We start from the raw sequence: 42,136 nt of genomic DNA, 5'->3' as shown, positions 1-42,136 counted from the left end.
TCACTCTGACCATCGATCCCGACACCAACCCGCAGACGGAGGTGAGTACCGATCCATTGATGGAACTACCCGCCTGATCACCAACGAAGGATCACAAACCAGTTACACCACTACAAGGGGCTTGACCTGTCGCCTCGCCCCTCTCCCCGCATCTGCCGTTCCATAGCCACAAGTATATGCTCATCGACCAGAAGGAAACTCAGCACTTCTACAAGGCGATCGAGTGCCGGCCGAAATCCTTCGCAATCTGCTCGATCGTCGTACCGCTCTCACAGGCCGACGCACCTCCCGGGCAAGGGATATCAGATGTCGCCTACCTGCGCGGCAGTCGCATCCCCAACGGATTACGGGCTGGCTGGTAGCCCGCCCACAGTGGTCTATATGAAACTTGCGCTCTATTGGCTCCAACGCGTAACTTACATTCTGTAAGTAATCGGATGTGGTCGTGCTCTCGGTTTCAGGTGGGAGCTGTCTGGCGTTGGCGAGCGGGTGTTTGCCGGTGATGTGGACGTCGGCCGAGAAGGTAAAGGATTGTGATGCGAAGAGGAACAAGCTTCCGGGGCGGTCGACGAGGAGTCATGGGGTTGACGGCCCTGATCGCTATGTCGGGAATGCTGGTGATTCCGAATGCTTCAGTGCAGGCGGCACCCGTGCAGGCTCGAGTCGGAGACTACGTGGCGCTCGGCGACTCCTTCGCCGCTGGTCCGGCGATCCTGCCGCTGAAGGATCTCGATGTCGTCGCACCGTGCACGAGATCTGCGGTCAACTACCCGTCACTCTTGGCAAAGACTGTCGGTGCAGAGCGCTTCACAGACGCCACATGCGGCGGGGCTGAAACTGAGGACATTGATCTGGTCAATCAAGGTACCGGGCTACTCGGGGCCCCGATCGTCCCGCAGGTTCGTCACCTGTCGCGGAGGACAGATCTGGTCACATTGACGATCGGCGGTAACGACGCGGGCTTGGTACAGGCCGCACTGAAGTGCGCCTACCGCCTGTCGGATGAAGAGCCGTGCATGACCGGGACGCTGAAGCGGGAGACGGAGGCCAAAGTGGATGCAGTCGGCCCCGCGCTGCGGCGCGTACTGGGCGCGATCCGCACGCGTGCGCCACACGCCCGAGTGCTCGTCACCAGCTATACGAACTATGCTGACGTCTCACATTCGAAGTGCTCGAACCAGCATGTTCGCGGTGACGACATCGCGGCGCTGCAATCGATTGTCGACAAGCTGGGTGCGGTGCAACGAGAAGTGGCAGAAGACCTCGGCGTTGAGTACGTCGATTTGATCTCTCCGGCGGTCGGCCACGATGGCTGCTCCGCAGCTCCGTGGTCAAACGCTGCTCAGCCGATTTTAAACCTGCACGACTTCTCTGTCGCTTTCCATCCGACCGCCGCGGGGGAACGAGCCTTCGCGCGGATCATTGCCGACCGGGTGACTGAGGGAGCGTCAGCCGGCAGCCCGGCCTGACGCGGGTGCACGCATGAACCTCAAAGGAGCCTGATGCGGCACGCCCCCAGCAGTTCGGGTCCACGGACCGTCAGCGGCGAGGGCTAGCCCGGTTCATCTTTTGCAGGTGCGCAGGATTAGGCAGATGTCGGAAAGGATCGGGCAGTCGGCGTCTGGTCCGGTTGGGCGAGTATTGACTGAGTCGGATCAAGCTGGCCCGTTCGGTTAACGACGAGGAGATGTTGATGACAAGTACCACTATGCGTGCTGTGCACGTGCCTGCTGCGGGGCAGGGGCTGACGCTCGGGAGCGCACCTGTTCCAGAGCCGCAACCGCAACAGGTGCGGATCAAGGTCGAAGCGTGCGGAGTCTGCCACGGCGAAGCGAAGATTATTGACGGGTGGGCGTCTGCCTATCCGCGGATACCCGGTCATGAAATCGTCGGCGTGATAGACGCGCTTGGCGACGCTGTCCGCGGATGGCGCTTGGGCCAGCGTGTCGGGGTCGGTTGGCATGGTGGACAGGGGGAGACGACGGGCATGACTGTCGACGGCGGGTACGCCGAGTACACGGTCGCGCGCGAGGAATCGCTAGTGGCGATTCCCTCGGGTATGAGTCCGGAAGAGGCGGCTCCAATCCTGTGTGCTGGCGAGACGGTGTTCAGTGCGCTCAGGAACAGCCATGCCCGTATCGGTGATCTCGTGGCAGTGTCCGGGATCGGCGGCTTGGGTCACCTCGCGATCCAGTATGCGGTGAAGGCTGGCTACGAAGTAGCCGCGATCTCGCGGGGTCGGGATAAGGCGCATTTGGCACGTGAACTTGGTGCCCACCATTATGTCGATGCCGAGGAGGGCGTCGAGGAGCAACTCAACGAGTTGGGGGGCGCGTCGCTCATCATTGCTACGGCCCCGCACGCAGATGCGATCAAGCCGCTGCTCGGCGGCCTGGCCGCTGGTGGCGAGCTCGTTCTTGCCGCTGTGTCTGAGGATCCGATCGGTTGGTCCGCGCTGGACTTCCTCGGCGGCCAAGTCACCGTGAAAGGCACTTTCACGGATGCAAGTGCGATGTCGGATGCGATCGACCACAGTATCTTAACTGGAGTGCGGCCGCGAGTCGAGGTGTTCCCACTCGAGGAGGCCCCCGACGCATACCAGCGAATGATGAATTCGGACGTGCGATTCCGTGCGGTACTGAAGGTGAGCTGACGAATGCAAAACCAGTTGGAATTCACGAGCGACATTTTGGGCGACGCCTTCGTTGCCCACACTTTCGACCTTGGTCCCGACCCAGATCGTGAACCTGGCGGCAACGTCGTAGCGACACTCGTTAAGCACACGGCATCATCCGATGATCCGCATCATGCGGTGCTGTGGGTGCACGGATTCTCCGACTACTTCTTCAACCCGGAAATCGCGGAGTTCTTCGCCGATCGAGGATATGCATTCTATGCACTGGATCTGAGGAAATCGGGTCGCTCCCTGCGGGATGGTCAATCACCACACTACGCCACTGATTTCGCCGTGTACGACAAAGAGCTTGATCTTGCAGTTGATGCGATTGCGGCGGAGCATCCGACGCTCGGAATTGTTGTCGCTGCTCACTCCACGGGAGGATTGATCACCCCGCTTTGGTTGGACAGGCGTCGGCGGCGCACCTGTACTGTGCCTATTGTCGGCCAGGTCCTCGACAGCCCTTGGTTCGATATGCAAGGGCCAAGGATGCTCCGCGCCATTGGCGTTCCATTTATCAAGATGATAGGTGGAATGGCTGGAACGCGTGTCGCACCGGCCGAGCAAAGTAGCGTTCATGGGTTGACGGTCCACGCTGGCCATCATGGTGAGTTCGACTACGACGTCGCCCTCAAACCGATCAATGGTTTCCCGCTGCGGTTCGGGTGGCTCCGAGCGGTAACTGTGGCACACAGCAAGCTCCACCGAGGCCTGGACACAGGCGTGCCGTCGCTGGTATTGCGGTCGACGCGAAGCCTTTCGGTGAAGGAGTACAGCACGGAGGCCTCCCGCGCTGACCTAGTCCTGGATACCGAGCAAATTGCCAAATGGGCAGGAGCCCTCGGGAATCGGTTGGCCGTCGTGCCTATCGCTGATGCCAGGCACGGCGTGTTCGTCTCTGAGCGGGCAGCGCGTGAGATCGCGTATGACGAACTTGATGCGTGGCTCTCGCGCGAGATCGAGTGCCAGCCGATCTGACGTGGGTGCGAGCCGCTCGTCCTGCTTTGCCGAGGACACTCCAGTCTGGCCGGACGAGCGGTTCGCCTACGTCGCAGTACCGCGTTCGGCGAGACGATGGAGCCGTTCCTGGAGATGAGTGATGTCCTGCCGTGGAGATTTCCCGAACTCTCGCTTGTATTCTCGCGTGAACTGAGACGCACTCTCGTAGCCGACCATGACAGCAACGTCGCTCACGCTTGCCGCGCCCTCGAGTAGAAGTCGGCGCGCCTCACTCAAGCGCAACACCTTCTGGCACCGAACGGGGCCCATCTGCACGACATCTCGAAACTTCCGGTGAAAGGACGAGGCGCTCATTCCGCTCGCTCTCGCCAAGTCTTCAACTGAAAATGACTGCCGGAAATTCCGCTTTATCCAACCATTGATGTTCACGATGTCGAAATCAATCTGGAATCCAGTAATCGAGGTAGCCACCGCGGCGCCGTGAACACCTGTGAGTAACCGATATGAAATCTCATTTCTCACCAATTCCTGCAGGAAAGATCCTTCCGTTTCGTCACTGAGTTCTATCAGTCGGTGCAGGGAGAATAAAAGACGCGACTCCTCCGTATCTAATGTCTGACGTGTTGCTCGTGAGGTGCTGCCAATTTCGTCAATCCGCAACAGGGTCAATGCGATCTCTTCGGAGGTGTACTCGTACACAAGTACCGTCCACGGAAGGTCGTTCGTCTCAGCTACTGGCGGAGTGTGAATCTCGGATATCAAGAAATCCCCGGGCGAATATTGTGTACTGTTTCCGAGTTGATTGATAGTGAGCGCCCCCTCCAAGACCACCAAAGCGTAGGGTCGCCCTGCGTTCGGTAGTCGGAAGGTCTTGCCTGATCCACGGTAGGCGATCAGTCCTGGGAGGAGCGTATGGGCACCGAGACCTGCTGGAATAGCATCCGTGACGGATCGTTGTAGACGGCGGGTCGCGGCCGCGGTGTTCCTGCTCATAACTTCTCCGTCGCGCGAGGTAAGGACATTTATTCTACGGGTAGCGTCGGAGCCCCGCCGGCTCGACCGAGCAACTGATGTCTTGACCTATGTAGTCGTGTCGGGCCGACGGTGGGACACTGGTCTGCTCTCGTGGACAACGAACACCGCTCATGAGAGCCCTAACCTAGCTGAACTAGTTGATTTGCGGCCAGGCTGGCCGCGCCCGACCCGTTCAGTCGTCGACCCATTGCCCTAGTCCGCCCATGGCGATGGAACAGAAGTGCTCGACGATCATTTCTCGATCAAGATCAGGGCGAGTGAGCCACCAGTGTCCCAGTCGTTCGCCGATACCGGACAGTGCGTGCGCCGCCGCATCGGTGAAATCGTCCGGAGTGTCGGGAAGTGCAATACGCAGAAGGGCGGCAATCGTCTGAACATGCTCAGAGCGCAGTGCGACAAGCTCGTCTCGGTAGATGCCTGTCAAGACCGAGGCACTGGTGAACAAGAGCAGCCACCGACCCTCGTTCTGCTCGATTGAACCGAAGTAGAACTGTGCACCAGCTCTGAGTTGGTCGGTCGGTGCGGATTCGGGGTCGACGACACTCCTGAGTCCCTCGTTGTACGAGTCGTAGACTCGCCGAACGCACGCTATGAAAGTGCCTTCCTTCGTGTCGAAATGGTTGTACACAATTGGGCGCGTGACATCCGCAGCGCGCGCAATGTCTTCCATAGATGTCAGCGCGTACGTTCGTTCGACGAACAGGCGCTCCGCAATGTCGAGCAGTTGATCGTGACGCGCGGCGTACGACATGCGCCGACGCGGCGACACTCCCGTTGGTGACGAGCGATTCGTAGACATCGCCCCTCCGATCGAAGTTGGTGGAGTTTCTCGTACATCTTGACTCAAGTCTTCGTTGGAGCCGCATGCTCCGACGCGCCCTGCTACCAGTTTGCGGCCAAGCACTGCTGGACGGTGGCTTGAACCAAGTGGCACTTGGTCGCGTGATATGCCTGCAGGCCAGAAGATCGTGTGTGGGGCCTACTCGACGAGAAACCAGACGACAGTGGACAGAGGGGACTGCTGCACGGATGTGACATCTGAGTTGGCTTGCCCGGCCAGGGCGGGCTGGAAGGATGTTGTTATGCCTAAGCCGTACCCCAAGGAGTTCCGCGAGGACGTGTGAATCGCCCCGGGTCTGGTGGAGGCTCTGAATCCACGGGAGGATGAGGAGCATGGCAGCACCGAGGAAGTACCCCGACGAGCTTCGGGAGAGAGCCACGAGGATGGCTGTTCAGTCACGGCGCGATCCATCGACGAGGTCGGGCACGTTCCGCCGTGTGGGCGAGCAACTGGGGATCAATCCCGAGACTTTGAGGAACTGGGTTGTGCAGGCCGAGGTCGACGAGGGGCACCGTCCCGGGACCACGACCAGCGAGTCCCAGCGCCTGGTCGAGCTGGAGAAGGAAGTGCGTGAGCTGCGCAGGGCGAACTCGATCCTGAGGTCGGCCTCGGCTTTTTTCGCGGCGGAGCTCGACCGCCCACAGCGTTGATCGTGGAATACATCGACCAGTACAAGCATGAGTTCGGCGTCGAGCCGATCTGTCGGACGCTGACCGCAGCGGGCACGCAGATCGCGCCGAGCACGTACTACGCGTTCAAGACCCGACCACCCTCGAAGCGAGCACTGCGCGACGAGGAACTGCTGATCGAGATCCACCGCGTCCACTCGGCGAACTTTGGCGTCTACGGGGCGAAGAAGGTCCACGCCCAACTGCGTCGCGAGGGCGTCGTCGTCGCGCGCTGCACGGTCGAGCGGCTCATGCGCGTTGCGGGGTTACGAGGGATTAGCCGAGCCAAGGGCCCGCGCACCACGATCTCCGGTCGCGGCCCGGATAGTCGGCCTGACCTGGTCGATCGTGACTTCACTGCAACCGCTCCGAACCAGTTGTGGGTCGCGGACATCACCTACTGCCGCACCTTCGTCGGCTGGGTGTATGCCGCGTTCGTCATCGACGTGTTCTCTCGCCGCGTGGTCGGCTGGCAGCTCTCGAAGTCGCTACGGACCGACCTTGCGCTGGACGCGTTGGAGATGGGCATCTGGACCCGCGATCGCGCAGGCCAGTCGGTCACCGGGCTCACGCACCACAGCGACAAGGGCGTTCAATACGTCGCCATCCGCTACACCGAGCGTCTTGCCGAGGCTGGCGCGGCCGCCTCGGTCGGTTCCACCGGCGACTCATACGACAATGCCCTGGCCGAGGCCTTCAACTCGCTGTTCAAGGCCGAGCTGGTCCGCAACCGCGGGCCCTGGAAGAATATCGACGACCTCGAGATCGCGACCGCGGAATACATCGACTGGTTCAATCACCGGCGATTGCACGGCGAGATCGGCATGATCCCGCCCATCGAGCTCGAGGACACCTATCATCACAACCACCCCGCACCGGTACCCGCCGACGCGGCACTTGCGAGCCTCTGACAAACCCGGGGCGATTCACGATTCCACCGAACGCTGGCCGATGGTTGGGCTTATGCCCGAAAGTACGACACCGAGGCCGACCGCCGGAACAGCCTGCCCGCCTGGCTCCACGCATATAATCACCACCGGCCACACTCAGCCTGCGGGAACCAGCCTCCCGTCAGCCGTTTAACCAACCTGCCCGGTCAGTACAGCTAGTCCTCGACGACGGCGAATGGTTACGTCTGGCGAGAGACCTGAGTCTGGATGATCTGCCCGGGGCGGTCCCCTCTCAGCGAGTGGCGTAGACGTCGCTGACGTCCGCGGCGGTCGCGCGAACCAGCTTGGCTACCATGACCCTGCAGGTGATCAGCAGCGGCAGCAGGACGTAGAAGGCGTTGATCAGAATTCCGATCGTCATCACGATGGTGAGCATCAGTGCGAGCACCGAGAGCCAGGAGCAGGACGGTGTCGAATGTCATCAGCCAGTTCTGCGATATCTAATCTGAGGCTCGTTGAGGTCCGCCAACGTCCCGTACTTTAACAGGCATCCCGACGCGCCCGAGATCTGTCAATCTGCGGCCACAAGCCACGCTAGTCCTCCCCGCATCTCGACAATCGCCCCTAGCCCCGTGCCATATCCACGAACTTCGACAGATGCAACTGGTGCGCAACGGTGATCGTCGCCGTCGGACCGTTACGGTGCTTACCAACGATGATGTCCGCCTCACCGGCACGCGGATCGTCGCGCTCCACCGCATCGGGACGGTGCAACAGGATCACCATGTCAGCGTCCTGCTCGAGCGAACCCGACTCACGAAGGTCCGAGACCTGCGGCCGCTTGTCCGTACGCTGCTCAGGTCCACGGTTCAGCTGGCTGATCGCCACCACCGGGACTTCAAGCTCCTTGGCCAACAGCTTGATCGACCGAGAGAACTCCGAGACCTCCTGCTGACGCGACTCGACCTTCTTGCCCGACGTCATCAGCTGCATGTAGTCGATGACCACAAGACGCAGATCGTGGCGCTGCTTGAGACGACGCGCCTTCGCACGGATCTCCATCATCGTCAGGTTCGGCGAGTCGTCGATGAACAGCGGAGCCTCGGTGATCTCGCCCATCCGACGCGCGAGACGACTCCAGTCGTCGTCGGACATGTTGCCGCCGCGCATGTCGCCGAGCTTGACGCGCGCCTCCGCAGACAGCAGACGCATGACGATCTCGGTCTTGCTCATCTCCAACGAGAACATGACCGACGTCAGACCGTTGTGGATCGACGCCGACCGCAACCAGTCCATCGCCAGCGTCGAGTTGTGCGTCGGCACCATCGCTTCGCCCGCCAGGTACAGGTGATCGGGGTTGTCGACCTGCACACAGCGCACGGGGACGGTCGGAGTCGACCGCACCGACGTCACCAGACGCGAACGCACCTGGGGCCGCAACTCCTTGTGGCGCTGCATCTTGTCGTGGACGGTGAACACGTCGTCGGGAGCGGCCAGCCGGATCCAGCCGCTGCTCGCGCGACGGAACGTGTAGCCGAGCCCGGCAGCGAGATCGCCGACGATCCCCGACATGTGGTTTGTCGCCGCGGGTACCGTGATCCACCCGTCGTCGTCGACGCGCGCACGCGAGTCGAGGATGCCCGACAGGAGCGCGCGCCGCTGACCGACGGAGCCCCTGAGATACTCGCGCGGGACGCGACCACCGAGATCGGCCATCAACGTCATCACGTCGACCGGCCCCTCGGCCTCGATCCGCAGTGCGATCTCCGGATCGTCGTACGCCATCCCGGCCAACGCGCCGACCGTGTACGGCCCGTACGCGAGCGGCCGGTACGGCAACTGGATCGGCTCGGAGTTCTGCACGGTTGCGCGACCGGCATACCGCTGCAGCGCATCAGTCGTGAGCACCTCACGACGGCCGTCGATCTCGGCGACCCACTGGTGCTGCTGGTCAGCGATCAACGACGACCCGTCGTCGAACTCCACCTCGAAGCACGGGCGGTGCGTCATCACCTCGGTGGCGGCGACGACCTTCGTCGGCCGACCGTCCGCACCGAACAGGCAGTCGCCGACGGCGACCTTGCCCATCGTCGTAAACCCGGTCGGCGTGGGCAGCGGAGTGTCAAGCGCCAGCGCCTTGCCCATGCCGGGGCGCGCAGCGACGATGATCATCTGTCCGGGGTGCAGACCGTTGGTCAGCTTGTCGAAGTCCGCGAATCCGGTCGGCACACCGAGCGACAGCCCGCCGCGCGATGCGATCGAGTCGAGCTCGTCGAGCGTCGGCTGCAGCAGTTCCTCCAGGACGATGTAGTCCTCGGCGGTCCGCCGCTCGGTGACCTCGTACACCTCGGCCTGCGCACGGTCGACGACCTCGGCCACGTCCTGGCCGCCGTCGCCCGCGTAGCCGTACTGGACGATGCGGGTGCCCGCCTCCACGAGACGGCGCAGAATCGCCTTCTCGCCGACGATCTCCGCGTAGTAGCCGGCATTGGCTGCGGTCGGCACCGTCGAGATCAGCGTGTGGATGTAGGGCGCTCCGCCCACCTTGCGCAGATCGCCGCGGCGTTCGAGTTCGGCGGCGACAGTGACCGCGTCGGCAGGCTCACCGCGCCCGTACAGCTCGAGGACCGCGTCGTACACGGCCTGGTGCGCAGGTTTGTAGAAGTCGCCGGGGCGGACACGTTCGAGGACGTCGGCAACGGCGTCCTTGGACAGCAACATGCCACCGAGCACCGATTGTTCGGCTTGAAGATCCTGCGGGGGCTGACGCCCGTAGTCCTCCCGCGGAGGGGCTCCCGCCTGGTCAGGCTCAGGCCCCTGTTCCTCCAATGCCGTCACCCGCGCCTCCCCGTGCAGTCGATCGTCGCCAGCCGCCAGGCCGGTGTTCCCATCCCGTTCAGCTACCGATTGGCGAACTGAAACCTTCCCAGAGGTTAGGGCCACGCAACCGCTGCATCAAACCACCCCTGTGGATAACACTGTTGATGCAATGTGGACAACGTCGAAAACCTCTGGACGGCATGTGCACCCCGCTGTGGATTGTTTGGGGAATTCCCCGAACAATCCCTACAAATAGCCTGGTCAGGTCAGTTTATACAATTCCCCAGCGATGACTTCCGCTATCCGCGGCGTGTTGCGTTGCGCCACGCCCGGAGGGAACTCCACACCAGGTTGAGACCCCGTCAGCGACGAAGTGCGCCAGACGCGTCGAACTCGGCCTCGCGGTCGGCCATCTGCGCTCGGTACCAGTTCTCGCGGTGTGCGACCATCCACCTCTCGTGGACGCGGCCGATCGGCGGAATCCGTCGCAACGTCTCGATCGCGAACACGAGCGGAAAGCGCAGGAAGATCCATGCGAGCCCCGGAAGCGCGTTCGGCATGTCGTAGCGGGCGTAGGTCGTCGGAATCATGAACAGCCGCGAGTACGCCGCGTAGATCATCCCGTTGTACTGCTCGCGCAGCCGTTCGAGACCGGTGTGCCCCTCGCGCGGAGCGAACGCTCTCGGAAACGACTCAATGAGTTCGGCTCCGTGCGTACCCGCATCGTGACTGCGCGTGAACGTCACCAGTGCCAGCAACCGAAGCGTGTCCGCGAGCGTCTCCGGATACCAGGTGTTGCGGATCCCGAGCAGGTATCCCATGTAGCGCTGAAAGTGGATGAGCGCGTTGATCTCCTTGGGCGTGGTCTGCACTCCGACACCCCACAGCGCGAGCGCAGGCACCACGCTGCCGCCCGAGAGCGTCAACAGTTGGTATGCCTGGCTAATCGGGTATCCCCACCGCGACTCGTCCCATTCCGGATGCTTGGCGACGCCGCGCCGAACGAACACGTGCATCACGCGCACCATCATGGCGGTGGCGCGCCCTTGGCTTCCCGGCGTGAGGAGTGCCCCCGGCTGAGAGACGTCGATCCAGAACTTCGCGGTCTCGAGGAATCGACGGAGCGCGTTGTCTCCGGCATATCCGCCTGCCAGTGACAGCGGTGTCGCGACAGCCGCTTCGGTGTACATCTCGAGCGTCTCGCCGCCCGCGACGCTGAACAGGAACGTGCCCCAGCGACGCCACACCTGTGCGCCGGCCTCGACGAGTTCCGGATCGACCCATTCGGGGACGTCTTCGAACTCACCGAAGAGCGCGACCATGGCTTCCGGCGGGTCGTCGATGCTGCCGAGTCCGTGATCGAGCGCCCTCTTGAGCATCGCCCGTCCGGCTTCTTGCCCGATCGCCCCGAGGAATACCTCGTCGACGAACCGTTCGGCGACCGGGTCGGAGTTGTACATGTCTCCGCAGAACGCCTCGATCTGCTCGGTCGTCGGGAAGACGTCCGTGCCGGTGATCCGCTTGGCGATCTTCCGCACGCGACGAACTCGCGGTCGCTTCATCGTCTCCCAATACGGGAACGCGGTCGGCGTCGGACGCTTGACCTGTGCGGATGCGGTGGCGGAGTCAGGTGATGTTGTGGTCACACCCGTGACCATACCACGAGGTACGGTACCGTCGTATTTATGACAACGACACGTCGCAGCCCCCGCCTGTCGGCTACCGACTGGGTCGATGCGGCACTCGCGCTGCTGACTGCCGACGGCGTCTCGTCGGTGAAGATCTCCCGACTGTGCGACCGACTCGGAGTCACCAAGGGCAGCTTCTACTGGCATTTCAGCGATCTCGACGCCTTGTGGGAGGCGATGGCCGAACGTTGGCGAGAGACCCACAACGCTAAGTTCACCGAACTCGACGAGATAGCGACGCTCCCTCCGGACCAGCGGGTGGTCGCACTCGCAGGCATGCTGATGAACGCAGAGAACTTGGTCGTGGAGACCGCGATCCGCGACTGGGCACGCAGCAATCCGCGCGTGGCCGAATCGGTGCGCAGGATCGACAGCGAAGTGTTCAAAGCCGTCAATGCGGCGATGCTCGAACTCGGCATCGACGCCGAGCGGGCACGACTGACTGCAGGACTGCTCGTGTACGCCGGGATCGGCTACATCCACGGCCACGAGGCGCTGCCGTCACCCAGCCCAGACGAGTTGCAGACAGTGATCACGGGACTGCTCGGGTAGCAGTCCGGAACCTAGCCCGCGACCCGTTCGAACACCGCAGCCAGCCCCTGCCCGCCGCCGATGCACATCGTCTCCAACGCGTACCGCCCTTGCCGACGATCGAGTTCGCGCAGCATCGTCGCGAGGATCCGGACACCCGTCGCGCCGACCGGATGACCCAGCGAGATGCCGGACCCATTGACATTGATCCGCTCATGATCGGCCACGCCGAGGCCCAGCGCGCTGGTGCAGGCGAGCACCTGCGCGGCGAACGCCTCGTTCAACTCGATCAGATCCACGTCGGTCATCGTCAGACCGGCACGCTCCAAGGCCAGGGTGGACGACGGAACCGGTCCGATCCCCATCCGGGACGGTTCCACGCCGGCCGCCGCCCACGTGACGAGTCGGGCCAGCGGTCGAAGACCAAGGCGCTCAGCCTCTTCCGTTGTCGCGACGATGCACGCGGCAGCACCGTCGTTCTGGCCGCTCGAGTTCCCCGCAGTGACGGTCGCGTCCGGATCGACCCTCTGCCGGACCGGACGCAACGCCGCCAACGCCTCCGCCGAGATGTCGGGGCGCGGATGCTCGTCGCGATCGTGAACGACGTCGCCCTTACGCGATGAGACGGTCACGGGCACGATCTCGTCGTCGAACCGGCCGTCGGTCTGGGCGGCGACCGCACGCAGATGAGAGTCGAGCGCGAGCGCGTCCTGCGCCTGCCTGCTGATCGAGTACTCGGCGCGCAGGTTCTCGGCCGTCTCGAGCATCCCGCCGTCGACCGGGTGCAGACGGCCACCCGCGGTGACCCGCCCACGCCCGATACGATCCATCAGCTTCGTATCGGCGCCCCGGAGGCCGAACCGCAGGCCGAGCGCGTAATGCTCGGCCTGGCTCATGCTGTCGGCCCCGCCCGCAACGACTAAGTCGGCGACCCCGGTCTGCACGCGCATCGCGGCGTCGATCACGGCTTGCAGGCCGGATCCGCACCGCCGGTCGATCTGCATACCGGGCACGCGTACGTCGAGACCTGCGTCGAGAAGCGCGACGCGACCGATGGCCGGCGCTTCGCCGTTGGGATAGCACTGACCGAAGACGACGTCGTCGATGTCTCGGCCGTCGATTCCGGTCCGCTCGACCAGGGCCTTCACCACGGCCGCTGCGAGTTGCGCAGCAGGGACGGATGCGAACATCCCGCCGTAGCCCCCGACCGGGGTTCGGATGGGTTCGCAGATCACCGCGTCGCGCATACTCGAATTCCTCTCTCGGCAGACACTCGTCCGCCTCCGACGATAGGTTGGCTTATGCATGCGTCTGGAAGGAACCGATGAACCGACTCTGCGCCACGGACGATCTCACCGACGTCCAGCGCGACATCCTGGCGACGGTCCGGACATTCGTGGACGAGAAGATCGTTCCGGTCGCAACGGCCCTCGAACACGCCGACGAATATCCGACCGAGATCGTCGAGCAGATGAAACAGATGGGCCTGTTCGGTCTGACGATCGACGAGTCATATGGCGGGATCGGCGAATCCCTGCTCACGTATGCCCTTGTCGTCGAAGAGATCTCACGCGGCTGGATGAGTGTGAGCGGCATTCTCAACACCCACTTCATCGTCGCCTATCTGCTTGCGCAGCACGGCACCGACGAGCAGAAGGCGAAGTATCTGCCGCGGCTCGCGACGGGCGAGTTGACGGGCGCGTTCTCCATGTCCGAACCTGCACTCGGCTCCGACGTCGCCGCCATCACGACGACGGCGACCCCGACCGGGGACGGCGACTACTCGATCACCGGGCAGAAGATGTGGCTCACCAACGGCGGCACGTCGAGTCTCGTCGCAGTCCTCGTCCGCACCCCGGAGGGGAGCGACCGGCGGCACCGCAATCTGACCACGTTCCTGCTCGAGAAGACGCCCGGCTTCGGCGACGTCGCACCCGGCCTGCGGATCCCAGGAAAGATCGAGAAGATGGGGTACAAGGGCGTCGACACCACCGAACTCCTCTTTGACGACTACCGGATCGGCGCGGACGAGATCCTCGGCGGCACACCGGGTCGCGGCTTCTACCAGATGATGGACGGCGTGGAAGTGGGCCGAGTGAACGTCGCCGCGCGGGCCGTCGGCGTCGCTCATCGCGCATTCGAACTCGGCACGTCGTATGCCAAGCAGCGCGAGACGTTCGGCAAGCCAATCGCTGCGCACCAGGCGGTACTGTTCCGAATCGCCGAGATGGGCACGAAAGTCGAAGCCGCACACCAGATGGTGGTGCGCGCGGCCCGTGTGAAGGACGCCGGCGAACGCAACGATCTCGAGGCTGGTATGGCGAAGTACCTGGCCTCCGAATATTGCCGCGACGTCGTCGAAGACTCGTTCCGCATCCACGGCGGTTACGGCTACGCGAAAGAATACGAGATCGAACGCCTGTACCGGGAGGCTCCGATGCTGCTGATCGGTGAGGGGACCGCCGACATCCAGCGGATGATCATCGGACGACGGCTGTTGGAGGACTGACCAGCTCCGCGCCGCATGCAGTCGGCGCTACCGACGACGAGAGGCCGGTTCCCTTGCGGGAACCGGCCTCTCGGGTCTATCGGTGCGTCAGGCGACGACCGTCAGGTTGAACTTCGCTTCGACCTTCGGGTGCAGCTTGACGACGACCGGGTACGAGCCGACGGCCTTGATGTGGCCCTTCGGCAGCGACACGTTGCGCTTGTCGACGGCGGGGCCGCCAGCGGTGCGGATCGCTCCGGCGACATCGCCTGCCGAGACCGAACCGAACAGCTTGCCCGAGTCGTGGGTCTTGACGGTCAGTGCGACCGACTCGAGGCCCTCGAGCGCCTGCTTGATCTCGTTGGCGTGGTCCAGGTCGCGCACGGAGCGCGCTTCCTGGGCGCGGCGAATGCCTTCGACCTGCTTCTCGGCGCCACGGGTGGCGGGGATGGCCAGGTTGCGGGGCAACAGGAAGTTGCGGCCGTAACCGTCACGGACCTCGACGAGGTCCCCGGCTTCGCCGAGGTTCTCGACAGCGGCAGTCAGGATCAGCTTCATATCAGTTGTCCTTCCCGCTCAGCGTCCGGTCGAGGTGAAGGGCAGGAGCGCCACTTCACGCGAGTTCTTGACGGCCACCGCGATGTCACGCTGGTGCTGAACACAGTTGCCGGTGACGCGACGCGAACGGATCTTGCCGCGGTCCGACAGGAAACGACGCAGGAGCGCCGTGTCCTTGTAGTCGATATCGGTCGTCTTCTTTTCCTTGCAGAAGGTGCAGGCCTTGGCCTTGGTGACCTTCTCTACGCGGACCTTGCGGCCCTTTTGCTTTGCCATGTGATGCTCCAGTCGAGTGCCTCCGGGCTGGCGGGCCCGGGATCAGAAAGGTGGTTCGTCGTCCCCACCGGTGAATCCCCCGCCACCAGCAGCTGGTGCGCTGCCCCACGGGTCGTCCGCCGGTTGGCCCGATGCGGGAGGACGGCCGCCTCCGGAGTTGTTTCCGCCTCCGTAGCCGCCACCGGAGTTGTTTCCGCCTCCGTAGCCTCCGCCCGAGTTCCCTCCGCCGCTGAAACCGCCGCCGCGCGGGGTCTTGGTGACCTGCGCGGTTGCGTAGCGTACTGAGGGACCGATCTCGTCCACTTCCAGCTCAACGACGGTGCGACGCTCCCCTTCACGGGTTTCGAACGACCGCTGCTTGAGCTTGCCCTGCGCGATGACTCGGGTGCCCTTCTTGAGTGACTCGGTCACGTTCTCCGCAGCGTCACGCCAGATGCTGCAGCGGAGGAACAGCGCTTCGCCGTCCTTCCACTCGTTCGTCTGACGATCGAAAGTGCGCGGAGTGGATGCCACGGTGAAGTTGGCGACCGGCGCCCCGGACGGCGTGAAACGCAGTTCGGGATCGGCGGTCAGGTTTCCGACGACCGTGATGACCGTGTCAGTCATGAGACTCCCCTAAGTCGATGTGGAACGCCCCGTGGCGAACCTGAAGGATGGTTATGCACCACCATAAAGGTGACCGCCGACAATGTCAGGGACGAATTCCACAAGTTCGTGCAGGTGTGGACGCGCCCGGCGCTTACTTGCGCAGGACCTTGGTACGCAGAACCGACTCGTTCAGCTTCAGCTGACGATCGAGTTCGTTGACCGTGTCCGGGGTCGCGTTCAGATCGATGACGGCGTAGATGCCTTCGTTGTTCTTGGCGATCTCGTAAGCAAGACGGCGCTTGCCCCAGATTTCGACGTTATCCACACTGCCGCCGTCCTTACGGACGACATTGAGGAAAGTATCCAGTGAAGGGGCGACGGTACGCTCGTCCAGACTCGGATCGAGGATGACCATCAGTTCGTAGTGACGCATGAAACCACATCACCTCCCATGGGCTAGGTCGGCCGCGGACTGTCCGCGGCAGGAGGGTCGCCTGCGTCGGCAACCGTTCTAGGCTACATGAGCACCCCGTGACCAGCGAAATCGTGTACCCACCACTACGATGTCCCCCATGCCAGGAGACTTGTCGACGGCACCGTCGAGCCCGCTGCGTCTCGGCGAACGAGTGCTCGTCCTGACCGTCTCCCTACTGGCCACCCTGGTGACCGTGTTCTGGGGTTACCGCGCGAAGATCGTCTGCGGCGGAGCCACGTTCGACGACGCAGGTCGCAGCGAGAGCTTCCCGCACGGCCCGCGTGGCAGCCTCATCCCGTGCTACTCGGACGTGATGGAACTGTGGAGCACACGTGGCCTCGGCGAGCACCTGATGCCGTACGTGCACGGCGGAATCGACGCCCACGGCCAGTTGTTCGGCGGCGTCGTCGAGTACCCGGTCCTGTCGGGCCTGCTCATGTGGCTGAGCGCAGGCGGAACCCACACCGACGTGGACTTCTTCACCCACACCGCACTGATCTTGGCGCCGTTCGCGTTCGCGACCACCGTCCTCCTCGCCCTGATGACGCGCTGGTGGGTCCTCCTGTGGGCGGCCACCCCGCCAATCGTCTTGTACGCGTTCCACAACTGGGAACTGCCGGTCGTGTTCACCTCGGTCGCTGCTATCGCGATCATGGCGTACGGAGCGAGCGCGAGCCCGGCGACCGGACTGCGGCGTATTCCACTGCGCACCACCGCAGTCGCCGCGACGGTGATGCTCGGCATCGGCTTCTCGCTGAAGATCTATCCCGGCTTGTTCGTGCTGCCGATCGCGATCTACGTGCTCACCGTAGGAGGACGTCGCGCCCGCGACTGGGCTGGCGCAGCGTGGGTCGTCGTGACGGCGATCGTCACGGTCGCCGTCACCCAGCTCCCGTTCATGATCACCGGCTTCGACGGGTGGAAGGCGTCCCTCGATTTCCAGGGTCAGCGTCGCGCCGACGTCACGACGAACAGCATCTGGTACTGGGGCGTCCGCTACCTCGTCGGCGACGAGACTCCGGCGTATCGCACGCTCGTCGACATCGCGTCGCCGCTGGCGATCGCGCTCGGCATCGCCGCGGTCGCGGCGCTCGGGTGGCGGATGCTCCGCCGTGACGGCGTCTACCCGTGGCTGCCGGTCGCAGCGGCGATGCTCGCGGTCTTCATGCTGTTCCACAAGGTCCACTCGCCTCAGTACACGCTGTGGATCCTGCCGTTCTTCGTCCTGCTGCGCGTCCGGTGGCAACTGATCGCGACGTATCTCGTCGCAGACGTCGCCCTCGACCTGTCGGTGTTCCGGATGCTCGGGATGTCGTCGTACGACGAGGCGTCCGCGCCGCAGTGGGTCACCGGGGCGGTCATCGCCAGCACGTGGGTGCAGGCTCTGCTCCTGGCCGTGTTGATCGTTACGTTCGTGCGCGCACGAGTTCGTGAGCCCCTCGCGTCCTATCTGGCAGGCACGACTCCGCGCCCGGGCCCGCTCACTCGCCTGGCGGCCGCGGACGCAGGTGACGCCCGGGCCTGGCTCGGCGCCCCGACGTGCGCCCGCGACGATGTGACTCTGCGGCCGATCACCCCGGCCGATGCTCCGGCGCTCGCCCGCCTCGTCGACGACGCCGACCTGCCCCTCTACCGGTGGACCGGGCCGATTCCCCGCACCGACGACGCGGCCGCTGCGTGGATCGACGATGCGACGACGACGCCCTCACGCGTCGCGTTCGCCGTACTGCACGGCGAACGCCTGGTGGGCACCACGAGCTTCTACGACGTCGACGCCGCGAATCGGACCCTGGCGATCGGCTACACGTTCTACAGCGCCGCCGCGATGGGCACCGCGGTGAACCCGACCGCCAAACTCCTTCTGCTCGATCACGCCTTCGACGAATGCGGCGCGGTCCGCGTGGTCTGGCACACGCACGAGGCCAATGCCCGGTCGCGGGCGGCGATCGGCAAGTTGGGAGCCGAGTTCGAGGGACTCCTGCGCAAACATCGGCGGTTCCGCAGTCCGAGCGAGGGCGAATCGCTCCCTACCGGCTGGCGCACGACGGCGCAGTTCGCGATGATCGACGACGACTGGCCCGCCCACCGGGAAGCGCTCGTCGCTCGGATCACGACCGCCGCGGTCAGGCGGCAGGCGACCGCAACAGGTGCTCGGTCGGCGCAGGCCTGATCATCACCGGTTTCACCATCTCCCACACGACGTAGGCGCAGAGGCCTGCCACGATCAACCACCTCGCGGCCGACACGATGTAGAAGAACTCGACGGGCAGCCATTTTCGATCGGGCTCGAGGAACAACGCCATACGCGGCACCCACAGCAGGGCGTCGAATGTCATCCACGCCAGGAGGACCCGCGGATGCGGTATGGCGAGCACGGCGAGCGGAACCAGCCACAGCGAGGTCTCGGGCCGCCACTGGTTGCCGATCAGCAGGTATCCGGCGACGAGCAAGAACATCAACGCGGCCACCTTCGGCTCGCGCGGGGACCGCATCGCCGCATAGGTGACACCCGCGATGACTGCGAGCATGAGCACGATCACGAGCGCGGTCACCAGGACGGTCGGCGGCGCCCAACCGGTCATCTCGGTGATCAGCCGATAGACGGTGTCCGGACCCGGCGCGGTGTCGCGCCACGCGGTGAACGTCGCGCTCCAGCCCGACGGGTAGAGCACGGCCACCGGGACGTTGACGACGACCCATGTGAGGACTGCTGCCGCGCCTACGACGAGCCAGTCACGGATCCGTCTCTGGCGCACACACAACAGACCGATCGCGACGAGCAACAAGACCGGGTAGAACGCGGTGGCCGCACCCAACCCGATGAATAGGCCGGCGAGCTTGAGCCGATCGCGCGACCACGCGAGCATGGCGAGCGCCGTGAACATGACGGGCAGCACCTCGAACGCAGTGAACACGTGCACGAGGGCCAGCGGCGAGACGGCGACGAGAACGACGATCCACGGGTCGCGCCGGCGCGTTCGCATCGTCGCCCAGATCGCGAGCAGCCAACCGAGTGCCAGCAGCACCGCAGCGATGTTGAAGTAGTTCACGACGTCGAGTGCCTGCGGCAGGCCGACGGCGTCGGCGAGGCCGTCCCACCCGCGTGCCGCCTGAGCGACGACGTACATGAACGCACCGGTGACGACCGGCTCTTCGAGGTAGCGATGCTCGCCGTCGACGTCCCAGAACGTCCGGTACGGGGCGGCGCCCTCGGAGAGGTCGTGCGGCGTCAGCCGGTTCTCCGAGAATCCGGCGACGATGTTCGAATAACACAGCCCGTAGAACTGGCGTTGATCGTCCCAGTCGAGCCGACTCTGTCCGGGCTGACCGTCGACGGCCGTCTGCTGGATGCAGCCGGCCTTGCCGAACCAGCCGAGGGCCAGAACGGCCAGGGCGATCAGGAACACCACACGCAACGGGGTCCAGTGACGACTCCGCCCTACCGCGGCGTGTACACCGACCGGTCCTCCGATCGAGGTGCTCAGTTGCGAGACCATCGGCTCGGTCCACGACGGGAGCACCCGGTCCGTGGCGAGGCGACGGTCGTCGGACAGCGGTGCAGGCGAGTCGAAGTCGTCGAGTTCGACAACCTCCGGATGGTCGCCTACTGGATCGACTCGCGCAGACGAGCGCCGCCCGGCCGACTCGGTCGGCTCGGGCTCACTCGACGGCGCGGCGGGGTCCACTACCGCGTCGTCGTGGCAGCGCCTGCGGAATCGCCGTCATCGGCGCCTTGGCCGCCGAGTTCGGGCTCCTGGGTCGTTCCGCCTCCGCCGGAGTCGTCGTCGCCTCCTTCGTCGCCGCCGCTCTCGCCACTATCGAAAGGGATGGTCACACCCGGGGCGATCGTGATGTCACCGTCCTCGCCCTGTCCTGGGATCCGCGGCCGGTCGTTGTTCCGAGGGCGGGTCGTCGGTCCTTCGGTCTCGGTCGGGGTGTACGTCTCCGGCGGCGGCTCGTACGGCACACCTGCCTGTCCGCCGACGGACTCCGGCTCCGGGAACTGCTCGATCGGATCGCCTGCGAGCGCCGCATCCATCTGCGCCTTCCAGATCTGTGCGGGCAGACCGCTGCCGTAGATCGTCGCGCCGGAGTAGTTCCGTAGGGCAGTGCCCTTGTTGGTACCGACCCAGACCGCCGTCGACAGCTGCGGCGTGTAGCCGACCATCCACGCGTCCTTGTTCTCCCCGGTCTCGCCGAGCTGAGCGGTACCGGTCTTCGCCGCAGACGGACGAGCACCCAACGAGTCGTCAGCCAAGGCGTTGCCGTTCGAGTAACTCGCGATCGGCTCCATCGCCGCGGTCACGTTGTCCGCGACGGCCTTCGAGACCACGCGCTCGCCCTTGTCCTTCTCTCGCTCGAACAACACTTCACCGGTCGACGTCTCGACCTTCTGCACGAAGTACGGCTCGTGGTAAACGCCCGACGCGGCGAGGGTCGCGTAGGCGGACGCCATGTCGATGACGCGGCTCGGGTACTGGCCGAGGACCACGCCGCCCTCGGGGTGACCGTTCTTCTCCGAGAGGGTCTTCTCGATGTTGCCGAAGCTCTCGGCGATGCCGAGGCTGTGCGCGGTGTCGGCCACGGCCTGAGCACCACCCTTGAGGTCCATCATCAACCGGTAGTAGACGGTGTTGAGCGACATCTTCAACGCAGTCGCGAGGTTGCACGTACCGCAGCTCTCGCCGTCCGAGTTGGTGATCGTCAGACCGTTGGGCCCTTCGTACGGGGCCGACGAGTACTGCTGCGAGAGCGGGATGTCCTGTTCCAGGGCCGCGACGAGGGCGAACACCTTGAACACCGAACCGGTCTGCAGACCGGCCGACGCGTAGTCCCAGCCGTTGCCGTCCATGCCGCCGAAGTAGCCTTCGACACCACCGGTGTCGGGGTTGATGGAGACCGACGCGGTACGCAGATCCTTCGGCTCGCCGGACAGCTTGGCCTTGGCCTGGTTGACGAGCGCGTTCTGCACCTTGGGCCGCAGTGACGTGGTGATCTTGAGACCGCCGGTACGGACGTCCTGCTCACTGATGCCGAGCTGGTCGAGTTCGGTGAGGACCTGCTGTTTGACGTGACCGCTCGGGCCGTCCTTGGTGCTGGTCGGACTGTCCTTGACGGGGTCGACCTTCGGGAACTTCTGTCGGTCGCGGTCGGCCTTGGACAGGTAGCCGATGTCCTGCATGCCGTCGAGGACATAGTTCCAACGGGCGGTCGCCGTCTCCGGGTCGACGGCCGGATCGTAGATCGACGGACCGCGGATCACGGCTGCCAGAAGCGCCGACTCGCTCGTCGTCAGCTTCTTCAGGTCATGACCGAAGTAGGCTTTCGAGGCCGCGGCGACACCGTATGCGCCGCGTCCGAAGTAGATGGTGTTGAGGTAGGCCGCCATGATGTCTTCTTTGGGCCACTGGCGCGACATCTTGGTCGCGATCGCGAGCTCTTTGAACTTGCGCTTGTAGCTGACCTCGTCGCCGACGATCGCGTTCTTCACATACTGCTGGGTGATGGTCGAGCCACCGCCGGCATCGTTGCCGTTGAGTTTGCCGAGCGCGGCGCGGGTGAAGCCGGACAGCGAGAATCCGACGTTGTCGTCGAAGTCGCGATCCTCGGCCGCCATCACGGCATTGACCATCGACTCGGGGATCTCCTCGTACTTGACGTCGGTGCGGTTGCCTTCCTCCGGCACGATCCGAGCGATCGTCCCGCCGTTGGCGTACGTGATTGTGGCGACCTGGTTCTGCTTGATGTCACCGGGCGCAGGCACGTCGACGGTCACGTAGGTGAACACGAATGCGACCACACCGAGAATGGCCACCACCGGTATCGCACCGGCCGCCAGACCGAGGACCCACGCCACCGCCTTCGCGGCCGACCGTCTTCCGTCGGAGTTGTCACCAGCTTCGCTGGTCATAGCTCACCTACTTCTCTTGCGCTCGTCAGCCCGTGTAGAACTGTCTTCACAACTTTGACGTACAGCAGCGCTGCTGCCAACTCTTCACGGCTCCGATCGGGTCACATGCGGACCTTCTCGCGGTATGTATCGCTGTTCGTGGACTATTTCGCTACCCGTCGCCGCTTCGTTGCGGGTCGAGGCACACCGGCAACGTATGACTGGACGAGATAGTTCCAGTGGCACGTCCGACACACTTCGACGACATGCACCGTGAATTCGGGCGACGTCGATGCGAGCGTCGCAATCTCCGATTCGGTCCGAGCCGTCCCCGCAGGTGCACCGCCGCTTCCGCCGAACACCCACGACACCAGGGTGACCTGCTCCTTACGGCACACCGGACATGTCTGCTCCGTGCTCTGCCCGTGGAACTTCGCAGCTCGCAGCAGGTACAGGTCACCGTCGCAGACTTCCGACAGCGCCATCTGGCCCGCTCGGAGGCGGGCCAGGGTGCTACGCCGCGCGAGGGCGTAGTCGACGAGTTGACGCTGCACGGCTTCCAGCGTAGACGCGCCGCCTCCGCGGAGGCCGCTGTGATGGAGATCAAACGTGAGAAGCACCCGCACGGTTGGGTTCCAGTTATATCGATGCGATACATTGAGAATTGCATCTAGCCGTCACAACGCGTCGAAAGGGGTCCGTCGTGCTCGAAATGGCTGTCTTGGGCCTTCTTCTCGAAGCGCCGATGCACGGCTACGAGCTGCGTAAGCGTCTGACCGGCCTGCTGGGTGCGTTCCGCGCGTTCAGTTACGGCTCGCTGTATCCGACCCTGCGTCGGATGCGCGCCGACGGCCTGATCACCGAGGACGAATCGGAGACGGTGACCGGAACCAAGGTTCGCCGTGGCCGCCGCGTCTACCGTCTGACCCCGCAGGGCGAGGCTCGATTCAGCGAGCTGGTCGCCGACACCGGACCGCAGAACTACACCGACGACGGATTCGGCGTGCACCTCGCGTTCTTCAGCCGCACGCCCGCCGTCGCGCGGATGCGGATCCTGGAGGGTCGACGTCGTCAGGTCGAGGAGCGCCGGGAGGGGCTCCGCGACATGCTCGGACGTTCGGCGCGAGGGAACGACCACTACACGCGGCAGATGCACGAACTGAGCTTGGAGACCTCCGAACGCGAGGTCCGATGGCTCAACAAGCTGATCGCCGACGAGGCGTCGGCGGAGTCAACAGATTTGCATGCCGAACCGCCGACCACCGGCGACGGCATCGAAGTAGGAAATGAATCGGCGGTACCGCATTCCGCCGTATCGCCACAGAAAGAAGGAGATCCCGACCATGGGTGAAACCAACAGCGTGCGCGTGGCCATCGTCGGCGTGGGTAACTGCGCCTCATCCTTGGTCCAGGGCGTGCACTACTACAAGGACGCAGACGAGAACGCAGTCGTTCCCGGCCTCATGCACGTCAAGTTCGGCGGCTACCACGTCCGCGACGTCGAGTTCGTCGCCGCGTTCGACGTGGACGCCAAGAAGGTCGGATTCGATCTCGCCGAGGCGATCAACAACAGCGAGAACAACACCATCAAGATCGCTGACGTCGCTCCGCTGAACGTCCCGGTGCAGCGCGGCCACACCCTCGACGGTCTCGGCAAGTACTACAAGGAGACCATCACCGAGGCCGACGGCGACGGCGTCGACGTCGTGAAGGCGCTGAAGGACTCGGGCACCGACGTCCTGGTGAGCTACCTGCCCGTCGGCTCGGAGCAGGCCGACAAGTTCTACGCGCAGTGCGCGATCGACGCGGGCGTCGCCTTCGTCAACGCCCTGCCCGTCTTCATCGCCTCCGACCCCGTGTGGGCCAAGAAGTTCACCGACGCCGGTGTCCCGATCGTCGGCGACGACATCAAGAGCCAGGTCGGCGCCACCATCACCCACCGCGTGATGGCGAAGCTGTTCGAGGACCGCGGCGTGGCCCTCGACCGCACGTACCAGCTGAACGTCGGCGGCAACATGGACTTCAAGAACATGCTCGAGCGCGAGCGCCTGGAGTCCAAGAAGGTCAGCAAGACCCAGGCCGTCACCAGCAACCTGACCGGTTCGCTGTCGGGCAAGATCAACGACAAGAACGTGCACATCGGCCCGTCGGACTACGTCGCGTGGCTCGACGACCGCAAGTGGGCGTACGTCCGCCTGGAAGGCCGCGCCTTCGGTGACGTCCCCTTGAACCTCGAGTACAAGCTCGAGGTCTGGGACTCGCCGAACTCGGCAGGCATCATCATCGACGCCGTGCGCGCCGCGAAGATCGCCAAGGACCGTGGCCTCGGCGGCCCGATCCTTCCCGCGTCCGCCTACCTGATGAAGAGCCCGCCGGAGCAGATCGCCGACGACGTCGCGCGCCAGCAGCTCGAAGCCTTCATCATCGGCGCCGACTAGTCACCCGCCGGTCTCGCCGGTCGAGCGGAGTCGAGACCCTCGCTGGTCGAGCGGAGTCGAGACCCTCGCTGGTCGAGCGGAGTCGAGACCCTCGCTGGTCGAGCGGAGTCGAGACCACTGAAAAGACGTCGACGATACAACTCATCCGAGTCGTATCGTCGACGTCTTTCGTCGTCTCATGGCCCGCGACGTTACTTTCTCCAGAAGCCGTCGTGCGTCGGGCAGAGTTGCCCGCTGTTGTTGCATTTGCTGCAGTTCAGCCTGCCGGCGATGCCGCTGCCGCCGCCTCGACCCCTGCAGTTCGGACATTCTTGAAGGGCGAGAAAACACTTCTGACACTGCGCCATGGGGTCCTCCTCTATTGCGCGGGTCTCGGTTTCGTCATGGTATTTGCGCATCTGGCGTCGCGGGACCTTCGAATCGGCAATTGATCCGTTCGAGCGACTACGCCGCGTCTCGCGTCAGCATTCATCCATTCGGATCATTCGTCTCCCGATGCCCAGCCTTCGATCACACCGGGTGATCAGATAGATGCCGTCTGGACGGCATCCGTGTCGCGACGCGAAGAATGAGGAGCTGAGTATGCCAATCGACTACACGCATCCCGGCCGTATCAACTACCAGCATCCGAACCGGAGACCCGAGCAGAGGATTCAGACACCACCGCAAGACACTCGGGCCGTCCCGGACACACCGGCACCGTCGGCGACGACTGGGCTTCGAGCCGGCCGAGGACTCACGCCGCAGAGCGGGCCCACTTATCAACAACCGCCGGACGCCGCTCAGCCTGATCCGCGGCCCCCGACAGCGACGGTCACGAATTCGCATCTGAACCCCGACTCCCAACACACCCGTATCCCGAATCGGGCGAACCTTCCCGCCGACGTGCCCCCGCACCTCGACACGGAGTTCAATGAGGCGATGCGAAGCTACGAGAACACGCTTCGCGATCAGATGGCCTCCATGCTCGACGTTCCCGGGAGTGTCGCAGACGTTCGGAGCAACGACATCTGCGCGGCGATCTATGCGATGCACCTGTGGGACCCGGCGGCGATCAATGTCGAGGTTCTGCGTGTCAACGTCATGAAGCTCGAGATCGAGGATTGGGCGGACCGGAACGGAGACGTCCCCGTCGATCAGCTCGGCTGGGCGAGCGTGCTGTCGTTCGTGGAGCAGTTGGGTCCGATGGACAGCGCCGCCGACCGGGACTGGACGACCGGCGACATCACCCTTCAGCACGTGCCCGCGATCCCCGTTCGATTCGACTATGTGGACAGTGTCCGACGACTCAGCGGAATGCTCGGCGACCATCCGATCGAACCGCTCGAGCTGATGAGCCGTCTACTCAACCTCTACTACGCGTTCATCGAAGACTTCGGGCGTCGAAACAATCATCCGCTGGAGATCCTGACCGGCGACATGGCCGACGACATCACCGGGCGCGCATCGTGGGAGCCGGAGTGGGCCTTTGCGTGGCCGACGTACCACGGAATGGTCGGGGTCTTCGCGTACAACGACTGGGTCGCTCAGAGCCCTGAACTCGAGTGGACTCTCGCCAGAGTTCTGTTGGACGAAGCGTGAGGAGTGTTCGATGACCGTTGAGACTCAGATGAGTGACGTCGTGTCGACGGCGACAGCGACTGCAGACCGCTTGCGCGCCCAGAATCGACCGCTGCCGGTCTTCGGCCAGCGCACCGAGAAGCGCACCGTCCAGAAACGAGGAGTCCTCGGTCGTGTGCAGGACGTGCAGGAGACAGTTCACGTCCCGGTGCATGCCCCGGGCTGGCCGGTCGGCCTGTCCACGCCGGTGCTCCAGAACGGGTCCAACCCCGTCGTTCACGACATCATGCTGGCACCGAACGGTGTGCTGCTCGTCGTGCGCGTCGATCCGGACAAACTACTTGACAGCCGACCCGTGTCACGCAGCACCTTCGGAGCAATCCGCACGGTGCAATGCGCCGCCGCGGTTCCCGAGTGGATTCCGACCGGAAGTGGGAGCGGTACTGCGGCCAATTTTCCGATCGACGGTATACACACCACTGCTGCCGAGGCCGCCGCGATGCTGACTGCTCGTCTGCAGACCATGTGACGGGGCCCGTACCACTCCGACGTCCCATGATGTCTGAACGTTTGCGCTCGAAAGTGTCCTCAGGGCACTGTCGAGCGCAAAGGTTCGCGCGTCCGACCTCGCTCAGCCGCCGACCGACGCTGGCGGGGCAGACATCTGGAAGTTCTGCGGTCGGGGCCGCGATCGGATCGACAGATTCGACGCGGCGACCGCCTGCCACGTGGCGAGAGCGAACATGACGGTGAGGATCACGGCCGGAAGATACAGGCCGGGCCCCACGGACATCGTCATATCCGAACCGGTGTCCTGCGTCATCTCCGTGTCGACCTGCCCGAGTTCACCGGTCCCGGAAAAGGTGGCCGACGGGTTCATCCACGTGAACAGCAGCACGAAGAGCGCCGTCGCGGTGGCCAGACTCAGAAATGTGAAGACGCGCGGGTCTCGACCACGCCACGCGTGCAGCGCGCCGACGGCGACACCGAACGCCAGGACGATCGGGATCACGGCGCCCGCCGTGTAACCCGACGCGATCACGTCGTAGCCGGTCACATCGACCTGCACGCCGGACGAGCTGTCGCAGTGTTCGAAGGCCAGCTGGCACGATTCGCGCCAGTAGTCAGCCGGCGACGTCGACTCGCCGAAGCCCATGTAGGTCAGGAAACCTTCGTCGCCGAAGAGGACGAGGAGTCGCTTGCTGATACCGAACGAGATCAGCGGCAGCATCGTCAGGCCCAGACCGACCAAACCGAGCACCGCGGTGACAGCGGCGACGATTCGCACCCTGGTCACGGTGTTCCTGACAGGCCGGTTCCTGACGGGCCGGTCCCTGACAGGCCGTTCGGGGGCCGCTGCGAGATCTGGGTCGCATCGAATGGGGGTTGATCGAACTGGGGTTGATCGATCTGGGGTTGATCGATCTGGGCCTGGTGCGGCGTCGGACCCCACCCCGGCGTCGGCTGCTGCTGCTGCCCGGGCATCGGCGACGACGGGGGCCCGGCCTGCGGTGCATGCATCGGAGCGAATGCGCCCGACGTCGGCCCGGCCGGAGCGAACGGCTTCTGTGGCTCGTCTCCCCCGCTGCGCCAATAGGCGAAGCCCGCGGCCACCGAGGCGAGGAGCCCGAAGACGAAGGCGATGATGAGGCCCGCACCGGGTCCGATGTCGACGACACGGTCGACGAGCTGATCGACGGACTTGACGTTGATGCTGGAGAATTCCTCCGCGGCCTCCGACTCGAGGTCGCCGCTCAGCGAGACTCCGGGCAGTGGATTGGACATCATCATGACCAACGCGAGAAGGGTTGCCGCGATCGCACTCACCGCAGAGACCAGTGCGCCCTGGCGGCGGCCGAGGGCCCCCGGAATCGCCGTCACCGCGGCGACGAGCATCAGGATCGGGATGGCGAGCGCGACGACCGGCGCGTTGAACGGCACGATCGTGTAGAAGCCCATCCCTACTTCGACGGTGCCGTTCACCGAGTCCTCGACCTTCCCCGGGTCGACGGTGATCGAGTACAGGTCCAGCAGTGAACAGAACAGCACGACGATGCCCGCGACGACAGTGGCGGAAGATGCGATTCGGCCGAGGTCGAACTGTCTGCGCGGCGGCGCCATCGGCGGGTAGCCGGGCATCGGACCCGCCTGCCCCTGCGGCTGGACACCCGGTCCGGGGCCATGGTTGAACGGCTGCATCCTTGGTACTCCTTGTCTTCGACGCCAACCCCTCGAGGGCGTCATCGAGTGGAGCGTAATGCCGATCACCGATATCCGCGCAGCGGAATGCCGTGTTTGTGCACCGTTCGAACGACCCGACGAACCTCAGACGTCGAGCACGTGCCGCTGCCCGGATCGGTACCGCCGACGGTCTTCGGCCTTCAACGGGTCGAGGAACGGCAGCTCCCACAGCGGGTGCACCGCAGCGTCGTCCGCCGGGCTGTCGGACGCGGCGATGATCGCGTTGGCGACTCGCCTGCCCGCCTCATTGGCGCCCTCCATGGTCGCGAGATCGATGTTGGTGCGGACGTGGTCACCGCCGATGAAGAAGTTGGGGATCTTCGTGTGAGCGTGCGGGCGGTGTTCGTACGATCCGGCCGTGTTGACCATGAGGGGTGTCGCGTTGGTGATCGTCGGAGTCCAGCTGATCCCGGGATCGAGGGACCACGCGACGATCTCCTCGTCGCGCAGAAGCTTCTTCCCGCCCGCGTTCATCGCGCGACTCATCTGCGCCCAGACTTCTTTGGCGATCTCCTTCTTGGTGCAGCGTTTGGCCGGCTTCCCGTACAGGATTCCCGGCTTGTCCCAGTCGGAGATGTCGATGGACAAGCAGTCGCGGGTCCGACCGTCGCCGTATTTCTTCGCGAAGTCGACGCCCCACGGCTTCGCCTGGAACAGTCCGGTCAACGCCCACGGGGTACCGAGCGCAGCGATGTGGCCGGGCGGCAGGTCGCTGCGTCGCGACAGATAGAACTGGATGCCGACCATCCAATCGTCGTTCAGCTTCCCGATTCCGCGCAGTGCCGGGTCGGCCGCCAGCAGTGTGGGGGTCAGCAGCGGGCCCAGCCGGTCGATGGGCATCGCCGCGACGTACCAGTCCGCGTCGACTGTCGCGCCGGACGACAGCCGCGCGCCGGTGATCCGACCGCCCGCGTAGTCGAACGCGGCGACGCTCTGGTTCATCGCAAACGTGACGCCACGCCGTTCGAGGTAAGCGACCCAGGGGTCGATCCACGCGTGGCTGGTCGGAGCGCTGAGAATCCGGTCGACGCCGCCGTTGATCGGACCTGTTCCGTACTGCGGCACCAGTCCGGTGGCCGACGTCGCGAGCGCCAGCCCGATGGACCCAATGGTGCGAGCCGACGCGGTCTCCGATTTGGCCGCGACGAGCGCCCGAGTGAGAGCTCCCGCCAGGTAGCGCTGATACGCGGGCGATTTACTGTCGGCCTTCACGAATTCGCGCCACGACATCGTCTCCCATTGTCCGTATCGCCGTTCGTCGCAGCTGGTCGCGAAGATCAGTTCGCGATTGACGAAGTACGCGAGCTCGAGCGGTGAGATGTCGCGGACGAAGCTCAAGCCGGTGGTGAGTGCGTTGCGCAGGTTGTTCAGATCGACGATCGGTCCCGCGTGCTCGATCATGCCGATCGCGGACGTCGGAGTCGTCGTCGGCGCGTACCCGGCGTCGTCGAATGCGATGACGGCGGTCTCGACGTTCACCAGATGCCTGCTGCGGACGTTGCCGCCGCCCGGCACCGGTATGCGTTCCATCGTGTCGGGAACGTGCTGATAACAGCCGGGGAAGAACCGGAATCCGTGTTCGCCCGGTAGAGCTTTGCGGCCACCTTTCGCGGTACCGGGGACGTCGTGACTGAAGGCTTTGCCACCCAACCTGCCCGGCTCGTACACGGTCACGCTGAAGCCGCGTTCAATGAGTTCGTGGGCAGCGGCCAGACCTGCCATCCCGCCGCCGAAGATCGCTACGTCGTGTCTCGATCGTGTCCGCGGTGCGGCACCAGCCTCCGACACGAGCGGACTGGCCGCCAGCGCTCCTGCCGTCACAGCCGCGGCCGCGGCGCCTTTCAGCGCTGTTCTGCGCGTGATCGAGCCACCTGCGTCGTTCATGGAGTCCCCGTCCGTGGATACAGCGCCCGCAGCACTCGACGCCTCTGTGACATGTACCACTGGACACCGCCGGAATGGGACGGATTCGCGAAACAGTCTCATTCGCGATGAGTCCCGCCGCTCCCGGTCATGGGCTCAGATCGGCCTTCAGTCCGCACAGAAGTCATCTTCTGGGGAATCTCCCCCATGCCGACGAGGTCAGTTCACGCTAATCTGGGGAAATGAGGGCGGCAGATGGACGCTTCGGTCCTCTGGAGAACTCAATCTTCGTTCAGACGACCGACTTCTCGCCTTACCTGACAACGTCAGACGCCGTTACAGTGACGCTGCACCGGACTTCGGGGCATGCGTCGAACCCGAGCAGCCAGCTCGCCGATTGAAAGGAACGCACATGGGTGTGAGCTTGACCAAGGGCGGCAACGTCTCCCTGACCAAAGAGGCCCCCGGACTGACCGCCGTCACCATCGGCCTCGGCTGGGACGTCCGCACCACGACGGGCACCGACTTCGACCTCGACGGCAGCGCCATCGCGCTCAAGACCGACAAGAAGTCCGTCTCCGACCAGCACTTCGTGTTCTTCAATAACCTCCGCTCGCCCGACGGCTCCATCGAGCACACCGGCGACAACACCACCGGTGAGGGCGACGGCGACGACGAGGCGATCAACGTCGACCTGGCCGCGGTTCCGCCCGAGGTCGACTCCATCGTCTTCCCCGTCTCGATCTACGACGCCGACGCCCGCAGCCAGTCGTTCGGACAGGTCCGCAACGCGTTCATCCGCGTCGTCAACCGCGCCAACGGTTCCGAGATCGCCCGCTACGACCTGACCGAGGACGCGTCGACCGAGACCGCGATGGTCTTCGGCGAGCTCTACCGCAACGGCGCGGAGTGGAAGTTCCGCGCCATCGGCCAGGGTTACGCTTCCGGACTCGCAGGCATCGCCCGCGACTTCGGCGTCAACGTCTGACCTATTCGACCAGCTCCGCTGCCGCGGGCGCACCGCCGGATTCGGCTGTGCGCCCGCAGCGGCGCCCGGCCGCTGCAGACTCTTCTCGTAGGGAATGCGCGCCGACCCTTCACTTGAAAGGCCGTCACCGCACGTGATCCTCCGAATATTCGGTCTGTCGTTCCTCGTCACCATCGCCTCCCTCGTGGTGGCGTTCATCTACGGCGGCCCCGAAGCTCTCCTGCTGACTCTCATCCTCGGCATCCTCGAGATCTCGCTCTCGTTCGACAACGCGGTCATCAATGCCACCGTCCTCCGCAAGATGAGCGACTTCTGGCAGAAGATCTTCCTCACGATCGGTATCTTGATCGCCGTCTTCGGCATGCGCGTGATGTTCCCGCTCGCCGTCGTCTGGCTCGCATCCGGGTTGAACCCCGTCGATGCGCTGGACCTCGCGTTGAATCCGCCTGCCAACGACGCCGCGCACTTCGCCAACGGCGACCCAAGCTACGAAACCATCATCACGGACGCGCACCCGCAGATCGCAGCGTTCGGCGGCATGTTCCTGCTGATGTTGTTCCTCGGCTTCATCTTCGAGGACAAAGAGATCACCTGGCTCTCGTGGATCGAACGACCGCTGATCCGCATCGGCAAGCTCGACATGCTCAACGTCGTGATCGCCACCGGCGTCCTCGTGATCACCGCGAGCTACATCGCGCACGAGGGTGAGTCGAGCACGGTCATGATCGCGGGCGCTCTCGGCATGATCACGTACATCGTCGTCAACGGACTCGGCGAGATGTTCAACACCGACGAAGACGACGAGCCCTCGTCGGGTCCGTCCGATCTGGCCAAGGCCACCGGCAAGGCCGGCTTCTTCCTGTTCCTGTACCTCGAGGTCCTGGACGCGTCGTTCTCGTTCGACGGCGTGATCGGCGCATTCGCGATCACCGCCGACCCGATCATCATCGCGCTCGGCCTCGGCCTGATCGGCGCGATGTTCGTCCGTTCGCTGACCGTGTACCTGGTGCGCCAGGGCACGCTGTCGGAGTACGTCTACCTCGAGCACGGTGCTCACTGGGCGATCGGCGCGTTGGCGTTCATCCTCATGTACTCGATCGGCACTCCCGTTCCCGAGGTCGTCACCGGCCTGGTCGGCGTCGTCCTGATCATCGCCGCACTCGTCACGAGCATCATCCGCAAGCGACGTGAAGCAGACGCCGAAGTCACCAACGAACCACTCGACGCGAAATAGGACGGCAGAACATGGCGATAAACATGAACAAAGTGACGCTCGACAAGAACACCCCGTCGGTGTCGCTGACCAAGCGGGGCGAGTCGCAGGGCACGATGCGCGTGAACCTGAACTGGACGCAGTCGGCTCCCTCGCGCGGATTCTTCAAACGGAACACGGCGATCGACCTCGATCTGGCCGCGATGTACGAGTTGGCCGACGGCTCGAAGGGCGTCGTGCAGGCGCTCGGCAACTCGTTCGGCGACCTGAACCGTCCGCCGTTCATCTTCTTGGACGGCGACGACCGCAGCGGCGGGTCCGAGGGCGGCGAGAACCTGCACATCAACCTCGGAGACGTGAATCGCTTCCGTCGGGTGCTGATCTTCGCCTACATCTACGAGGGCGCCCCGAACTGGTCGACTGCGAACGGGTCGGTCACTTTGATGCCGACGTCCGGCCCGCAGGTCGAGGTCCGTCTGGACTCGGCAGACGACAAGGCGCTCTCGTGCGCCATCGCGATGCTCACCAACGTGGACGGCGAGATGCAGGTGCAGCGCGAAGTCCGCTACATCCACGGCGCGCAGCGCGACGTCGACGCCGCATACGGATTCGGCATGAAGTGGACCGCGGGCAAGAAGTGACCGTCGTGGTCGGCCGGGGCTCCCCTGGCCGACCCGGTGATCGTCGCCCGAATCGTTAGCATCGAAGAGTGCCCAGCAACCCGCGCCGCAGCCTGTTCGGCAGACGACCGCAAGCTGATCGCGCCACCCCGGCGCAGCTCGCGGCGTTGACCGACGCGTTCTTCGCCTGCGAACGGGAGATGGGGAAGATCGCTCCGGCGGTGCGCGCGGCCCGCGCGGTGTCGCCCGGGTCCGTCCCGCCCGCCGAATGGGATGCGGTCCGCGATCAGTACGACGGTGTCATCACGCGGTACCTGACGGTCTCCGCAGACGGGTCGCCTGATGCGACGCCCGCCGCGGTCGACGACTGCCTGCGCGGGTTCGCTCAGGTGTCGGCGACGCTGGATCGGTTCGGACGCGCTCACAGCCGCGCACTGAACGCGGGACAGGCCGCTGCCGCGGGCGCCGAACAGGCCGATCGCGACGCTCGGGTGGCGGCTACGAGCGCACTCACCGCACTCGACTCGGCACGACCCGAGCACGCCGGACTCTCCTCGGTACGTGCGGCTGCGGACGCCCTCGCCCAGGACTTGTCGGCGTTCGAGGCGGCGTCGGGCATCGCCGAGCGTCGCCGTACCGGCGAGGCGGTGGTCGCCGCAGCCGAGAACGTGCGACGACTGCTCGACGAGGCGCCACGCATGGCCGCGGACGCCGACCGGACCATCCGATCGCTCGATACCCGACGGCAGGCCGTCACCACGCGTCTGGAGAAGATCCCCGCGGTGGTGTCGTCGTTGCTCCGTGAGTTCAGCGCCGAATGCTCGGCGGACCTGGTCTCGACGCCGGACGACGTGCGCGCCGACCTCGCAGCGGCGACGACTGAACTCGATCGCGCCCGATCGCTGGTGTCGGGGGCGCCCGACGAGGCGCTCGCCGCCTCCGAGCGGGCACGGACCCGCTTGACCCACGCCGACGACGAACTCGACCGCGCCTTCGACCGTCTGACCGATCTGCGCGAAGTGCGTCACGATCCGGTGGAGGCGTCGGCGCAGGTGCGGTTCCGGGTTCGCGACGCACAGCATTTCGCGCTCGGTCACGGGCTGGAACGCGAGTGGGGGTCGGTCCTCGACGCGCAGAGCGATCGCATCGACCGCGCCGCGACCACCCTCGAACGCATCCACCCCGACTACTGGAGCTACCTCACCCAGTTGCGCGCCGTCGACACCCGCATCACCGAGATCATCGGTCGGATGCGGGAGCAGGTCGCGCACCCCTGACGCGCCTCCCCGAAAGGAGATGACCGTGACCGAGACGACTACGACCCGAGGAATCACCCACTTCTCGCAGCTCGACGACGCACAGTGCGACCGTCTGTTCCGGCGCCGCCCCCAACCGGTGACCCTCGGGTCGCCGATCGCGCATCTCGCGGTGGCGTTGGGCGCCACCTTGTACGTCCCCGCGACCCGGCCGGACCTGGCCGCTGTCGTCCGGCGTCGTGCCGCTGAAGGCGTCACCTCGATGGTCATCGACCTGGAGGACGCCGTCGCCGACGACGAGGAGGCACTCGCCCTCGCCGGGACCATCGATGCGATCACCGAGTTCGCCGAGCAGGGCTGGTCGGGGATGCTGCTGTTCGTCCGGATCCGATCGATCGACCACATCGAGACGGTCACCGCCGCCCTCGGCGCCGAGCACTGCCTCGCCGGATTCGTCATCCCGAAGTTCGAAGCGTCCACCGGCGGGGCCGCGTTGGACGCGGTCGCCGCCGCATCCGCTGAACTGGGCCGACCGCTCTTCGCGATGCCGGTGCTGGAGAGTCCGCGCATCGTCCACCGGGAGACGCGCGACGCCGAACTCGTAGCCATCCGCGACGTCTTGAACCGACACCGCGACCGAGTCCTCGCGGTCCGGATCGGGGCCACCGACATCTGCGGCCTGTTCGGGATCCGCCGCGACCGCGACGTCACCATCTACGACGTGCGGGTGGCCGCCGACGTGATCGCCGCGATCGTCAACGTGCTGGGGCGCAGCGACGGCACCGGCTTCGTGATCACCGGCCCGGTGTGGGAGTACTTCGCCAACCACGAGCGCATGTTCGCGCCGACGTTGCGGCACACACCCTTCCGTGAACTCGACGCGGTCTACTTCCGTCAGCACCTGGTCAGCCGCGACATGGACGGCCTCCTCCGCGAGATCGCCCTGGATCGCGCGAACGGGATCACCGGGAAGACCGTCATCCATCCGGTGCATGTCGGGGCCGTGCACGCGCTGTCGTGCGTCGCCGACGAGGAGTACTCCGATGCGCTCGACATCCTCGACGGCGACGGCGGCGGCGCTCAGGCGTCGTCGTACGGCAACAAGATGAACGAGCTGAAGCCGCACCGCAATTGGGCGCTCGCCGTGCTCGATCGAGCACACGTGTTCGGGGTGGCGCGGCCCGACGTCAACTTCGTCGACCTCCTCACCGAATGGAGCAGCGAATGACCACGAGCGCGAGCACCGCAGGCGTCGCGTCGTCCTGGGTCACCGCCGAGTTCGGCGCGAGCGTGTCCGGCGACGGCGTCGACGCACTGGTGCAGCTCGGGCTGCGGCGCAACCCGAAGCGGGCACACCTGCTCGTGTCGACGGTTCTCGGAAAGCATCTGCCGACGCCGCCCGCACAGGTCCGCGAGGCGGCGAACCGCCTCGGCGACACCGTCGTCGGTCTGCTCGGCGACGAGGCACGAACCGCGACGGTCCTCGGATTCGCGGAGACGGCGACCGGGCTCGGGCACTGCGTCGCAGAACGCGTAGGAGCCGCACGCTATCTGCACTCGTCGCGACGGGCGGTCGCATCGGCGACGATCCACGGTTCGTTCGAGGAGGGGCACTCGCACGCGACGACCCACCTGCTGCAACCGGTCGACGGCGCCCTCCTCGCAACCGATCCGACGGTCCCGGTGGTGCTGGTCGACGACGAGATCAGCACCGGGCGGACCGCGATCGAGGCGATCGAAGCGTTGCACGGTCTGGACCCGCACCGTCGGTACATCGTCGCGTCGCTCGTCGACATGCGGTCGGCCGAGCACCGAGCGCAGTGCGCCGCTTCCGCGGAACGCATCGGAGTCACGATCGACTTCGTCGCGCTGGCGGCGGGGCAGGTGTCGCTGCCCGACGATCTGACCGATCGGGTGTGCGCTCTGGCCCCCGCCGACCTGAATCCGACGTCCGACGTGCCCGGCACGATCGAGTTCGTGTCGGCGCCGTGGCCTGCGACCGTCCCGGACGGCGGCCGCCACGGCTTCCTCGCGGCCGACACCGAGCCGTTCCACCGCGCGGTCGACGACCTCGCAGCCGGGCTGCGCGGTGTGTTCGACGCCCGGGAGCCGGTGACCGTCGTCGGCCATGAAGAGTTGATGTACCTGCCTCTGTGCATCGCCGAACGCCTCGCCGACCAGGGCGTCGACGCCGCGTTCCAGACCACGTCGCGTTCCCCGGCGCACGTCGTCGACGAGGACGGCTACCCGCTGCGACGCGGCTTCTCGTTCCCCGCGCCGGAAGACGCCCAGGACGCTCCGCGTTTCCTCTACAACGTCGCGGCTCCGGGATCGCAGGCCACGCCCGGGGTCCTGCTGGTGATCGACGACCCCGCCGACACCGCTGTGCTGCGCGCCAACGGCGGACTCCTCGACGTGCTCAGTGCAGCCGGTCACCGGGTCGTCGTGGTGACGATCCCGTCGGCCGATCCGGGTCGGCTGACCGCGGCGCGCGCGCATGCGTCGAGCCGGCAGGCTCCGGTCGGGGATCCGTTGCGCGGCCCCGACTTCGGCTCGTACGGCCCTTCCGAGGTCGCGTGGCTGTTGAAGGATCTGTCGGAGTTCTCTCTGGAAGGCGACCTCGCCGAACGCGAGCGTCGCATCCAGGCGGGTCTCGCGCATTACGCGGAGTCGTTGCCGATCGAATTCCAGCCGGGCGCAGAGTATCTGGAGTTGTTCGACGCGGCGTTGGCCGGATCGGCGCGACGTCTCGCGCTCGCGGTCGGCACCGTCGCCGAGCTGATTCTGACCGAGCGGTCGCCGACGCCAACACTGGTGTCGCTGGCGCGTGCCGGCACTCCGATCGGTGTCCTCATCGCTCGCTGGATCCGGTGGTCGCGCGGCCTCACGCCCGCCCATTACGGAGTGTCGATCGTGCGGGGCCGCGGCATCGACGCCGTCGCCCTCGACTACATCGCCATACGTCATGATCCGGATTCGGTCGTGTTCGTCGACGGCTGGACGGGTAAGGGCGCGATCGCCCGCGAGTTGACCGCGGCCCTCGACGAGTACGCAGCGGCCGGCGGCGCCCGGTTGAACGACGAGCTCGCGGTCCTCGCCGACCCCGGTTCGTGCACCCGCCTGTACGGGACTCGGGACGACTTCCTCATCGCGTCGGCCTGCCTCAATTCGACGGTGTCCGGGCTCGTCTCGCGGACCGTACTGAACGACGAGCTGATCAAGCCCGGTGATTTCCACGGTGCGAAGTTCTACCGCGATCTCGCCCCGTTCGACGTCTCGAACCGGTTCCTCGACACGGTCGCAGCCGAATTCGAGGCCGTCGCCGACGACGCCGTCGCACACGCCGCTGCCCTTCAGGACGCGGACCGAACTCCGCAGTGGGACGGGTGGGCGTCGATCGAGGCGATGCAGAAACGGTACGAGTTGTCGTCGATCAACTTCGTGAAGCCCGGGATCGGTGAGACCACCCGCGTCCTGCTGCGTCGCGTCCCGTGGCGGATCCTGGTGCGCGAACCTGATCTGGCTGATCACGAGCACATCCGAATGCTGGCCGCCGAACGCGGCGTGCCCGTCGACGTGGTCCCCGACCTCGCCTATTCGTGCGTCGGCCTGATCAAGGAGAACGTATGAACGCCCTGATCGCGACCGACCTCGACCGCACTATGATCTACTCGCGCGCTGCCGCTGCCGCCGGTCAAGCGGAGCTTCCCACCGCCGGTCGAGCGGAGTCGAGACCCCCCACCGCCGGTCGAGCGGAGCTTCCTACCGCTGGTCGAGCGGAGTCGAGACCCCCCACCGCCGGTCAAGCGGAGCTTCCTACCGCTGGTCGAGCGGAGTCGAGACCTCAAACCGAGCAGTCGAGACCCCCCGTCTGCGTCGAGATCTACAACGACGCACCGTTGAGCTTCATGACGGCGCCTGCGGTCGACGCCCTCACCGCGCTCGCGGCGCGCACCGACGTCGTCCCGGTCACGACCCGCACCCGCGCACAGTTCGAGCGGATCGCCCTTCCCGGCGGCCCGTTCCGGTACGCGGTGGTCTCCAACGGCGGCCGGATCCTGTGCGACGGCGACGACGACCCCGTCTGGCGGTCCGGGCTCGACGAGCGCGTCCGGGAGCGGTCAGTACCGCTCGCCGAGCTGCACGCCGACCTGCTGACCAGGATCGACGAGTCCTGGGTCCGGTCCACCAGGATCGCAGACGACTTGTTCGTGTACCTCGTCGTCGATCCCGATGAGCAACCTGCGGACTTCGTTCCCTCGTGGCGGGAGTGGTGTGTGCCGCGCGGTTGGACGGTGTCGCAACAGGGTCGGAAGATCTATGCGATGCCGGTCGCGGTCACGAAGTCCGCCGCGGTCGCGGAGGTCCGCCGCCGCCTCGTCGGCGCCGGCCTCCTGGCTGCCGGTTCCCCGGTGCTCGCAGCGGGCGACGGCCGACTCGACGCCGACCTGCTCGAGTTCGCGGATCACGCGATCCGTCCGAGCCACGGCGAACTCCACGACGCGGGCTGGACGATCCCCGGCCTGAGCGTCACCCGCTCTGCGGGCGCTGCGGCCGCCGAGGAGATCCTCGCCTGGTTCGCCGCGCACGCATCCGTCGAGCTTCCCGACGACAGTGCTCCTGTCTCCACCGATCCTGTTCCCCACCCGGCATTCGCCGAGAAGTAGAGGTATCTCGTGTCATCACTCGCCAAAGGTCAGAACGCCCCGCTGCCAGGATCCGAGATCGTGGTGTCGGTCGACGTGGCCGCGCCGGCCGATCTGTCCGGCCTGCTGGTCACCGAGACGGGCAAGGTCCGCAGCGACGCCGACTTCGTGTTCTTCAACCAGCCGTCGGGGCCCGGCGTGCAGCTGCGCGACGGACGCTTGCACATCTCGACGGCAGGCATTCCCGCCGACATCGCCGCGGTCCGCGCGATCATCACCCTCGACGACGCCTCGCGTAGTTTCGGACAGTTCGCGCCGCCGGTGACGCGTGTCCTCGACGCTGCGGGCTCCCCGTTGTTCGACTACGTGGTGGACGGCCTGAGCAGCGAGTCCGTGGTGATCGCGGTGGAGATCTATCAGCGCAACGGCCAGTGGAAGGTGCGCGCCGTCGGACAGGGTTACGCCGGCGGCTTCGCCGACCTGGTCCGCGATCACGGTGTCTCCGTCGACGATGCTCCGGCGCCTCCTCCCGCCCCGTCGGCTCCGCCTGTCCAGCCCGCACCGCCGGCTCCCCCAGCGGCCCCGACACCCCCGCCCCCGCCGTACACCCCGCCGCAGCAGCAGTACGCGCCGCCGCAGCAGCCCGGCTATGCGCCGCCCCAGCCCCAATACGGTCAACCCCAGTACGGTCAGCAACCGCCCGCCCAGCCCGCCGCAGCGCCCGAGGTCAATCTGTCGAAGGACCGACCGGTCTCTCTGGTCAAGGGCCAGAAGGTGTCGCTCCGGAAGGAGGGCGGTGTCGCCCTCACCCAGATCTGGATGGGTCTCGGCTGGGATCCGTTGCCACGGACCGGCAAGCGCGGATTCTTCGGCGGCGGTGGCGGCGGCGGCGACATCGATCTGGACGCGTCCGTCCTGATGTTCTCGCAGGGTAAATGCGTGGAGACCGTCTACTTCGGGCATCTGAAGTCGAAGGACCGGTCGATCATCCACTCCGGCGACAACCTGACCGGTGAGGGCGACGGCGACGACGAGGTGATCTCGGTGAACCTCGCGGCGATCCCGCCGCACGTGGACAACCTCGTCTTCGTGGTCACGTCGTACCGCGGTCAGACGTTCGCCGAGGTGCAGAACGCGTACTGCCGCCTGATCGACCAGTCGACCAACGCCGAGCTCGCTCGCTACACGTTGGCGGGCGGCATGCCGTTCACCGGCGTGACGATGGCAGTCGTTCACCGAGAGGCGGGAACGTGGAAGATGCGTGCCATCGGCGAGGGCTTCAACGGGAAGACGGCGAACAAGGCCATCCCGTTCGTGTCGCCGTATCTCGCCTGATCGGACCGCGTTGCGGCGCAGTCCACCGTCGCGAGTCGTCGGTCTGTGCCACAGTTGTCGTATGAGCGAACTGCCCGATGTCCCACCGGAACCCGTGGACGACACGACCGCGACTAAGTCCAGTCGATGGTCACTGCCGACGCTGTCCACCAAGAACAAGGTGATCCTCGGCGTCGGCACCGTGATCATCGTCGTGATCGCGTACTTCATCCTGCAGCGCCTCCTCCCCGACTGGTGGGGCACGCGGATGGGCGACCGGATCGACCGCAGTCTCACGTCGGGCACCATGTGGGGGCTGTTCTACGGCATCCTCGGCTCGGCGGTGCCGCTCCTGCTCGCTCTGCTGGCCGTCTTCTCCATCGGTCGGGGGCCGCGGAACATCGTGTCGTGGGTGATGGGCCTCGTCGCACTGCTGCTTCTGGTTCCGAACCTGTTGACCCTCGCTGTCACCATCGGTGGCGGGCAGGGCGCACAGGCGGGGCGCCTGCAACTCGATCTGTTCGGTCCCGGATTCCGCGGAGCCACCTTGATCGGCGTCATCGTCGGCATCGTGATCGGTGTCGCCGCCGACTTCTATCTTCTCGGCAGACGGCGCGCGAAGCGAAAGGCGCTGGCCGTCAACGCCTCCGGCCACTCGAAGCGGAAATGACGTCATTCGTACGGTTCACGTGAAACATCGTCTCGTGGTTCAGTGGTAGCAACATGATTCCCTAATACCGTCCCCTAGAAAACGACCCCCGTCCGCTCGTGCATGTGCGCGGGCGGATGCGACCGCGCACAGAAAGGGCATTTCACTATGAGCGTCAGCTTGAGCAAGGGCGGAAACGTCTCCCTGTCGAAGGAGGCTCCCGGCCTCACTTCGGTGGCGATCGGCCTCGGCTGGGATGCGAGGAGCACGACCGGTGCCGACTTCGACCTCGACGGCAGCGCACTTATCCTCGGTGCGGACGGCAAGGTTCCCTCCGACCAGCACTTCGTCTTCTACAACAACCTGCGGTCGCCTGACGGCTCCGTCGAGCACACCGGTGACAACCTGACCGGCGAAGGTGACGGAGACGACGAGTCGATCAACGTCGACCTCGCCGCGGTCCCGCCGAACATCCAGTCGATCGTCTTCCCTGTCTCCATCCACGATGCAGACGTGCGTGGGCAGTCGTTCGGCCAGGTCAGCAACGCGTTCATCCGCGTCGTGAACCGGGCGAACGGCTCTGAGGTCGCCCGCTACGACCTGACCGAGGATGCATCGACGGAGACCGCGATGCTGTTCGGCGAGCTGTATCGCCACAACTCCGATTGGAAGTTCCGCGCCATCGGCCAGGGCTACGCGTCCGGACTCGGCGGCATCGCGCGCGACTACGGCGTGAACGTCTGACTCGACCACCGCGCACCGACGGTTCGGCTGTGGCCCGGCCCCCTGGGGGTCCGGGCCACAGCCGTCTCGCTTGACGGAAGTCTCGGGTCAGCCGATGCCGACAGCGCTGAGCAGGACGCTGACCACCGTGACGACAGCGACCGCGCCATGTGCGCCGACCACGGCCACCGGGAAGCCCTTCTCGGGAGCAGTCTCGGTGCCGGCTGCGCCCTGATACAC

38 protein-coding genes, 1 pseudogene and 1 other annotated feature (1 of these 40 running past the window's edge) are annotated in these 42,136 nt (G+C 65.3%); of the genes and pseudogenes, 22 read left to right on the top strand and 17 right to left on the bottom strand.

Annotated elements, in window-relative coordinates; translation table 11 throughout:
- The first annotated feature begins 578 nt into the window (after positions 1-578).
- From L5G32_RS17350 to L5G32_RS17340, 3 genes are all read left to right on the top strand, one after another.
- Positions 579-1,469, top strand: a complete 891-nt coding sequence (locus tag L5G32_RS17350; protein ID WP_237012334.1) for an SGNH/GDSL hydrolase family protein — start codon at positions 579-581, stop codon at positions 1,467-1,469.
- Positions 1,470-1,693: 224 nt separating this feature from the next.
- On the top strand, positions 1,694-2,653 hold the full coding sequence (locus L5G32_RS17345; RefSeq protein WP_237012333.1) for an alcohol dehydrogenase catalytic domain-containing protein: 960 nt from the start codon (positions 1,694-1,696) through the stop codon (positions 2,651-2,653).
- A 3-nt stretch (positions 2,654-2,656) separates the two neighbouring features.
- On the top strand, positions 2,657-3,655 hold the full coding sequence (locus tag L5G32_RS17340; RefSeq protein ID WP_237012332.1) for an alpha/beta hydrolase: 999 nt from the start codon (positions 2,657-2,659) through the stop codon (positions 3,653-3,655).
- Positions 3,656-3,721: 66 nt separating this feature from the next.
- Here the strand turns inward: L5G32_RS17340 and L5G32_RS17335 are convergent, their stop codons facing one another.
- Both L5G32_RS17335 and L5G32_RS17330 read right to left on the bottom strand, forming a co-directional pair.
- Positions 3,722-4,630, bottom strand: coding sequence for a helix-turn-helix domain-containing protein (locus tag L5G32_RS17335; protein WP_237012331.1), 909 nt, complete (start codon positions 4,628-4,630; stop codon positions 3,722-3,724).
- 214 nt (positions 4,631-4,844) lie between these two features.
- On the bottom strand, positions 4,845-5,423 hold the full coding sequence (locus L5G32_RS17330; RefSeq protein ID WP_237012330.1) for a TetR/AcrR family transcriptional regulator: 579 nt from the start codon (positions 5,421-5,423) through the stop codon (positions 4,845-4,847).
- Between the two features lie 422 nt (positions 5,424-5,845).
- Between L5G32_RS17330 and L5G32_RS17325 the strand changes: the two genes are divergently transcribed.
- Positions 5,846-7,092 (top strand): IS3 family transposase gene (locus tag L5G32_RS17325; protein WP_237012329.1). Its coding sequence is split into 2 segments (ribosomal slippage): positions 5,846-6,131 and positions 6,131-7,092, totalling 1,248 coding nucleotides; the frame shifts between segments, so codons are not numbered across the junction.
- Positions 6,124-6,252, top strand: a sequence feature (AL1L pseudoknot). It overlaps the preceding gene by 129 nt.
- Positions 7,093-7,290 (top strand): annotated as a pseudogene (locus L5G32_RS17320) (integrase core domain-containing protein); the annotation flags it as partial.
- Between the two features lie 73 nt (positions 7,291-7,363).
- Here the strand turns inward: L5G32_RS17320 and L5G32_RS17315 are convergent.
- From L5G32_RS17315 to L5G32_RS17305, 3 genes are all read right to left on the bottom strand, one after another.
- Positions 7,364-7,507: a hypothetical protein gene (locus L5G32_RS17315; protein WP_237012328.1), complete on the bottom strand. Its 144-nt coding sequence runs from the start codon at positions 7,505-7,507 to the stop codon at positions 7,364-7,366.
- 188 nt (positions 7,508-7,695) lie between these two features.
- Positions 7,696-9,948 carry a replicative DNA helicase gene (gene dnaB / locus L5G32_RS17310; protein WP_372491718.1) on the bottom strand — a complete coding sequence of 751 codons (2,253 nt, stop codon included), beginning with the start codon at positions 9,946-9,948 and terminating at the stop codon, positions 7,696-7,698.
- A 305-nt stretch (positions 9,949-10,253) separates the two neighbouring features.
- Positions 10,254-11,453 carry an oxygenase MpaB family protein gene (locus L5G32_RS17305; protein ID WP_237012336.1) on the bottom strand — a complete coding sequence of 400 codons (1,200 nt, stop codon included), beginning with the start codon at positions 11,451-11,453 and terminating at the stop codon, positions 10,254-10,256.
- 123 nt (positions 11,454-11,576) lie between these two features.
- Between L5G32_RS17305 and L5G32_RS17300 the strand changes: the two genes are divergently transcribed.
- Positions 11,577-12,131, top strand: a complete 555-nt coding sequence (locus L5G32_RS17300; RefSeq protein ID WP_237012327.1) for a TetR/AcrR family transcriptional regulator — start codon at positions 11,577-11,579, stop codon at positions 12,129-12,131.
- A gap of 11 nt (positions 12,132-12,142) precedes the next feature.
- Here L5G32_RS17300 and L5G32_RS17295 read toward each other — a convergent pair whose 3' ends face one another.
- On the bottom strand, positions 12,143-13,357 hold the full coding sequence (locus L5G32_RS17295; protein WP_237012326.1) for an acetyl-CoA C-acetyltransferase: 1,215 nt from the start codon (positions 13,355-13,357) through the stop codon (positions 12,143-12,145).
- Between the two features lie 77 nt (positions 13,358-13,434).
- On the opposite strand from L5G32_RS17295, the gene L5G32_RS17290 reads away from it, so the two are divergent.
- Positions 13,435-14,619 carry an acyl-CoA dehydrogenase family protein gene (locus L5G32_RS17290; protein ID WP_237012325.1) on the top strand — a complete coding sequence of 395 codons (1,185 nt, stop codon included), beginning with the start codon at positions 13,435-13,437 and terminating at the stop codon, positions 14,617-14,619.
- Positions 14,620-14,706: 87 nt separating this feature from the next.
- Here the strand turns inward: L5G32_RS17290 and rplI are convergent, their stop codons facing one another.
- The 4 genes from rplI to rpsF form a co-directional block, all read right to left on the bottom strand.
- Positions 14,707-15,156: a 50S ribosomal protein L9 gene (rplI, locus tag L5G32_RS17285; protein WP_237012324.1), complete on the bottom strand. Its 450-nt coding sequence runs from the start codon at positions 15,154-15,156 to the stop codon at positions 14,707-14,709.
- Between the two features lie 18 nt (positions 15,157-15,174).
- Complete coding sequence (gene rpsR / locus L5G32_RS17280; RefSeq protein WP_237012323.1) at positions 15,175-15,432, bottom strand: 30S ribosomal protein S18; 258 nt, start codon at positions 15,430-15,432, stop codon at positions 15,175-15,177.
- Positions 15,433-15,474: 42 nt separating this feature from the next.
- A complete protein-coding gene (locus L5G32_RS17275; RefSeq protein ID WP_237012322.1) occupies positions 15,475-16,038 on the bottom strand; it encodes a single-stranded DNA-binding protein in 564 nt (187 codons plus the stop codon).
- A gap of 133 nt (positions 16,039-16,171) precedes the next feature.
- A complete protein-coding gene (gene rpsF, locus L5G32_RS17270) occupies positions 16,172-16,453 on the bottom strand; it encodes a 30S ribosomal protein S6 (RefSeq protein WP_237012321.1) in 282 nt (93 codons plus the stop codon).
- Between the two features lie 139 nt (positions 16,454-16,592).
- Between rpsF and L5G32_RS17265 the strand changes: the two genes are divergently transcribed.
- The gene (locus tag L5G32_RS17265; protein WP_237012320.1) at positions 16,593-18,665 is read left to right on the top strand and encodes a GNAT family N-acetyltransferase; all 2,073 of its coding nucleotides are present in this window, start codon (positions 16,593-16,595) and stop codon (positions 18,663-18,665) included.
- Here L5G32_RS17265 and L5G32_RS17260 read toward each other — a convergent pair.
- From L5G32_RS17260 to L5G32_RS17250, 3 genes are all read right to left on the bottom strand, one after another.
- Positions 18,619-20,181 carry a glycosyltransferase family 87 protein gene (locus tag L5G32_RS17260; RefSeq protein WP_237012319.1) on the bottom strand — a complete coding sequence of 521 codons (1,563 nt, stop codon included), beginning with the start codon at positions 20,179-20,181 and terminating at the stop codon, positions 18,619-18,621. The genes L5G32_RS17265 and L5G32_RS17260 overlap by 47 nt on opposite strands.
- Entirely contained in the window at positions 20,181-22,406 is a 2,226-nt protein-coding gene (locus L5G32_RS17255; protein WP_237012318.1) for a transglycosylase domain-containing protein, read from the bottom strand. The genes L5G32_RS17260 and L5G32_RS17255 overlap by 1 nt, the downstream gene beginning before the upstream one ends.
- 143 nt (positions 22,407-22,549) lie before the next feature.
- On the bottom strand, positions 22,550-22,939 hold the full coding sequence (locus tag L5G32_RS17250; RefSeq protein ID WP_237012317.1) for a DUF5318 family protein: 390 nt from the start codon (positions 22,937-22,939) through the stop codon (positions 22,550-22,552).
- 149 nt (positions 22,940-23,088) lie between these two features.
- Between L5G32_RS17250 and L5G32_RS17245 the strand changes: the two genes are divergently transcribed.
- The 4 genes from L5G32_RS17245 to L5G32_RS17230 all read left to right on the top strand — a co-directional run bounded on the left by L5G32_RS17245 (position 23,089) and on the right by L5G32_RS17230 (position 26,912).
- Positions 23,089-23,736: a PadR family transcriptional regulator gene (locus tag L5G32_RS17245; RefSeq protein ID WP_237012316.1), complete on the top strand. Its 648-nt coding sequence runs from the start codon at positions 23,089-23,091 to the stop codon at positions 23,734-23,736.
- Entirely contained in the window at positions 23,729-24,823 is a 1,095-nt protein-coding gene (locus L5G32_RS17240) for an inositol-3-phosphate synthase (RefSeq protein ID WP_237012315.1), read from the top strand. Before L5G32_RS17245 ends, L5G32_RS17240 begins: the two co-directional genes overlap by 8 nt.
- A gap of 921 nt (positions 24,824-25,744) precedes the next feature.
- Positions 25,745-26,404, top strand: a complete 660-nt coding sequence (locus L5G32_RS17235) for a hypothetical protein (protein ID WP_237012314.1) — start codon at positions 25,745-25,747, stop codon at positions 26,402-26,404.
- A gap of 10 nt (positions 26,405-26,414) precedes the next feature.
- Positions 26,415-26,912, top strand: a complete 498-nt coding sequence (locus L5G32_RS17230) for a hypothetical protein (protein ID WP_237012313.1) — start codon at positions 26,415-26,417, stop codon at positions 26,910-26,912.
- 102 nt (positions 26,913-27,014) lie between these two features.
- Here L5G32_RS17230 and L5G32_RS17225 read toward each other — a convergent pair whose 3' ends face one another.
- From L5G32_RS17225 to L5G32_RS17215, 3 genes are all read right to left on the bottom strand, one after another.
- Complete coding sequence (locus tag L5G32_RS17225; RefSeq protein ID WP_237012312.1) at positions 27,015-27,680, bottom strand: hypothetical protein; 666 nt, start codon at positions 27,678-27,680, stop codon at positions 27,015-27,017.
- The gene (locus L5G32_RS17220) at positions 27,677-28,582 is read right to left on the bottom strand and encodes a hypothetical protein (RefSeq protein ID WP_237012311.1); all 906 of its coding nucleotides are present in this window, start codon (positions 28,580-28,582) and stop codon (positions 27,677-27,679) included. Before L5G32_RS17220 ends, L5G32_RS17225 begins: the two co-directional genes overlap by 4 nt.
- A 126-nt stretch (positions 28,583-28,708) precedes the next feature.
- Positions 28,709-30,508: a hydroxysqualene dehydroxylase gene (locus L5G32_RS17215; RefSeq protein WP_237012310.1), complete on the bottom strand. Its 1,800-nt coding sequence runs from the start codon at positions 30,506-30,508 to the stop codon at positions 28,709-28,711.
- A 391-nt stretch (positions 30,509-30,899) separates the two neighbouring features.
- Here L5G32_RS17215 and L5G32_RS17210 point away from each other — a divergent pair, with 391 nt between their 5' ends.
- From L5G32_RS17210 to L5G32_RS17165, 10 genes are all read left to right on the top strand, one after another.
- Entirely contained in the window at positions 30,900-31,475 is a 576-nt protein-coding gene (locus L5G32_RS17210) for a TerD family protein (RefSeq protein ID WP_237012309.1), read from the top strand.
- 133 nt (positions 31,476-31,608) lie between these two features.
- Positions 31,609-32,709 carry a DUF475 domain-containing protein gene (locus L5G32_RS17205; protein WP_237012308.1) on the top strand — a complete coding sequence of 367 codons (1,101 nt, stop codon included), beginning with the start codon at positions 31,609-31,611 and terminating at the stop codon, positions 32,707-32,709.
- 23 nt (positions 32,710-32,732) lie between these two features.
- Positions 32,733-33,329, top strand: a complete 597-nt coding sequence (locus L5G32_RS17200; RefSeq protein WP_237012307.1) for a TerD family protein — start codon at positions 32,733-32,735, stop codon at positions 33,327-33,329.
- 68 nt (positions 33,330-33,397) lie between these two features.
- Entirely contained in the window at positions 33,398-34,585 is a 1,188-nt protein-coding gene (locus L5G32_RS17195) for a hypothetical protein (RefSeq protein WP_237012306.1), read from the top strand.
- Positions 34,586-34,604: 19 nt separating this feature from the next.
- Entirely contained in the window at positions 34,605-35,792 is a 1,188-nt protein-coding gene (locus tag L5G32_RS17190; RefSeq protein WP_372491717.1) for an HpcH/HpaI aldolase/citrate lyase family protein, read from the top strand.
- A complete protein-coding gene (locus tag L5G32_RS17185; protein WP_237012305.1) occupies positions 35,789-38,194 on the top strand; it encodes a phosphoribosyltransferase in 2,406 nt (801 codons plus the stop codon). Before L5G32_RS17190 ends, L5G32_RS17185 begins: the two co-directional genes overlap by 4 nt.
- A complete protein-coding gene (locus L5G32_RS17180; RefSeq protein ID WP_372491716.1) occupies positions 38,191-39,231 on the top strand; it encodes an HAD family hydrolase in 1,041 nt (346 codons plus the stop codon). The genes L5G32_RS17185 and L5G32_RS17180 overlap by 4 nt, the downstream gene beginning before the upstream one ends.
- Before the next feature lie 9 nt (positions 39,232-39,240).
- Entirely contained in the window at positions 39,241-40,545 is a 1,305-nt protein-coding gene (locus tag L5G32_RS17175) for a TerD family protein (protein ID WP_237012304.1), read from the top strand.
- A gap of 61 nt (positions 40,546-40,606) precedes the next feature.
- The gene (locus tag L5G32_RS17170; RefSeq protein WP_237012303.1) at positions 40,607-41,194 is read left to right on the top strand and encodes a hypothetical protein; all 588 of its coding nucleotides are present in this window, start codon (positions 40,607-40,609) and stop codon (positions 41,192-41,194) included.
- Between the two features lie 147 nt (positions 41,195-41,341).
- Positions 41,342-41,917 (top strand): TerD family protein, encoded by a 576-nt coding sequence (locus tag L5G32_RS17165; RefSeq protein WP_237012302.1) that lies wholly within the window; start codon positions 41,342-41,344, stop codon positions 41,915-41,917.
- An 87-nt stretch (positions 41,918-42,004) separates the two neighbouring features.
- Here the strand turns inward: L5G32_RS17165 and L5G32_RS17160 are convergent, their stop codons facing one another.
- Positions 42,005-42,136: the 3' portion of a hypothetical protein gene (locus tag L5G32_RS17160; RefSeq protein ID WP_237012301.1), read on the bottom strand. The gene runs 273 nt beyond the window's last position; the window shows 132 of its 405 coding nt (coding positions 274-405); its start codon lies beyond the right edge, outside the window — the gene reads right to left on this strand; it ends in the stop codon at positions 42,005-42,007.

This window comes from Gordonia zhenghanii, from assembly GCF_021738965.1.
Taxonomy (GTDB): Bacteria; Actinomycetota; Actinomycetes; order Mycobacteriales; family Mycobacteriaceae; genus Gordonia; species Gordonia zhenghanii.
This window is presented reverse-complemented; position numbering and strand designations above follow the sequence as displayed.

Bases quoted from the DNA above. Each gene is read 5' to 3' on its own strand.
- L5G32_RS17350 (WP_237012334.1), top strand. From the start codon at position 579: ATGGGGTTGACGGCCCTGATCGCTATGTCGGGAATGCTGGTGATTCCG.
- L5G32_RS17345 (WP_237012333.1), top strand. From the start codon at position 1,694: ATGACAAGTACCACTATGCGTGCTGTGCACGTGCCTGCTGCGGGGCAG.
- L5G32_RS17340 (WP_237012332.1), top strand. From the start codon at position 2,657: ATGCAAAACCAGTTGGAATTCACGAGCGACATTTTGGGCGACGCCTTC.
- L5G32_RS17335 (WP_237012331.1), bottom strand. From the start codon at position 4,630: ATGAGCAGGAACACCGCGGCCGCGACCCGCCGTCTACAACGATCCGTC.
- L5G32_RS17330 (WP_237012330.1), bottom strand. From the start codon at position 5,423: ATGTCGTACGCCGCGCGTCACGATCAACTGCTCGACATTGCGGAGCGC.
- L5G32_RS17315 (WP_237012328.1), bottom strand. From the start codon at position 7,507: ATGCTCACCATCGTGATGACGATCGGAATTCTGATCAACGCCTTCTAC.
- L5G32_RS17305 (WP_237012336.1), bottom strand. From the start codon at position 11,453: ATGAAGCGACCGCGAGTTCGTCGCGTGCGGAAGATCGCCAAGCGGATC.
- L5G32_RS17300 (WP_237012327.1), top strand. From the start codon at position 11,577: ATGACAACGACACGTCGCAGCCCCCGCCTGTCGGCTACCGACTGGGTC.
- L5G32_RS17295 (WP_237012326.1), bottom strand. From the start codon at position 13,357: ATGCGCGACGCGGTGATCTGCGAACCCATCCGAACCCCGGTCGGGGGC.
- L5G32_RS17290 (WP_237012325.1), top strand. From the start codon at position 13,435: ATGAACCGACTCTGCGCCACGGACGATCTCACCGACGTCCAGCGCGAC.
- rplI (WP_237012324.1), bottom strand. From the start codon at position 15,156: ATGAAGCTGATCCTGACTGCCGCTGTCGAGAACCTCGGCGAAGCCGGG.
- rpsR (WP_237012323.1), bottom strand. From the start codon at position 15,432: ATGGCAAAGCAAAAGGGCCGCAAGGTCCGCGTAGAGAAGGTCACCAAG.
- L5G32_RS17275 (WP_237012322.1), bottom strand. From the start codon at position 16,038: ATGACTGACACGGTCATCACGGTCGTCGGAAACCTGACCGCCGATCCC.
- rpsF (WP_237012321.1), bottom strand. From the start codon at position 16,453: ATGCGTCACTACGAACTGATGGTCATCCTCGATCCGAGTCTGGACGAG.
- L5G32_RS17265 (WP_237012320.1), top strand. From the start codon at position 16,593: ATGCCAGGAGACTTGTCGACGGCACCGTCGAGCCCGCTGCGTCTCGGC.
- L5G32_RS17255 (WP_237012318.1), bottom strand. From the start codon at position 22,406: ATGACCAGCGAAGCTGGTGACAACTCCGACGGAAGACGGTCGGCCGCG.
- L5G32_RS17240 (WP_237012315.1), top strand. From the start codon at position 23,729: ATGGGTGAAACCAACAGCGTGCGCGTGGCCATCGTCGGCGTGGGTAAC.
- L5G32_RS17235 (WP_237012314.1), top strand. From the start codon at position 25,745: ATGCGAAGCTACGAGAACACGCTTCGCGATCAGATGGCCTCCATGCTC.
- L5G32_RS17230 (WP_237012313.1), top strand. From the start codon at position 26,415: ATGACCGTTGAGACTCAGATGAGTGACGTCGTGTCGACGGCGACAGCG.
- L5G32_RS17220 (WP_237012311.1), bottom strand. From the start codon at position 28,582: ATGCAGCCGTTCAACCATGGCCCCGGACCGGGTGTCCAGCCGCAGGGG.
- L5G32_RS17215 (WP_237012310.1), bottom strand. From the start codon at position 30,508: ATGAACGACGCAGGTGGCTCGATCACGCGCAGAACAGCGCTGAAAGGC.
- L5G32_RS17210 (WP_237012309.1), top strand. From the start codon at position 30,900: ATGGGTGTGAGCTTGACCAAGGGCGGCAACGTCTCCCTGACCAAAGAG.
- L5G32_RS17200 (WP_237012307.1), top strand. From the start codon at position 32,733: ATGAACAAAGTGACGCTCGACAAGAACACCCCGTCGGTGTCGCTGACC.
- L5G32_RS17190 (WP_372491717.1), top strand. From the start codon at position 34,605: ATGACCGTGACCGAGACGACTACGACCCGAGGAATCACCCACTTCTCG.
- L5G32_RS17185 (WP_237012305.1), top strand. From the start codon at position 35,789: ATGACCACGAGCGCGAGCACCGCAGGCGTCGCGTCGTCCTGGGTCACC.
- L5G32_RS17180 (WP_372491716.1), top strand. From the start codon at position 38,191: ATGAACGCCCTGATCGCGACCGACCTCGACCGCACTATGATCTACTCG.
- L5G32_RS17170 (WP_237012303.1), top strand. From the start codon at position 40,607: ATGAGCGAACTGCCCGATGTCCCACCGGAACCCGTGGACGACACGACC.
- L5G32_RS17165 (WP_237012302.1), top strand. From the start codon at position 41,342: ATGAGCGTCAGCTTGAGCAAGGGCGGAAACGTCTCCCTGTCGAAGGAG.